49 protein-coding genes and 1 tRNA gene (1 of these 50 cut by a window edge) are annotated in these 56,758 nt (G+C 66.9%); 37 read left to right on the top strand and 13 right to left on the bottom strand.

Annotated features, from left to right (window positions below; translation table 11 throughout):
- Window positions 1-344, top strand: partial view of a KpsF/GutQ family sugar-phosphate isomerase gene (locus QMZ25_RS02895; protein ID WP_128990454.1) — the end only. 604 nt of this gene lie to the left of the window's left edge; only the last 344 of its 948 coding nucleotides appear in the window; its start codon lies off the left edge, out of view; it ends in the stop codon at window positions 342-344.
- A 45-nt stretch (window positions 345-389) separates the two neighbouring features.
- Here QMZ25_RS02895 and QMZ25_RS02890 read toward each other — a convergent pair whose 3' ends face one another.
- The 6 genes from QMZ25_RS02890 to QMZ25_RS02865 all read right to left on the bottom strand — a co-directional run bounded on the left by QMZ25_RS02890 (window position 390) and on the right by QMZ25_RS02865 (window position 6,212).
- Window positions 390-2,531 (bottom strand): YjbH domain-containing protein, encoded by a 2,142-nt coding sequence (locus QMZ25_RS02890; RefSeq protein WP_283219097.1) that lies wholly within the window; start codon window positions 2,529-2,531, stop codon window positions 390-392.
- The gene (locus tag QMZ25_RS02885) at window positions 2,531-3,304 is read right to left on the bottom strand and encodes a capsule biosynthesis GfcC family protein (protein WP_283219096.1); all 774 of its coding nucleotides are present in this window, start codon (window positions 3,302-3,304) and stop codon (window positions 2,531-2,533) included. The genes QMZ25_RS02890 and QMZ25_RS02885 overlap by 1 nt, the downstream gene beginning before the upstream one ends.
- The gene (locus QMZ25_RS02880) at window positions 3,301-3,990 is read right to left on the bottom strand and encodes a YjbF family lipoprotein (protein WP_128988625.1); all 690 of its coding nucleotides are present in this window, start codon (window positions 3,988-3,990) and stop codon (window positions 3,301-3,303) included. Before QMZ25_RS02880 ends, QMZ25_RS02885 begins: the two co-directional genes overlap by 4 nt.
- A 10-nt stretch (window positions 3,991-4,000) precedes the next feature.
- The gene (locus QMZ25_RS02875) at window positions 4,001-5,110 is read right to left on the bottom strand and encodes a polysaccharide biosynthesis/export family protein (RefSeq protein WP_128988627.1); all 1,110 of its coding nucleotides are present in this window, start codon (window positions 5,108-5,110) and stop codon (window positions 4,001-4,003) included.
- A gap of 89 nt (window positions 5,111-5,199) precedes the next feature.
- Window positions 5,200-5,499 carry a hypothetical protein gene (locus tag QMZ25_RS02870; RefSeq protein WP_128988629.1) on the bottom strand — a complete coding sequence of 100 codons (300 nt, stop codon included), beginning with the start codon at window positions 5,497-5,499 and terminating at the stop codon, window positions 5,200-5,202.
- Between the two features lie 122 nt (window positions 5,500-5,621).
- Window positions 5,622-6,212: a phosphatase PAP2 family protein gene (locus tag QMZ25_RS02865; protein WP_283219095.1), complete on the bottom strand. Its 591-nt coding sequence runs from the start codon at window positions 6,210-6,212 to the stop codon at window positions 5,622-5,624.
- A 109-nt stretch (window positions 6,213-6,321) separates the two neighbouring features.
- On the opposite strand from QMZ25_RS02865, the gene QMZ25_RS02860 reads away from it, so the two are divergent.
- The 3 genes from QMZ25_RS02860 (at window position 6,322) to QMZ25_RS02850 (ending at window position 7,734) form a co-directional block, all read left to right on the top strand.
- A tRNA-Arg gene (locus QMZ25_RS02860) sits at window positions 6,322-6,398 on the top strand.
- An 886-nt stretch (window positions 6,399-7,284) separates the two neighbouring features.
- Complete coding sequence (locus QMZ25_RS02855; protein WP_053516755.1) at window positions 7,285-7,467, top strand: hypothetical protein; 183 nt, start codon at window positions 7,285-7,287, stop codon at window positions 7,465-7,467.
- Between the two features lie 132 nt (window positions 7,468-7,599).
- Complete coding sequence (locus QMZ25_RS02850) at window positions 7,600-7,734, top strand: hypothetical protein (RefSeq protein ID WP_258012811.1); 135 nt, start codon at window positions 7,600-7,602, stop codon at window positions 7,732-7,734.
- A 15-nt stretch (window positions 7,735-7,749) separates the two neighbouring features.
- On the opposite strand, the gene QMZ25_RS02845 is transcribed toward QMZ25_RS02850, so the two are convergent.
- Together QMZ25_RS02845 and QMZ25_RS02840 are read right to left on the bottom strand one after the other, a co-directional pair.
- The gene (locus QMZ25_RS02845; protein ID WP_053516753.1) at window positions 7,750-8,109 is read right to left on the bottom strand and encodes a response regulator; all 360 of its coding nucleotides are present in this window, start codon (window positions 8,107-8,109) and stop codon (window positions 7,750-7,752) included.
- On the bottom strand, window positions 8,106-9,260 hold the full coding sequence (locus QMZ25_RS02840; protein WP_193396309.1) for a PAS domain-containing sensor histidine kinase: 1,155 nt from the start codon (window positions 9,258-9,260) through the stop codon (window positions 8,106-8,108). Before QMZ25_RS02840 ends, QMZ25_RS02845 begins: the two co-directional genes overlap by 4 nt.
- A gap of 152 nt (window positions 9,261-9,412) precedes the next feature.
- Here QMZ25_RS02840 and QMZ25_RS02835 point away from each other — a divergent pair, with 152 nt between their 5' ends.
- The 6 genes from QMZ25_RS02835 (at window position 9,413) to QMZ25_RS02810 (ending at window position 16,691) form a co-directional block, all read left to right on the top strand.
- Window positions 9,413-12,514, top strand: a complete 3,102-nt coding sequence (locus QMZ25_RS02835; protein WP_283219094.1) for a response regulator — start codon at window positions 9,413-9,415, stop codon at window positions 12,512-12,514.
- Window positions 12,511-13,335 carry a CheR family methyltransferase gene (locus QMZ25_RS02830; protein ID WP_065175572.1) on the top strand — a complete coding sequence of 275 codons (825 nt, stop codon included), beginning with the start codon at window positions 12,511-12,513 and terminating at the stop codon, window positions 13,333-13,335. Before QMZ25_RS02835 ends, QMZ25_RS02830 begins: the two co-directional genes overlap by 4 nt.
- Window positions 13,335-13,910: a chemotaxis protein CheB gene (locus tag QMZ25_RS02825; protein ID WP_053516743.1), complete on the top strand. Its 576-nt coding sequence runs from the start codon at window positions 13,335-13,337 to the stop codon at window positions 13,908-13,910. The genes QMZ25_RS02830 and QMZ25_RS02825 overlap by 1 nt, the downstream gene beginning before the upstream one ends.
- The gene (locus QMZ25_RS02820; RefSeq protein ID WP_053516742.1) at window positions 13,907-15,034 is read left to right on the top strand and encodes a hybrid sensor histidine kinase/response regulator; all 1,128 of its coding nucleotides are present in this window, start codon (window positions 13,907-13,909) and stop codon (window positions 15,032-15,034) included. Before QMZ25_RS02825 ends, QMZ25_RS02820 begins: the two co-directional genes overlap by 4 nt.
- Before the next feature lie 89 nt (window positions 15,035-15,123).
- Window positions 15,124-15,552 (top strand): BLUF domain-containing protein, encoded by a 429-nt coding sequence (locus tag QMZ25_RS02815; RefSeq protein ID WP_053516741.1) that lies wholly within the window; start codon window positions 15,124-15,126, stop codon window positions 15,550-15,552.
- Between the two features lie 95 nt (window positions 15,553-15,647).
- Complete coding sequence (locus QMZ25_RS02810; protein WP_229765795.1) at window positions 15,648-16,691, top strand: linear amide C-N hydrolase; 1,044 nt, start codon at window positions 15,648-15,650, stop codon at window positions 16,689-16,691.
- Here QMZ25_RS02810 and QMZ25_RS02805 read toward each other — a convergent pair.
- Window positions 16,688-17,461, bottom strand: a complete 774-nt coding sequence (locus QMZ25_RS02805) for a DUF6491 family protein (RefSeq protein ID WP_053516738.1) — start codon at window positions 17,459-17,461, stop codon at window positions 16,688-16,690. The two genes, QMZ25_RS02810 and QMZ25_RS02805, sit on opposite strands and share 4 nt — an antisense overlap.
- Before the next feature lie 80 nt (window positions 17,462-17,541).
- Between QMZ25_RS02805 and QMZ25_RS02800 the strand changes: the two genes are divergently transcribed.
- The gene (locus QMZ25_RS02800; protein ID WP_053516737.1) at window positions 17,542-18,237 is read left to right on the top strand and encodes an AraC family transcriptional regulator; all 696 of its coding nucleotides are present in this window, start codon (window positions 17,542-17,544) and stop codon (window positions 18,235-18,237) included.
- Window positions 18,238-18,363: 126 nt separating this feature from the next.
- On the top strand, window positions 18,364-19,314 hold the full coding sequence (locus tag QMZ25_RS02795) for a DMT family transporter (RefSeq protein WP_283219093.1): 951 nt from the start codon (window positions 18,364-18,366) through the stop codon (window positions 19,312-19,314).
- 9 nt (window positions 19,315-19,323) lie between these two features.
- Here the strand turns inward: QMZ25_RS02795 and QMZ25_RS02790 are convergent, their stop codons facing one another.
- Window positions 19,324-19,644: a hypothetical protein gene (locus tag QMZ25_RS02790; protein WP_180875949.1), complete on the bottom strand. Its 321-nt coding sequence runs from the start codon at window positions 19,642-19,644 to the stop codon at window positions 19,324-19,326.
- Window positions 19,645-19,671: 27 nt separating this feature from the next.
- Here QMZ25_RS02790 and thrA point away from each other — a divergent pair, with 27 nt between their 5' ends.
- From thrA to thrC, 3 genes are read left to right on the top strand one after another with little or no spacing between them, the layout of a single operon-like run.
- The gene (thrA, locus tag QMZ25_RS02785; RefSeq protein ID WP_283219092.1) at window positions 19,672-22,176 is read left to right on the top strand and encodes a bifunctional aspartate kinase/homoserine dehydrogenase I; all 2,505 of its coding nucleotides are present in this window, start codon (window positions 19,672-19,674) and stop codon (window positions 22,174-22,176) included.
- Window positions 22,173-23,087 carry a homoserine kinase gene (locus tag QMZ25_RS02780; RefSeq protein ID WP_263178065.1) on the top strand — a complete coding sequence of 305 codons (915 nt, stop codon included), beginning with the start codon at window positions 22,173-22,175 and terminating at the stop codon, window positions 23,085-23,087. The genes thrA and QMZ25_RS02780 overlap by 4 nt, the downstream gene beginning before the upstream one ends.
- 29 nt (window positions 23,088-23,116) lie before the next feature.
- Window positions 23,117-24,403 (top strand): threonine synthase, encoded by a 1,287-nt coding sequence (gene thrC / locus QMZ25_RS02775; RefSeq protein ID WP_283219091.1) that lies wholly within the window; start codon window positions 23,117-23,119, stop codon window positions 24,401-24,403.
- A gap of 91 nt (window positions 24,404-24,494) precedes the next feature.
- Here thrC and QMZ25_RS02770 read toward each other — a convergent pair whose 3' ends face one another.
- Window positions 24,495-25,247 (bottom strand): helix-turn-helix domain-containing protein, encoded by a 753-nt coding sequence (locus QMZ25_RS02770; protein WP_262218450.1) that lies wholly within the window; start codon window positions 25,245-25,247, stop codon window positions 24,495-24,497.
- 138 nt (window positions 25,248-25,385) lie between these two features.
- Here QMZ25_RS02770 and hisS point away from each other — a divergent pair, with 138 nt between their 5' ends.
- The 17 genes from hisS to cueR all read left to right on the top strand — a co-directional run bounded on the left by hisS (window position 25,386) and on the right by cueR (window position 45,418).
- A complete protein-coding gene (gene hisS, locus QMZ25_RS02765) occupies window positions 25,386-26,783 on the top strand; it encodes a histidine--tRNA ligase (RefSeq protein ID WP_053516730.1) in 1,398 nt (465 codons plus the stop codon).
- Between the two features lie 170 nt (window positions 26,784-26,953).
- On the top strand, window positions 26,954-27,280 hold the full coding sequence (locus QMZ25_RS02760) for a YerC/YecD family TrpR-related protein (RefSeq protein WP_065182704.1): 327 nt from the start codon (window positions 26,954-26,956) through the stop codon (window positions 27,278-27,280).
- Window positions 27,281-27,313: 33 nt separating this feature from the next.
- The gene (gene hisG / locus QMZ25_RS02755; RefSeq protein WP_053516728.1) at window positions 27,314-28,225 is read left to right on the top strand and encodes an ATP phosphoribosyltransferase; all 912 of its coding nucleotides are present in this window, start codon (window positions 27,314-27,316) and stop codon (window positions 28,223-28,225) included.
- Entirely contained in the window at window positions 28,222-29,517 is a 1,296-nt protein-coding gene (gene hisD, locus QMZ25_RS02750) for a histidinol dehydrogenase (protein ID WP_193396316.1), read from the top strand. Before hisG ends, hisD begins: the two co-directional genes overlap by 4 nt.
- Window positions 29,514-30,608 (top strand): histidinol-phosphate transaminase, encoded by a 1,095-nt coding sequence (hisC, locus tag QMZ25_RS02745; protein ID WP_283219090.1) that lies wholly within the window; start codon window positions 29,514-29,516, stop codon window positions 30,606-30,608. The genes hisD and hisC overlap by 4 nt, the downstream gene beginning before the upstream one ends.
- On the top strand, window positions 30,605-31,678 hold the full coding sequence (gene hisB / locus QMZ25_RS02740; protein WP_283219089.1) for a bifunctional histidinol-phosphatase/imidazoleglycerol-phosphate dehydratase HisB: 1,074 nt from the start codon (window positions 30,605-30,607) through the stop codon (window positions 31,676-31,678). Before hisC ends, hisB begins: the two co-directional genes overlap by 4 nt.
- Entirely contained in the window at window positions 31,675-32,277 is a 603-nt protein-coding gene (gene hisH, locus QMZ25_RS02735) for an imidazole glycerol phosphate synthase subunit HisH (RefSeq protein ID WP_053516724.1), read from the top strand. Before hisB ends, hisH begins: the two co-directional genes overlap by 4 nt.
- Window positions 32,274-33,008, top strand: coding sequence for a 1-(5-phosphoribosyl)-5-[(5-phosphoribosylamino)methylideneamino]imidazole-4-carboxamide isomerase (gene hisA / locus QMZ25_RS02730; protein ID WP_283219088.1), 735 nt, complete (start codon window positions 32,274-32,276; stop codon window positions 33,006-33,008). Before hisH ends, hisA begins: the two co-directional genes overlap by 4 nt.
- Window positions 33,002-33,778: an imidazole glycerol phosphate synthase subunit HisF gene (gene hisF / locus QMZ25_RS02725; protein WP_283219087.1), complete on the top strand. Its 777-nt coding sequence runs from the start codon at window positions 33,002-33,004 to the stop codon at window positions 33,776-33,778. The genes hisA and hisF overlap by 7 nt, the downstream gene beginning before the upstream one ends.
- Window positions 33,768-34,388, top strand: coding sequence for a bifunctional phosphoribosyl-AMP cyclohydrolase/phosphoribosyl-ATP diphosphatase HisIE (hisIE, locus tag QMZ25_RS02720; protein ID WP_283219086.1), 621 nt, complete (start codon window positions 33,768-33,770; stop codon window positions 34,386-34,388). Before hisF ends, hisIE begins: the two co-directional genes overlap by 11 nt.
- A gap of 124 nt (window positions 34,389-34,512) precedes the next feature.
- Window positions 34,513-36,102, top strand: coding sequence for a calcineurin-like phosphoesterase family protein (locus QMZ25_RS02715; RefSeq protein WP_253118761.1), 1,590 nt, complete (start codon window positions 34,513-34,515; stop codon window positions 36,100-36,102).
- A 156-nt stretch (window positions 36,103-36,258) separates the two neighbouring features.
- On the top strand, window positions 36,259-37,281 hold the full coding sequence (locus tag QMZ25_RS02710; RefSeq protein WP_053516768.1) for a glucokinase: 1,023 nt from the start codon (window positions 36,259-36,261) through the stop codon (window positions 37,279-37,281).
- 50 nt (window positions 37,282-37,331) lie between these two features.
- Window positions 37,332-38,330, top strand: coding sequence for a N(4)-(beta-N-acetylglucosaminyl)-L-asparaginase (locus tag QMZ25_RS02705; RefSeq protein ID WP_053516718.1), 999 nt, complete (start codon window positions 37,332-37,334; stop codon window positions 38,328-38,330).
- On the top strand, window positions 38,327-39,067 hold the full coding sequence (locus QMZ25_RS02700) for a copper homeostasis protein CutC (protein WP_197600509.1): 741 nt from the start codon (window positions 38,327-38,329) through the stop codon (window positions 39,065-39,067). Before QMZ25_RS02705 ends, QMZ25_RS02700 begins: the two co-directional genes overlap by 4 nt.
- A gap of 295 nt (window positions 39,068-39,362) precedes the next feature.
- A complete protein-coding gene (locus QMZ25_RS02695) occupies window positions 39,363-42,320 on the top strand; it encodes a TonB-dependent receptor (protein ID WP_283219085.1) in 2,958 nt (985 codons plus the stop codon).
- Window positions 42,321-42,471: 151 nt separating this feature from the next.
- Window positions 42,472-44,991 carry a heavy metal translocating P-type ATPase gene (locus QMZ25_RS02690; RefSeq protein ID WP_283219084.1) on the top strand — a complete coding sequence of 840 codons (2,520 nt, stop codon included), beginning with the start codon at window positions 42,472-42,474 and terminating at the stop codon, window positions 44,989-44,991.
- A complete protein-coding gene (gene cueR / locus QMZ25_RS02685; RefSeq protein WP_053516714.1) occupies window positions 44,978-45,418 on the top strand; it encodes a Cu(I)-responsive transcriptional regulator in 441 nt (146 codons plus the stop codon). Before QMZ25_RS02690 ends, cueR begins: the two co-directional genes overlap by 14 nt.
- Before the next feature lie 88 nt (window positions 45,419-45,506).
- On the opposite strand, the gene QMZ25_RS02680 is transcribed toward cueR, so the two are convergent.
- Both QMZ25_RS02680 and QMZ25_RS02675 read right to left on the bottom strand, forming a co-directional pair.
- Entirely contained in the window at window positions 45,507-45,701 is a 195-nt protein-coding gene (locus QMZ25_RS02680; protein ID WP_053516712.1) for a heavy-metal-associated domain-containing protein, read from the bottom strand.
- A gap of 157 nt (window positions 45,702-45,858) precedes the next feature.
- The gene (locus QMZ25_RS02675; protein WP_193396325.1) at window positions 45,859-48,933 is read right to left on the bottom strand and encodes a TonB-dependent receptor; all 3,075 of its coding nucleotides are present in this window, start codon (window positions 48,931-48,933) and stop codon (window positions 45,859-45,861) included.
- Between the two features lie 611 nt (window positions 48,934-49,544).
- On the opposite strand from QMZ25_RS02675, the gene QMZ25_RS02670 reads away from it, so the two are divergent.
- The 5 genes from QMZ25_RS02670 (at window position 49,545) to QMZ25_RS02650 (ending at window position 56,677) form a co-directional block, all read left to right on the top strand.
- Window positions 49,545-51,929 (top strand): GH92 family glycosyl hydrolase, encoded by a 2,385-nt coding sequence (locus tag QMZ25_RS02670; RefSeq protein ID WP_283219101.1) that lies wholly within the window; start codon window positions 49,545-49,547, stop codon window positions 51,927-51,929.
- A 96-nt stretch (window positions 51,930-52,025) separates the two neighbouring features.
- Window positions 52,026-53,078 carry a LacI family DNA-binding transcriptional regulator gene (locus QMZ25_RS02665; RefSeq protein ID WP_053516709.1) on the top strand — a complete coding sequence of 351 codons (1,053 nt, stop codon included), beginning with the start codon at window positions 52,026-52,028 and terminating at the stop codon, window positions 53,076-53,078.
- Between the two features lie 59 nt (window positions 53,079-53,137).
- A complete protein-coding gene (gene fucP, locus QMZ25_RS02660; protein ID WP_053516708.1) occupies window positions 53,138-54,451 on the top strand; it encodes an L-fucose:H+ symporter permease in 1,314 nt (437 codons plus the stop codon).
- Window positions 54,452-54,458: 7 nt separating this feature from the next.
- Window positions 54,459-55,454 (top strand): carbohydrate kinase, encoded by a 996-nt coding sequence (locus QMZ25_RS02655; RefSeq protein ID WP_053516706.1) that lies wholly within the window; start codon window positions 54,459-54,461, stop codon window positions 55,452-55,454.
- Window positions 55,451-56,677: an AGE family epimerase/isomerase gene (locus QMZ25_RS02650; protein WP_283219083.1), complete on the top strand. Its 1,227-nt coding sequence runs from the start codon at window positions 55,451-55,453 to the stop codon at window positions 56,675-56,677. Before QMZ25_RS02655 ends, QMZ25_RS02650 begins: the two co-directional genes overlap by 4 nt.
- The last annotated feature ends 81 nt before the right edge of the window (window positions 56,678-56,758 follow it).

The raw sequence follows: 56,758 nt of genomic DNA, 5'->3' as shown, positions 1-56,758 counted from the left end.
CGCGTGTCGAGCATGAGATGGTCGCCGGCGACCTGCCGGTAGTGGACGCAGCCGCATCGATGATGGATGTCCTCCAGGCCATCACCCGGTCCAGTCTGGGCTTGGCGATCGTACGGGCCGGCGCGAGCTACGCGATCATCACCGATGGTGATGTTCGCCGGGCGCTCGAGCGTCATGGTCGCGAGGTGTTCGACAAGTCTGCGGCCGAGCTGATGACGGCCTCGCCGGCTCAGGTCAGCGTGGGTACACGGGTCGAGGATGCGCTGGTACTGATGGAGCGACGCAGGATCTCGTCGCTGCTGGTCTTTGACGGCGACGTACTGGTCGGAGTCTTCAAGAAGTAGGAAGAAGAAGGCGCCCGTGCGGGGCGCCTTCTTTCTTTGTCAGCATCATTTCGCGATGGCGTCGAAGTTCCGATAGAAGAACTCCGAATCGCGTTCCGATGTCAGCTGGTACAGGCTGTGGGAATGCGCCAGGCGCGCGCCACCGTCGCGATACAGTGGGTTCCACATGAAATCGGCGCGTGCGCGCGTCGACCGAGGCAGCATGAAATCGAACGGCACCGAGAAGTAGATGCCCTTGTCGAAGCTGCCCTCACCGAAGTCCCGCGATGAAACGTCGGTCTTGGTGGCGTAGGCACCCATCGTCACGCCATTGTCGAACATGCGGGCTACTGACACGGTCGCACCCCAGTCCTTGGCGAGGTATCGGCCTGCGCTGACCGCGCTGATGATGCGGCGCTGGTCGCCCCACAGGTAGTAGAGCGTGGCATGACCGGTGGCGACGCTGTAGTCGCGGAAGCTGAAGCGCTGGTTGAAATCCCGCTGCCTGACCCAGTTCAGTTCAGCACCCAGCGCCCAGCGCTCGTCCATCGGCCGATAGAGAATCTCGCCGCCGACGCCGCCGTACATGTATTCCAGAAGGCCGGCATAAGCCATGCCGTACAGGTCGCGGCCCAGCTGTTTGGTGCCAGTCAACTGCAGGTTGGGCAGGGTGAAGTCGGAGGTTGTCAGGTACTGGCGCACGTAGGTGCGTACCCGCGGCAGCCTGCTGGGTGCGTCGTACTTGAACTTGTCGTAGTTGTTGTACGCGTTGTAGCTGGCGGTGCCGCTCAACCACAGGTTGTCGCTGAAGCGGAACGTCGCGCCATACATCGCCGCAACCTGGAACAGGATGAAGCCATCCGGGCCGCCGACGGACTGCCGGTAGCCGACATTGAACGCACCGTCGAAGCGCTTCAGCGGCGCTTCGTAAAGCGTTTCCGACCGCCGGGCATAAGGAACGGTCATTTCGACATGGCGGCTGACCGCGGCCAGATCGGTGCGGTCGTCCAGGTAATCGTTGAACGTCTTGCGTTCGAGGCTGGTCTCGACGACAGGCAGACCGAGGCGCACATTACGCAGCGTCCACCAGCTGACATCCGGCGAAGCGTGCCCGTCGAGGATACGCGCAGCGCGTCCAATGCCCTGCGCGGGATAGATGAAACGGCGCTGTTCGGCACTGACGATCAACTCCTGCCCACTGCGATCGATGCGCTTCACTCGCAGGCCGGCATTGTCCTCCAGTTCGCGCGCGATGGCTGGCCAATCCGTGGTGGCGGTGGCCGCTTGGGCTTCTTCCACACCCGTTGCCTGGCTCACCGTAGCGCCGCGGGGTACTGGCGGTGGGTCCAGGAGCTTTGTCATGGGCGTGGCCTGGGCCAGGTTCGAGCGCAGCGTGATGCCCACCATGGCCGTGTTGCCACGCTCCCAGCCCAGATGCAGCAGCACGTTGTTGTTGACCGTGAACACCGCGCCGAGGTTGATGGGCGATGACTGCTTCTGGTTGTTGCGCTGGGGCTCGTTGCGATAGTCGTTACCGTCGTACTCGAGCTTCAGCTGCAGGCGGTCCCACGGCGTCTGGTAGCTGATGCCACCAAATATGCCGAGACGGCCGCGGAACATGGCGCTGGTGTTGAAATCACCAGGGGTGTTGACGCCGGGACGTTCCTTGAAGCGGTCGTCGATGGCGCCGAGCGGATTGGCGATGTCGCCACGGTTGCCGATGTAGCCGGTGGCCACGCCAAGGCTGGCGTCCACCGGTCCGAATCGCTTGTTGGCGACGAGGTACTCGCTGGAAAACAGTCCGGTGCCACCGAGATCGCGCGCACCGACGGAGACTTCCGGGAGCCAGCGACCTTCCTGCCACAGCCGCAGCTTGAGATCGATGGACTTGTCCTTGTAGTTCTGGTCGCCACTGAGGCCTTCAGAACCATAACGTCGATTGGCGACCGAGATGTAGCGGAACGCACCCTCCACCCAAGGCAATGGCTGCATCACGACCGTGTACCGGCTGTAAGGCGATGTATGGCTGGCAGTGAGGCTGAGTTCGCCTTCATCGCTCATGCGCGCACTTGGCGTCTGCAGAAGGCCGACGCCGCCCCAGTCGCTGGCGGTGGGGGCGGGGCCTTCCTGGGCGTGTAGGGCAGCGCTGATGCTCAGGCTCAGAAGAGCCACAGCGGCGCTCGCCAGCGGCATTCGATTACGGGACATCAGTTTGAAACTCCCGGCGCGTCCAGCACCTGGGTGGCGAGGAAGCGGGCGGCTTCGTCGTTGATATCGGGGGCGATCGAGCGCACGGCCGATCCCGCGATGGGGACGTAGATCACCGCACCCGGCGCGAGCGCCACGGGCGCGCTGCGGTTCCACAGGGCGATGCCGATCTTCGCGGCGCGGCCGTCGGGTTGGATCACATACAGATCGTCAGGGCTGGCTGCCGGCAGCAACGCGCACTGGCTGCGATAGATGCGGGCATCCTGCATCGCAACGTGCGGTATCGCGCAGGGTTGCGCTACGGCGCCGGTGACGGTGACCGTCTGCGGCCGCGAGGGATAGATCAGCCGATCGCCTGCACGGGCCGGTCGATCCTGCCTGCGGGCGGCCTCCAGCGAGCGCGGTTCGAGAAGCTGCACTTCGCGGCCAGTGACGGGCAGGTTGTTGAACTCGCGCGCCATGCGATCGGCGGCCTCCGCGACGTCGGTGTCATCCTGCAGGGCCGCAAGCGTCTGCAGGTCGAACAGGAGCCCTGCCTTCAGGCGTGTTTGCGGCACCACGGCATCGGTGCGCAGCAGGGCCGCGCCAAGCATGTAGGCTTGCTCGTCCGGGGCCGCAGCCAGTGCAGCAGCGCTGATGCGCGCGCCGGAGGCCAGACTGTGCACGCCTGGCGCGCGGACGTGGCCGGAGACATCCACGGAAATCGGGGGGGCCGCCAGGGCGGAGTTGGCAAGTGTCAGGCCAAGCGTCAGGCCGATCAATCGCTGCTTCATCGGGGCTGCAGATCCGGCGAATAGGGTTTGAGCTGGATGATTTCCAGGCGGGTGCCCGGTGCGATGGCCTGCACGCTCTTCCAGATGAATCCGTTGGAAGGATCGACCCAGTAATGATTGTCCTGCTTCCAGCCCTGGCCACTCAACCGTTCGCGGACGTGCAGCAGCTCACGCGTGCGTCCCAGAATTTCGACCTTTTCCTGGCCCAGGGGATGCAGCGTTCCGGTGACGCGCTGACCGAACTGGTAGCCGGGCATGACGTCATAGAGTCGCTGCACGGTGTCGCCATCGCGCGCCCTGCGCAGGTCGACGAATGGATCTGGACCCGCAATGCGCATGCTCTGCAGTTCCGGTGAGCCACCATGCGTTGCTTCAACCAGGCCGTTGCGCAGGAACACGATGCTGCGCTCGTTGCTGTACCACGCCTGGCGGCCGCCATCCAAGCCGCCCAGGACGAGCACGGCGCCGCCGGCCGGGCCATTGACCTTGATCTGCGGATAGCGGTTGCGTGCAACGTCCTCTGCCGTGGGCTCGACATCGGGCTTGCCCTGGATGGCGAGTTGGACTGCCTTGACACTGCTGCGGCTGACCACGCCGCAGCCCGTTGCTGCGGCGACGGTCAGCACGGCCAGCACGCCTGCACGAAGACTCTGGAGGACGAGCGTCGCCCGAGCGTTGCTGCTCATGCCGACCTCGTCAGTTGTTGTCCAGATCGTTGCGAGCGCTGGCCGCGTTGCTGATGATGGCAGTGAACGGCAGCAGCTGGTTCACGAAGCGGCTCCAGCGGGTCACGCCGGCAGCGCCGACGAACACGACGTCGCCCGGCTGCAGATTGAACTGGCTGGCCACCGCGAAGGCGGTCGGTGACTTCGCTTCCAGATGGAACACCTGCGACGGCCGCTCCTGCAGATCGTTGGAGCCACGAATCACGTAGACGGCGTTGCCGTTGGAGGTGGTCTGCAGCAGGCCACGGGCGCGGCCCAGCGCTTGGCTCAGCGAGATCTCGCCGGTCTTGAAATTCATGGCGCCCGGTTGGTTCACTTCGCCCACAACGAAGACTTCCTTGCGGTCGAGATAGGGCACGTACAGATGGTCGCCGGCCTTGAGGAACACGTTGGTGTCGCCGCCACCGTTGCGACCCAGCCGGTCAAGATCAAGTGTATAGGTGGTGCCTTCGCGGGTGAGGCGCACACCGGACAGATCCGCCTGGGTCGGGTCCAGCCCCGCCTGGCTGATCGCATCGCCCAGGGTCAGCGGGGTGACGGTCAGCGGAACGGTGGCCGGTTGGCGCGAGGCGCCCGTGACCCAGACGCGCTGGCTGGCATAGGTCAGGATGGAAACATCAACCTGCGGCGCTTCGATGTAGCGGGCCAGCCTGCTGGTGATTTCCTCGCGCAGCTGCGCGGGGGTCTTGCCGGCAGCGGTGACCTTGCCGATGTAGGGATAGAACAGGGTGCCGTCGGAGTTCACCAGGCGGCCTGCTGCGCTGAGCTGCTGCTGCGGGCCTGCCGGTACGGTCAGCTCGGGGTGGTCCCAGACCGTGATATAGAGAATGTCGCCCGCGCCGATCTGGTAAGGACCAGGCTGGTACTGGGCCAACGCGGCAGGGAGGCCGGGAGCGACCTGGGTCGCGCGATCCATCGCGATCAACTTGGGCGTGATCGGAATCAGTTCAATCTGATCATTGCCAACCTGTTGGCTGTCGCGCACCAGTGAACTTGAACGCATGTGCTGGCCAGGGGCCCACACGCAGCCAGACAGGGTGAAGGCGAACGCCATGGTGGCGACGAGACGCTTGCAGTCCATCGTTAATCATTCCTGGCCCGAGCGGGCATGAAAAAGCCCTCGCCGAACTACCGCCCGGCGAGGGCGTGGGTACTACAGCGGCGTTCCTATCAGCGGGTGCCGGTAGTGCCGGTCGAACCGGTGGTGCCGCCCGGCGGGTTGGTGGTGCCGCCGCCGTTGTCGTTGCCTGCGTCATCGCTGCTGCTGTCAGCAGCGACACTGTAGATCACCGCAGCCGCGGCGACGCCGAGGCCGATCGAGGCAGCGGTGTTCAGGGTGCCGGAGGCGGCAGCGCTGGCGCTGTCGGTGGTGGCCACTTCGTTGCTGCCGTCAGTGGAGGCCGGAGCATCCTGAGCGAACAGCGGGGAGGACAGACCCAGGAGGGCCAGAACGGCAATCATCTTCTTCATCTACGGGGTCTCCTACTCCGTGAGGTAAATTTTCCAAGGCTATAGTCCCAGCCACATTGAGGCCTGTCAAGGAAACTGGCGGTTTTTCCCGGGGGGATTCATCTGCCTGATGGTCGTTCAGATCAGAAGTGCTCGAAGACCGTCGTGCGACCGGAAAGCAGTTTGGCCAGCGCGATGACAAACCTGTGGGTGTGGAGCTCCGGAACGGCAAGGGGCAGCGCCAGTCCGGCCATCACGGCAGCACCCATCGCCCACGTCGGTATGCGCTCCGTAGGGAGGCCGCAGCGCAGCACCCATGCGCTGCTGGCCAGGCCGAGCGCCAAGCCGGCCATCACCTCGGCCAGGCTGTGGGCGTGAAGGGGCAGGCGTGAAGCGGCGATCGCCACCGCAAGGCCGACGCCGGCCGTAGCGCCAATGTGAGCCCTGCTCCTGAAGGCGGTCGCCAGGAGTACGCCGACCATCGGGTATATGGCGCTGGACATGGCGGCGTGCCCGGAAATGCCGGTGAAGTCCAGACGCTGAATGCCCAGCCCCCAGCCCATGAACGCCAGCTTGGAGGCCAATGTCAGCCCAGCGGTCACGGCGATGGCGACGGCCCAGCGTCGCCTCAAGGACGATTCGCTTCGCGGCAATGCCAGCAGCAGCACCATGGCCATGGGCAGCAGCCAGCGGCTGTCGCCCAAATTGGAGAGGAAAAGCCAGAACTCGGACATCCGGTGGGACTGATGTGGGGGCGGCCAGCATACCTGCCGCCGATGGCGCGGCGATCGTCGGTGGCTTGGTCCATTCAGCTGGACGCGGTATGCTTTACCGCTTGCGCAAGGCCCCGTAGCTCAGCTGGATAGAGCGTCCCCCTCCTAAGGGGAAGGTCGCCCGTTCGAATCGGGCCGGGGTCACCATCGGTCAATTGCCCGCAGATGATCAGGCGGGTACCGCTTCTGCTTGCGGCGTGCTGTCTTCGCTGCGGCGTGCTTGCCACCCGCCACAGTGCGTTGGAAAAGGGCGTGCGGCGGCCTGGTCTGCCTTCCGCCAGGCTCACCTAGGGGCGATCCAGGTCCTCTGGCAACAGGCCAGCGAGTGCGAGTATTCGATCGTGCCTGATCTGCTGCACCCAGTGGCCCCAGGCATCCGCCGCCGTCAAGACATCGATCGAGCCGCAGGCGGGACACCTCAGTTGCACACCCCCGTGCACATCGGTGAGCCCGCACCCATGCGACATCCGTGATTCGTCCCCACATGACTTGCACTTGGCCTGCACGGAATCCAGCCGTTCGATGGTGGCATCCAGGCGCAGCAAAGGGCGGATCCGCAGGATCCGGAATGCAACAGGAGTGGTCATGTGTCTTGCCGGTCAGGGGCTGGACACGGAGGCGAGGAATTTCGCGCCGAAGAGAAGCCGAATGCAGTGACCATACAGCATGAACTGTTAAGACTCTCGTTCTTGACAGCCCTTATTTCGTTCTGGTGAGGGCCGAGGGTTCGCGAGAGGGGCGGGGAGCCTGAACATCCAGTCAGGTAAGCAAGCCGTTTTCACACAAGGCTAACTGCTCAGCGCCCAGTTTCACTGCAGCGTGACGGGTCGGCAGGGGGACTCGTGGCAGGCCTTGAGCCTGCCGTGCGCAGCGCTTCCCCCATGACCAGCAGGATCCGAATGAATCGCAATGCCGTGACGTCCGTTGGCGTCGGACCGGGCGCCGTCCCCCTGTGCTGCCGGGTGGGCCATGCCGTCTTCCCTGGACGCGCACGCCGCCCCGCCTTCCCGATCATCCCCCCGGCGGCCGGGTGATGGGGCGTTTCCAGTACGCCTTCCGCAAGGCGCGGGGCTGGCAGGCCTCCCTGGTCGCCGCCGCGTGGGCAGCGCTGCGCTATACCGTCAGCGGGGATACCGGCTACTTCCGTTCCCACGGCGGCTGGCGAAGATCACGGATCAGCCGGAAACCGGGCGAGGCCGACTCTCTGGATGACTGAGTCCGCGGGTGATTCTTGCCGGAAACGCATAGCAGTCTGCGGGCTGCATGGGTTTGCCGGGCCTACAGTGGCCCCCAATGCCGGGAGGGGTACCCGGCCACCTGCACGCCTTCGGTCCAGACGGGAGTCGCCATGCACCTGCTGATCGCCCTTGGCAAAGTGGCCGCGGTGTTCGCCTGCGTGCTCGGAATTCTTGAAATCTGCAGCCGGGTTCACCGTCGGCGCAGGGGCCGCAGCAGGCGTGCGGACAGGGAAAAACTCCCCTGACGCACTTGGCGAGGCTCAGTCCTGCCTGAGCAGCTCCACCAGTTGCCGCAGCCGATAGGGTTTGGGCAGGAACTCGACCTGTTCAGGCAGGGGAGGCAGCTGCGAACGCGCATAGCCGGAGGAGAGGATCATGCGGGCGTGCGGCTGGTCGCGCGCGACGTGTTCGCTCAGTTCAATGCCGGACATGCCATTGGGCATGCTGACGTCGCTGAACACCACGTCGAAGCGGGTATCGCCGCGCAGCAGGGCCACTGCTTCATGACCGTCGGCCGTGGTCGCCACGTCGATGCCGAAATCGCGCAGGGCCAGCCCTATCATTTCGCGCAGGTCGGTCTGGTCCTCCACCATCAGCACGCGGATCGGATCATCGGTCATGGGGCGGGTTCCTCTAGTGCGGGTAACAGCAGGCTGACTGTGGTGCCGACGCCTGGCGTGGTGGAGACATCGACGAAGCCGCCGCTCTGGGTGGTGAATCCGAACACCTGGCTCAGGCCCAGTCCGCTGCCTTTGCCGATGTCCTTGGTGGTGAAGAAAGGCTCTGTCGCGCGTTCCGCCACATCGACGGGCATGCCACGCCCCTGGTCACGCACGCTCACCGTCACGTATCGCCGCTGCTGGCCGGCCTCTCCATCCGGATCAAGGCGATGCTCCAGTGCGGTGGCGATCAGCACGTGGCCGCCATCGGCCGTGGCTTCAACAGCGTTCGCGACCAGGTTCGCGAGGGCGGTCTGCAGCTGCAGCGCGTCGGTGCAGACCGGCGGCAGATCGTGAGCCAGTTCCGTGCCCAGCAGTGTACCCGAGGCATGCGCGCGCCGCAGGCCCGGCAAGGACTCGACGATCAGTTCGTTGACGTCCACCGGTTCACGGATCAGGGTCTGCCCTGTGCTGAACGCAAGCAACTGGCGGGTCAACAATGCGCCGCGGTCGGTCGCCGTCTGTGCAGTGGATAGCAGTTCGTGGGCCCGCGGATCACTGCCCACGCGCAGCGCCAGCAGATCCAGTGCGTTGCCGATGGTGGTCAACAGATTATTGAATTCATGCGAGAGCCCACGACTCAACCGGCCGACCGTCTCGAACTGCTGGGTCTGCCGGAGTGCACGCTGTGCGTCACGCAGCAGGCGCTGCGCCTGCCATTGTTCGGTGATGTCGCGGGTAATCTTGACGTAGCCGAGCAGTTCGCCGTTCTCCAGCACCGGCTCGATCACGATGCTGGCGCGGAACGAGGCGCCGTCGCGACGGACGCGCCAGCCTTCGGCGGAGCAATGACCCTGCTGCGCGGCCAGCCGGAGAAGCCGCTGCGGCTCGCCGGCGTCGCGGTCTGCTGGCAGGTAGAAGCGTCCGAAGTGGGTCCCGATGACTTCGTCGGCTGCATACCCCTTGATGCGTTCGGCCCCGGGGTTCCAGCTGCAGACGATGCCCTCGGGATCGAGCAGATACAGCGCATGGTCCCGCACGCTGTCTATCAGCAGGCGCAGCTGTTGGGAAGTGTCCGTCAGAGCGGACCTCGTAGAAGCGGGTGCGTCCACGTGGAAATGAGCATTACCCCTGTGAGGGCCGGAAAGCTAGGCACTGCAGTGTGAAGGATGTGTGCAGGGATTGCCCGTGCCATTGGTCGTATGCGGCTGAATACGACACGGGGTACCATCACGCACTTCTTTGCCTTCTGGAATCGCCCCGTATGCGTCCCGGTGCAACCTCGCGCGACCGCTGGATATGGATGACTGCCGCCGCATTGCTGGCCGCAACCATCGCACTGGAACTTGTCGTGCCTCTGGGTTATGCGGTGTGGCTGGCCTACTTCCTGGCCGTTGGCGTGACGGTGTTCCAGCGGAGTGCACGCGCACCGTTCGTGGTCGCGGTGCTGGCCTGCGCGCTGCTGATGGTGGGCTATCACATTGCCCCGGCAAGCACGAATTCGGCGTTCTCGCTGGTGAATCGCACCATCGGCGGTGCGGCCTTCCTGATGATCGCGCTGATCGTGTCCCGCGCCATCCAGGCGCGCCGGCAGGCCATGCGCGCCCTGTGGCTGCAGGAGGCGGAGAACGCCGTGGCCATGAGCCTGCGGGGAGACCTGGGGCCGGAGCAGATCGCCGAGGCGGCGGCGACCAGCCTGGCCTCGCAGCTGCAGGCCGATGTCGGCGCCGTGTACCGGCTTGAGGGCGGCCGCCTGCAATTGACGGGCGGACTGGCGTTGCCGGCCGGCATGCCGGCGTCGCTGGCACTGCAGGAGGGGCTGGCCGGACAGGTCGCGCGCGACCTGCGCACCCGCCACCTGCAGGGCGATGAGGCCTCGGTACTTGAACTCCAGAGCAGCCTGGGGCGGATTCCGGTGCGTGAGCGGATCCTTGCACCGATCACCAGTGACGGTGCCGTGGTCGGCATCGTCGAGCTGGGTCGATCCAGCGTCGGCGAACAGCGTGATCTGGACCGCGAACTGCTGGACCGCTGTGGCGACACCATCGGCATGGCCCTGCGGGCGTCGCTGCTGCGCGCGCAGCTGGTCGTGCTGCTGGAGGAGTCGCAGCGCCAGGGAGAGGAGCTGCAGGCCCAGCAGGAAGAACTGCGCGTGGCCAACGAGGAACTGGAAGAGCAGAGCCGCAGCCTGCTGCAGTCGCAGACCCATCTGGAACAGCAGCAGGCCGAACTGGAGCAGAGCAACGTACAGCTTGAGGAGCGCACGCACGAGCTGGAGGCGCAGAAGCAGGCCCTGCTGGTGGCGCAGAGCCAGCTGGTGCGCAATAGCAACGAGCTGGCGGCGACGTCGCGCTACAAGTCCGAGTTCCTGGCCAACATGTCGCACGAGCTGCGTACGCCGCTGAACAGCTCGTTGATCCTGGCCAAGCTGCTGGCCGACAACAAGGATGGTACGCTCACCGAAGAGCAGGTGAAGTACGCACGGGCAATCCTGTCGTCGAACAACGATCTGCTGGCGCTGATCAATGACATTCTCGACCTGTCGCGCATCGAAGCCGGGCATGTCGAACTGAGCGATGAAGTGGTCGCGGTCGACAGCGCGCTGCAGCGGCTGCGCGAGACCTTCGATCCGATCGCGCGGCAGAAGGGGCTTGCCCTGGAGATCAGCGCCGATGCGCTGGCGCCGGGTCAGCTGGTGGTGGACAGCCAGCGCCTGCAGCAGATTCTGAAGAACCTTCTGGCCAATGCACTGAAGTTCACCGAGCACGGCAAGGTCAGCCTGCAGGTGCGTCCCGGCGGCAGTGGCCGCATCCGCTTCGAGGTCTGTGATACGGGCATCGGCATCGCACGCGAGCAGTTGCAGGTGATCTTCGAGGCTTTCCGCCAGGCTGATGGCAGCACCCGCCGGCGCTATGGCGGCACCGGGTTGGGCCTGTCGATCTCGCGCGACCTGGCTGCCCGCATGGGCGGTGAAATCCAGGTGGACAGCGAACCGGGGCGTGGCAGCTGCTTCGTGCTGGAGCTTCCACTGCAGGGCGCCCCCGTGTCCGCGCCGGAGCCGGGAGCGGAGCCCGCGCGCGTGGCCACTCCGGCAGCGCGTCCGGTGGTTGCACAGATGGCGCCGACTGCGCCTGCGCCCCCGCCCGCAGCTGCCACACACGTTCCAGATGATCGTGGCCGGCGGCAGCGCATGGGACGCCTGATCCTGGCGGTGGAGGACGACGTGGCATTCGCCGAAGCGCTGGTGGTGCTGGCGCATGAACTGGACTTCGACTGCGTGGTTGCCGGCACGGCAGAGGAAGCGCTGGCGCTGGCTGCCGAACTACGGCCGAACGGCATCCTGCTCGACATCGGCCTGCCCGACGTGTCAGGTCTGAGCGTGCTGGAGCGTCTGAAGCGCAACCCGGACACGCGGCACATCCCCGTGCACGTGGTCTCGGCGATGGACCGCAGCCAGGTGGCCCGTGAGCTGGGCGCGATCGGCTATGCGATCAAGCCGACCACGCGCGAGCGGCTGGCGGCGGCCATCGAGCAGCTCGAGCAGACCAGCCAACGCGATGTCAGGCGCCTGCTGATCGTCGAGGATGACAGCGAGCTGAGGCGCAACCTGGAGCTGCTGCTGGGGCGTGATCAACTGCAGATCGTCGCCGTCGGCACACTGGCCGCAGCGCTGGAGCAGCTCAGCAGTGTCACGTTCGACTGCATGGTGATGGATCTTTCCCTGCCGGACGGCAGCGGTTACGACCTGCTTGAACACATGGCCGGCAATGATGACGTCGGCTTCCCGCCGGTGATCGTCTACACCGGCCGTGCGCTCAGCCGCGAGGAAGAACAACGGCTGCGTCGTTATTCCAAGAGCATCATCATCAAGGGTGCGCGCTCTCCCGAGCGCCTGCTGGACGAGGTCACCCTGTTCCTGCACAGCGTGGAGGCCAGCCTGCCGACCGATCAGCAGCGCCTGCTGCGCGAGGCGCGCCGGCGCGACACCATCCTTGATGGGCGCACCGTACTGCTGGCCGAGGATGATGTGCGCAACATCTTCGCGCTGTCGAGCGTGCTCGAGCCGCTGGGTGTCAACCTCGAGATCGCGCGCAACGGCCAGGAGGCGGTCGATCGGCTGGCGCAGCGCGAGGTGGACCTGGTGCTGATGGACATCATGATGCCGGAGAAGGATGGTCTGACGGCGATGCGCGAGATCCGGGCGCAGCGCCACCTGCAGGATCTCCCGATCATCGCGTTGACCGCAAAGGCCATGCCCGATGACCGCGAGCGTTGCCTGCAGGCCGGCGCCAACGACTACATCGCCAAGCCGATCGATGTCGACAAGCTGGTTTCGTTGTGCCGGGTGTGGTGCTCGCGTCAATGAACGAGCAGGCCTTGTTCGACCTGGAGCTGAAGGTGCTGCTGGAGGCGATCTATCAGCGCTACCACTACGACTTCCGCAGCTACGCGGTGTCGTCGCTGCGACGGCGCATGCGTCAGGCCATGCAGCGCTACGAGTGCGAGAAGCTGTCGGACCTGCAGCATCGCCTGCTCCACGAGCCGGAGCTTTTCACTCAGGCGATGCAGTTCTTCACCGTGCAGGTCTCGGAGATGTTCCGCGACCCGGCATATTTCCGCACCCTGCGCGAGCAGGTGGTGCCGGTGCTGCGCACCTATCCTTCGGTGAAGCTGTGGGTGGCGGGCTGCAGCACGGGCGAGGAGGTCTGGTCGTTGGCGGTGCTGCTGCACGAAGAAGGGCTGCTGGAGCGCAGCATCGTCTATGCCACCGATATCAATCCCGGGGCCCTGGTGACCGCCGAGGCCGGCGCATACCCGATCGATCGCCTGGCCCAGTTCAGCCGCAATTATCTGGCGGCGGGGGGCAGGGCGTCGTTGTCGGACTACTATTCGACGGCGTATGACGGGGCCGTGTTCGACCGTCACCTGCGACGCAACATCATGTTCGCCGACCACAGCCTGGCGACGGACACGGTGTTCTCCGAGGTGCACCTGGTGTCGTGCCGGAATGTGCTGATCTATTTCAACCGGGACCTGCAGGACCGGGCCGTGGGGTTGTTCCGGGAAGCGCTCGTGCATCGTGGCTTCCTCGGCCTGGGCAGCAAGGAGTCGCTGCAGTTCGGTTGCCATCACGACGCGTTCGACGTGTGTTCGCGCGAACATCGGCTGTACCGGAAGGTCGCCTGATGAATGACGCCGGTCTGCCGGAGGTGATGGTGGTCGGTGCATCCGCTGGCGGGGTCGCTGCCCTGCAGGCCATCGTGCAGGCGCTGCCGGCGGGCCTGTCGGTGCCGGTGCTGGTGGTTCTGCATGTGCCCCGTGACCGCAACAGCCGCATCGTCGAGGTGCTGGCGCCGCATTGCGCGGTGCCGGTGCGCGAGGCGGAGGACAAGCAGCCGATAGAGCGCGGTACGGTGACGTTTGCGCCGCCGGACTATCACCTGCTGGTGGAAGACCGATCCTCGGTTGCCCTGTCGATCGATCCCCCTGTGCTGTATTCGCGTCCGGCCATCGACCCCCTGTTTGAATCGGCCGCGGCGGTGTTTGGTCCGCGCGTGCTGGCACTGCTGCTGACCGGCGCCAGCAGTGACGGCTCCGAAGGCGTGGCGGCGGTGCGCGAGGCGGGAGGTCGCGCCTGGCTGCAATGCCCCGAAGAAGCGGAAGCCTCGATGATGCCGGCCTCGGCCCTGCAGCATGCCGGCGCCGATGCGGTGCTGCCCCTTGAACTGATGTGTCGCCGCTTGAAGGAGTTGTTTTCATGAACCTGTTGCCACCGGACCCTGCGCAGGCCCAGGCCCCGGTCAACCTGTTGATCGTCGATGACGTTGCACAGAACCTGGTGGCGATGCAGGCACTGCTGCAGCGCGAGGGCGTCAACCTGCTGCTGGCCAGCTCCGGCGCCCAGGCGCTCGAACTGCTGCTCGAGCACGAGGTGGCGCTGGCGCTGCTGGATGTGCACATGCCCGAGATCGATGGCTTCACGCTGGCGGAACTGATGCGGGGCTCGCTGCGCAGCCGCGACGTGCCGATCATCTTCCTCACCGCGTCGCCGGATGATCCGGTGCGCGCGTTCAAGGGATACGAAACCGGCGCGGTGGACTTCCTGCACAAGCCGGTGGCGCCGCAGGTGATCCTCGGAAAGGTCAATGTGTTCATCGAGCTGTACCAGCAGCGGCAGCTGCTGAAGGTGCGCAACGAAGCCCTGGAGCGCGCGCTGAAGTTGAACGAGACCATGGCCGCGGTGCTTACCCACGACCTGCGGACGCCGCTGTCAGCCATCCTGCTCTGCGCGGACAAGCTCAGCCTGGAACTGCCTGCGGGCAATTCCGCTGCACAGCAGACATTGCAGCACCTGGAAGCAAGCACGCTGCGCATGGCACGGATGGTCGAGCAGCTGCTGGACTTCTCGCGCATCCGCAGCGGCGGCCTGCGATTGCAGACCACGACCTGCGACCTCGACGCCCTGGCCCGCGCGGTCATTGCGGAGGCGGGCAGTGCCCACGGACTCGAGCGGATCCGCTTCCAGGCGCAGGGCGATACCGTCCTGCAGGGCGACATGGATCGGTTGGGGCAGGTCGCATCGAACCTGATCGGCAATGCACTGACGCATGCCGGCGAAGCACATGTCCAACTGGACGGGCGTGACCCGCAGCGGGTGGTGCTGCGGGTCAGCAATGCCGGCCACATCGACGCGGCGCTGCTGCCGCGGCTGTTCGAGCCCTTCAAGGCCAGCTTCCACCAGAGCAAGGGCCTCGGCCTGGGGCTGTACATCGTCGATCAGTTCGTGCGCGCTCACGGCGGTCGATTGACCGCGCGCAACGACGCAGGGCAGGTCGTGCTGGAGGCAGCACTGCCACGGCGCTGCGGTGGGCCGGACATGGCCTGAATCTGAATTCTTCAGGAAGCGGGGCGCGCGCTTATGACGGGCTCATCCGCAACTGCTACCGTGGCTGCACATCTTGCCAGGGAAGCGCTATGCCATTGCGAGCCATCGCCTACGTCAGCCAGGCGCTGCCGGATCTTTCCGCAGATCGCCTGCAGGCGCTGGTGGACGACGCCGCCCGTTTCAACAAGCTGGCTGGCGTGACCGGGGTGCTGCTGCATGATGGCGGGCGCTTCCTGCAGTACATCGAAGGGCCGCCGGATGGTATTGATTCGGTGTATGAGCGCATCCTGCAGGCCGGCAGCCATGTCGACATCGTCGAGCTGGCGCGCAGCAGGCTTGGCCAGCGCCAGTTTCCCTATTGGGCGATGCGTGTCCTGCAGGTGGAGGCGTCCATGCTGCATGGACTCACGGTGGGCGACTGGGCCGGATTCAGCCGTGCGCTGCAGGGCGACCGCGCGGCGCCGACGGCGGTGGACCTGCTCGCCGACATCGTGCAGCCGGCGCTCCACGCCGGCTGAGTCGCGGCAGGGGCGCCGGGCTTCACCGCTGTCTCACCCTGCATGCGCTGAGATTGGACCTCCAGGGCATGGACGGGGGCAACATGGTACGGATGATGAAGCACACAGGGGCCGCGCTGCTGGTGGCGGCCCTGGCAGGCGCTGCAATGCCTGCCTTGGCCTGCACACGTGCGGTCTATCTGGGTGACAACGGCGATGTGATCACGGCGCGGTCGATGGACTGGAAGGTCGATGTGGCGACCAACCTGTACGTGTTGCCGCGCGGAATTGCACGGACCGGCGAGGCCGGGCCGAAGTCGTTGGCATGGACTGCACGGTACGGCAGCGTGGTGGCCACCGGCTACGACGTGTCGACCACCGATGGCATGAACGAGAAGGGGCTGGTCGCCAATCTGCTATGGCTGGTGGAATCGGAGTATCCGCAGCAGCGCGGCAGCAAGCCCGGCCTGGCCATTTCATTGTGGGCGCAGTACGTGCTGGATAATTTTGCGACAGTTGCAGAGGCCGTGGCGGCGCTGCAGCGTGAGCCGTACTCCATCGTCACCGACAAGGTGCCCGGCGAGGACCGGCAGGCGACCCTGCATCTCTCTCTGTCCGATGCCAGCGGCGACAGCGCGATCGTGGAATACATCGGTGGCCGTCAGGTCATCCATCATGATCGCCGCTACCAGGTGATGACGAATTCGCCCATCTTCGAGCATCAGCTTGCGCTCAACAGCTACTGGCAGCAGATCGGCGGCACGGTGATGCTGCCGGGCACCAACCGATCGGCCGACCGTTTTGCACGCGCGTCGTTCTACATCAATGCGATTCCCAAGGCGGAAGACCCCGTGGTGGCACTGGCCAGTGTGTTCAGTGTGATCCGCAATGTCTCGGTGCCGTACGGAATCACCACGCCGGGCGAGCCCAACATCTCATCCACGCGCTGGCGCACCGTGGCCGACCACAAGCGACGCCTGTACTTCTTCGAGTCCGCGATGACGCCGAATACGTTCTGGGTGGACCTCAACAGGATCGACTTCGGTGGCAAGGTGCTCAAGCTGGACCTGGGCAAGGACCAGCGCAACACCTTCTCCGGCGATGCGCTGGAGCATTTCGTTCCCAGCGCACCGTTCACCTTCCTCGGTGTCGGGAGCTAGTTCGACGCCTGGGTCGCGGCCGGGTAGACCGCCTGGATCTGGCAGCTGCCGCGGGTGTACAGCGGCAGCGGCCCCAGGCCGCGCTCGTCGCCGGGCTCGAACTCGGCACTGAGGATGCGATCACCGGGATTGCCGCAGATCAGGCCGTTCTGCAGCCCGGACTGGAAGCTGACCTGAGGCGCGCGGTCCAGCTGGCGGCAACTGCCGCCCAGTTCGACGCGGTAGTAGCGGTGGCCGCCATTGCGGCGTGGATTGGTCTCCACCAGCAGCCCCTGCTGATCGGAGGACCAGGCACGGACGTTGCGGGTTGCAAAACAGTAGGCGGGCGATCCGCCGAAGCTGCGGCGCTGCTCGCGCCGCTCGCTGATGGTCACCGCAGGCAGGGTCGCGGTGCTCAGGCGGTCACTGTCACGGGCGACAGTGGCGTAGTCGCGGTTCTGCACTGGACTGACCGCGCTGACCGCGCAGCTGTGCCCGTCCACGACAACACGTTCGCTGGGGCGGCCGCAGGCCCAGCCTGCCGGCGCTTCCAGCTTCAGGGAGGTGGCGGCACGCACGTTCGGGCAGTCTTCGCTGAAGTCGATCCGGTAGGCCTGGCCGGAAGCGGCACGGACGGCGATCGAGCGCGGCGAGGCCTGCTCCACCTCCTGCACGCCCACGGCGTCGAGGCAGTGCGGTGCCGGCGCCCGGCGTTCCTGCCCGCTGGCGGTGACGGAAAGGGACAGGCCGATGCTCGCGGCCAGAGCCAGGGAAACCTGTCGATATGCCATGACCTGCACTCCTTGCTGGATAGACGGCCCGACTATAGCAGTCAATTGCACCGTCGGTGTCAGGCGCGCAGACTTGCCGAATGGGCGCCATTTTCCACCTCCGGCACTATGGCCAGGCCACCGGCCTGGATCGCCACGACTACGCGCAATGGGTGCTGCCACTGCAGGGCGAGCTGCAGTTCGAGCTGGAAGGGCGGGGCGGCCGGCTGGACCTTCTGCAGGGCGCATTCGTGGCCGCCGGCGAGGCGCATGACCAGATGGCGGAGGGTCCGAACGGTTTCGTGATCGTTGATTGCGGTCCGGATGTTCTGGACGACGACACGCAGGAGCACCTGTGCAGGCAGCGGTGGCTGCATCTGCCGCTGGCCCTGCGCCAGGGGCTGGCCGAGGTGCGGCAGGGGCAGCCGCTGCCGTTGCTGCTGCCTGCCTTGCTGAGGGTGTTTGCACCGGCAGGCAGTGGCGCGCGCATGCAGGGGCTGTGCACGGCAGTACAGGCCGACCCGGGGCAGCCCTGGCCGGTCGCGCGCATGGCGGCATTCGTCGGCGTCAGCGAAAGCCGGCTGCATGCGTTGTTCCAGCGCGAATTCGGCTTGAGTCCGCAGGCCTGGGTCAGTGCCTGCCGCCTGCGCTGGGCCAAGCACCAGCTGCGGACCAGTGCGCTGCCGATCAGCGAGATTGCGCTGGCCGCGGGGTATTCCGAACAGAGCGCATTGACCCGAGCGCTGCGCCGGGAGAGCGGCGTAACCCCTGCGGCCTGGCGGCGGGGCAGCCTCTGATCCATGGCGCTGCGGGAACGCCGCCGAGTGCGTCCGGCTCTGCCGGGACAGCAATAGCCAGGGTCAAGAGAGGTCGTCCGGTGGGCAGCTACACTGCGCGGCCTCTTCTCCCCCGAAGAATCCGCAATGCGCAACAATCCGATGGTCCTGGGCATCGCCAATGGCGTAGCCGCGGGCGCGCTGTGGGGCGTGGTGTTCCTGGCGCCTGCCGTGCTGCACACGTTCAACGCCCTGCAGCTGTCTGCCGGCCGTTATCTGGTCTATGGCCTCATCGCCGTGATCCTGCTGCTGCCGCGCTGGAGGCGGCTGGCGCCGCGGCTGGGGCGCGCAGAATGGTACGGCCTGCTGTGGCTGAGCCTGGCGGGCAACCTGGTGTACTTCCTGCTGCTGGCCACGGCCGTGCAGTGGGCCGGTGGCGCTGCGGCCTCGCTGATCGTCGGCCTGATTCCGGTCGTGGTGACCCTGGTGGGCGTGCGCGAGCAGGGGGCGGTGCCCCTGAAGCAGCTGTTGCCCGCCTTGGCGCTGTGCGTGCTCGGCGTGGCCCTGGTCGGGTGGGAGGCGCTGATGTCCGAACACCTGGCGACGCCCTGGCGGCAGCGCCTGATCGGCCTGCTGTGTGCCTTCGGCGCACTGTTCTCGTGGGCATTGTACTCGATCGGCAACAGCCGCTGGCTGGCGCGGCGCCCGGATCTGTCCAGCCATGACTGGTCGTTGCTGACGGGTGTCACCACCGGCGGACTGTCCCTGCTGCTGGTACCGCTGGCCTTCGCCGGGTCTGCCGGCAGCCACGCGACCGCACAATGGGGTGCATTCTGGGCCATCAGCGCGGGCGTCGCGGTCGTGGCGTCGATCGTGGGCAACGCATTCTGGAACCGTGCCAGCCGTCTGCTGCCGCTGACCCTGACCGGGCAGATGATCGTGTTCGAAACCCTGTTCGCGCTGCTGTACGCATTTGCCTGGCAGCAGCGCTGGCCAACCGTGCTGGAGGCATTGGCGATCGTGTTCCTGGTGGCCGGGGTGATGCTGTGCGCGCACGCCCACCGTGCGCCACGCGCGATCGCCGAACATGCCGGCTGAATGGACATCTCAGAGTCGACGATCGCTGCTTTGTCTCAGTTGCAACCAAATGACGGCACGTTGACAGATGATCGGCGCAGGGAGTTTTTGCGCTGCAGCACTTGACAGCAGCGGGGCGAACAGTGTTTTCTGTCCGCCATGGTCCTTGATGCCGCCACCGCCAGCCTGATTGCACCCGCTACCGCGGGCCGTCCGACTGCACCGGTCGCCATCACCACCATTACCACCACCACCGTCACCACTGCCCTGGTGCGGCCCGTCGTCTTCGTGTAACTCCCGAAAACCACGGCCCCGCACCATCCAGGTGGCGGGGAAACTCGACACCTGCATGCGACGGGGCCTCCTGCCGAGGTCTGCATGTCTTCCCACGTTCTCCCCCCTCCTGTTGCCCCGGCCGAGCTGGCCGCGCCGTCCACGGTCGTGCACAAGTTCGGCGGCACTTCGGTGGCCGACGCCGAGCGCTACCGCCATGTCGGCAGCCTGCTGCGGGCCCGCCCCGAATCGCAGCAGGTCACCGTTGTCTCGGCCATGAAGGGCGTCACCGATGCGTTGATTGAACTGTCCCAGCTGGCGGCGCGGGGAGACGAGGGGTGGCGCGAGGCCTGGCATGCGTTGCGTGCCCGCCATCGTGGGGCCGCGGTGGCCCTGCTCGGCGAACAGGTGGGCGACACCGTGGAGTGGATCGACGCGCGTTTCGAGCAGCTGTCCGAAGTGCTGGCCGCGCTGACCGTGATCGGCGAGCTGCCGCGTGAAGTGCTCGACCGCGTGCAGGGCCTCGGCGAGGTGTTCTCCGCGCAGCTGCTGGGGACGTACCTGCGCGCATGCGGCGAGGACTGCGCCGTCCTTGATGCACGCGACGTGCTCGTGGTCGGCCACGGCGAGCTGGGCGTGGATGTGGACTGGGAAGCCAGTGCCGACCGTCTGGCCAAGTGGCGCCTGCAGCATCCGCAGACGCGCGTGGTCGCCACCGGGTTCGTCGCCCGGGACCGCAACGACCGCATCACCACGCTTGGCCGCAACGGCAGTGACTACTCCGGCGCGATCTTCGCCGCGCTGTTCAATGCCGACGAGCTGCACATCTGGACCGATGTCGATGGTGTGCTGTCGGCCGACCCGCGACTGGTGCCGGAGGCGGTGCAGCTCGAGTCGCTGAGCTACGACGAAGCCTGTGAGCTGGCGTACTTCGGCGCGAAAGTGGTGCACCCGCAGACGATGTCGCCGGCGATCCGGCTGGGGCTGCCGATCTTCATCCGCAACACCTTCCAGCCGACCCATCCGGGTACGCGCATCAGCGCCGAGCGCTCGCCCCGCGGACCGGTGAAGGGGCTCACGCTGAGTCCCGACCTGGCCCTGCTGAATCTCGAGGGGACCGGCCTGATCGGCGTGCCTGGCACCGCCGAGCGCGTATTCGCAGCGTTGCGCCAGGCGCAGGTGTCGGTGGTGATGATCTCGCAGGGTTCTTCGGAGCACTCGATCTGCTGCGTGGTGCGGGCTGCCGAAGCGGGCCGTGGCCGCGGGGCGTTGCTGCAGGCCTTTGCCCATGAACTGTCGGTCGGCCAGGTGCAGCGCGTGCAGGTCCACGAAGGGGTCAGCGTGCTGGCGGCGGTGGGCGATGGCATGGCGGGCCAGCCAGGTGTGGCTGCGCGCCTGTTCGAGGCGCTCGGCCGGGCGCAGGTCAATATCCTGGCGATCGCCCAGGGTTCCTCCGAGCGCAACATCTCGGTGGCCGTGGACAGCGCTGACGCGACGCGCGCGCTGCGCGCCGCCCACGCCGGATTCTGGTTGTCGCCGCAGACGTTCGCGGTGGGCGTGATCGGGCCAGGCAACGTCGGTGCCGCGCTGCTGGATCAGTTGCTGGCGGCGCGCCCGCAGCTGTTGGCCAAGGCCAATGTCGATCTGCGCCTGCGTGCACTGGCATCGCGTTCGCGGATGCGGCTGGAGGCCGATGGTCTGCATGCCGACTGGCGGCAGGCGCTGCAGGCGGGCGGTGAGGCCAGCGATCTCGACCGCTTCACTGAGCACCTGCTGGCCGCGCACCTGCCGCATGCGGTGGTGATCGACTGCAGTGGCAGCAGCGAGGTCGCCGAGCGCTATGCCGATTGGCTGGCCGCGGGCATCCATGTGGTCACCCCGAACAAACAGGCAGGCGCCGGCCCGCTGTCGCGCTACCAGCGGATCCGTGCGGCGGCGGCGGCCAGCGGCGCGCGCTTCCGCTATGAGGCGACGGTGGGCGCCGGCCTGCCGGTGATCACCACGCTGCGCGACCTGGTCGATACCGGCGACGAGGTGCTGGCCATCGAAGGCATTTTCTCCGGCACGCTGGCCTGGCTGTTCAACCGCTTCGACGGCAGCCAGCCGTTCTCCTCGCTGGTGGCGCAGGCGCGTTCGATGGGCTACACCGAGCCGGATCCCCGCGATGACCTGTCGGGCGTGGATGTCGCGCGCAAGCTGGTGATCCTGGCGCGCGAGGCCGGCCACGCACTCAGTCTTGAACAGGTGCAGGTGGAAAGCCTGGTGCCGGCGCTGCTTCGCGAAGGCAGCGTCGAGGACTTCATGGCCCGCCTGGGCGAGTCTGATGCATCACTGCAGCAACGCCTGCAGGACGCGCGCGAGCGCGGCGCAGTGCTGCGCTATGTGGCCAGGCTTGACGCGGACGGCGCGTCGGTGGGTCTGCACGAGCTGCCGGCGGCACACGCGTTCGCCAACCTGCGCCTGACCGACAACGTGGTGCAGTTCCGCACCCGCCGCTACTGTGACAATCCGCTGGTGGTGCAGGGGCCCGGCGCGGGACCGGAGGTCACGGCTGCAGGCGTGTTTGCCGACCTGCTGCGGGTGGCGGCCGGTGAAGGGGCGCGCCTGTGATCGCACGTGCATTCGCGCCGGCATCGGTGGCCAATGTGGCAGTGGGGTTCGACATTCTGGGCCATGCCATCGCCGGTATCGGCGACACGGTCAGCGTGCGCCGCATCGATGAGCCTGCGGTGCGTATCGCGGCGATCCGTGGCAGTGCGGTCGAGCTTCCACTGGAGGCAGCGGGCAACACGGCTGGCGCGGCACTGCTGTCACTGCGCGAAGGCCTGGGCCTGGGCTACGGGTTCGAGCTGGAGATCGACAAGGGCATTCCGTTCGGCTCCGGCATGGGTGGCTCAGCAGCATCCTGCGTCGCGGCACTGGTTGCAGCCAACGCGCTGCTGGATGCGCCGCTGCCACGCGCCGCCCTGTATCCGCACGCGCTCGACGGCGAAGCGGTGGCCAGCGGCGGTCGCCATGGCGACAACGTCGGACCCTTGCTGGCGGGCGGGCTGGCGCTGTGCACCGCCGACAGGGTGGTGTCGGTGCCGGTGCCTGCGTGCTGGCACAGCCTGCTGGTGCATCCGCATGCCGTGCTGGAAACGCGCAGGGCACGGCAGGCGCTGCAGGGCAGTTACGCGCTGCGCGAGTTTGTCGCCCAGAGCGCGAATCTGGCCCTGGTCCTCAGCGGCTGCCATCGCGGCGATGCCACGCTGGTGCGCGCCGGCTTGCGCGATGTGCTGATCGAGCCACGACGTGCCGGCCTGATCGCGGGATTCGAGGCAGCGCGTGACGCCGCGCTGTCGGCGGGCGCAATGGGCGCGGGTATTTCCGGTGCCGGTCCCAGCGTGTTCGCCTGGTTCGAAGATGCGGTGCAGGCGCAGGCTGCCGCAGGGCAGGTTCGGGCGGCATTTGCGGCTGCCGGCTTCGACAGTGACGCGTGGGTCTCGCCGTTGGACGCGGCGGGAGCACGACTGTGCTGACTTCTTTCCTCTCATTGGATACCGATCCCATGCAATTCGTTTCCACCCGCGGCCAGTCGCCGGCCGTCGGCCTGAGTGCCGCCATCGCCGCCGGCCTCGCCCCCGATGGGGGGCTGTATGTGCCCAGCGCCTTGCCTGCGCCGCATCATGTGCAGCAGGGCGAGACCGTCGCCGAAACCGCCGCCGATCTGCTGGCACCCTTCTTCGACGGCGACGCGCTGCAGGAGGCGCTGCCTTCGATCTGCCGTGAGGCGTTAGATTTTCCGGTGCCGTTGCGTCCGCTTGGCGGTGGCGACTACGTCCTCGAGCTGTTCCATGGTCCCACTGCGGCCTTCAAGGACATCGGCGCACGTTTCCTGGCAGGCGCGCTGTCGAGGCTGCAGGCGGGCAAGGGACGCGACCTGACGATCGTCGTTGCCACGTCCGGTGATACCGGTGCCGCCGTGGCGGCGGCCTTCCATCGCCAACCGGGCGTGCGCGTGGTGGTGCTGTATCCGGATGGCCGGGTATCGCCGCGCCAGGCGCACCAGCTCGGCTGCTTCGGCGACAACATCCAGGCGCTGCGCGTGGCGGGTTCGTTCGACGACTGCCAGGCCATGGTCAAGCAGGCGCTGGCCGATCGGGCGTTGCAGGCGGACGTGCCGCTGAGTTCGGCCAACAGCATCAGCCTGGGGCGTCTTCTGCCACAGATGAGCTACTACGCGCATGCGGCACTCGTCCATCATGGGCAGCATCGGCGCCGGCTCAATCTGGTGGTGCCGACCGGCAACCTGGGCAACGCGATGGCTGCGGTGCTCGCACGCACGCTGGGGGTTCCCATCGGCCAGATCGTGCTGGCCACCAATGCCAATGATGTGCTGCCGAAGTACTTCGAGGGCGGCGCGTATCAGCCGCAGGCCAGTGTCGCCACGGTCGCCAATGCGATGGATGTGGGCGCGCCGAGCAACTTCGAGCGCCTGCGGTGGCTGTACGACGGCGACGATGCCGAACTGCGCGCAGCCCTCCGTGCTTTCGCGGTGGATGATGTGACCATCCGCGCCACCATCGCCAGTGCGCACGCCAGCGGGGGCGAGCTGTTCTGCCCGCATACCGCGACGGCAGTGAAGGTGCTGAAGGACCTCCGCGCGGGCGGGGCGAAGGGCGACTGGGCGGTGGTGGCAACCGCGCACCCGGCCAAGTTCGAGGCGGTGGTGGAGCCATTGATCGGCGAAGCAGTGCCGGTGCCTCCGGCGCTGGCGGCGCTGCTGCAGCGTCCCGCGCATGCGGAACCGCTGGCTGCCGACTATGCGGCGCTGCGCGAGGTGCTGCTGCGTTGACCCACAGGCGCCGGACACGGCGCGGCGTCGTCTGAAGCAAGGGGCAGGGTGGGGCGCCCGGTACCACCGGGCGCAGGTCGTGGCGCGACGCTCAAGCCTGGACGTCGCCCGCCAGCTGGCGCAGCCCGTCCTCGTCGAGGATCTCCACGACGTTCAGATGCGGCAGCGCGATCAGCGCCTGCTGACGCAGCTTGGTGAAGGTGCGGCTGACTGTCTCCATGGTCAGGCCGAGGTGGTCGGCGATGTCGCCGCGCCCCATCGGCAGCGAGACGCGCAGGCCGTCGCCGCCCAGTCGCGCCTCGCGCGCGGCCAGGCGCAGCAGGAAGTCAGCCAGCTTTTCCGCAGGCTGCAGCCGCGCCAGGGCGAGGGCCGCATCCTGCGCAGCGTCCAGCTCCTGGCAGGCGCGTTGCAGCAGCTTGCGCTCCAGGTGCGGATAACGCCCGCGCAGCGCCTTCATCTGCGGCAGCGCGACGCGGCAGACCCGGCTGTCAGCGATCGCCTCGATGTCGTAGCGGTGATGGTCGCTGCCGCTCAGGCCCAGGTAGTCGCCCGGCAGCACGAAGCCATTGATCTGGCGGCGGCCGTCGGCCAGCGTCCGCACCAGGCGCAGTGCGCCGGCGGTCAATGTATAGACATGCTGGCGCTCTTCGCCGGTGCGGGCGAGGGTGCTGCCCATCGTCACCGCCTGCGAGACGGTCACCTGTTCAAGTGCCTGCACTTCATCAGGAGACAGCGCCGAACACACCGCCAGGTGGCGGACCGAGCAGTGCAGGCAGTCCAGCGTGGAGCAGGACTGCCCGGCGGTGTCGTTGTTGGCGGACGGGGCGCCGGAAGGCCGGGACATGGTGCGTGGGCGTATCGCGGGCGGGGAGGGCCTTATGATACTTCAAGCGGCTGTTCGACCCTGCGTCAGGCGGCCGCGCGCTCCAGGGCGCTAGAATGTCGCCCCCTCCCACGTCCCGTTCCAGCAGGAGTTGCTCCCGTGATCAAGCCCCGTACCCCGCCCGGCACCCTTGAGCTGCTGCCGCGCGAGCAGATTGCGTTCCAGCGCATGCTGGACGTCATCCGCCGCAACTACGAGCGCTTCGGGTTCCTGCCGGTGGAGACGCCGGTGTTCGAGCTGTCCGATGTGCTGCTGACCAAGTCCGGTGGCGAGACCGAGCGCCAGGTGTACTTCGTGCAGTCCACCGGTGCGCTGGCCAATGCCGCCGAGTCGGGTGACCGCTCGCTTCCGGAAATGGCCCTGCGCTTCGATCTGACCGTGCCGCTGGCGCGTTATGTGGCTGAGCATGAGCACGAACTGACGTTCCCGTTCCGGCGCTACCAGATGCAGCGGGTGTACCGTGGTGAGCGTGCCCAGCGCGGCCGTTTCCGCGAGTTCTACCAGTGCGACATCGACGTGATCGGCAAGGACAGCCTGAGCGTGCGGTACGACGCCGAAGTGCTGGCGGTGATCCACGCGGTGTTCTCGGAGCTGCGCATCGGAGACTTCAGCATCCAGTTGAACAACCGCAAGCTGATGCGTGGCTTCTTCGAAAGCCTGGGCGTGGCCGAGGGCGAGCGCCAGCTGGCGGTGCTGCGTGAAGTGGACAAGCTGGACAAGCGGGGCGCCGACTACGTGCGCGAGACGCTGGTGGGCGACGGGTTCGGCATTCCGGCCGGACAGGTCGAGAAGATCCTGGCATTCGTGGCCGTGCGTTCGCAGGGGCATGCCGATGCGCTGGCCCAGCTTTCGGCGCTGGAGGACGCTGCGGGGTCCTCGGAAACGCTGCGTGCCGGCGTGGCAGAGCTGCGCGAAGTGCTGCAGCTGGTGCAGGCGCTGGGTGTGCCGGAGAGTGCCTACTGCCTCAACTTCTCCATCGCCCGTGGCCTGGATTACTACACCGGCACCGTCTATGAGACCACGCTGACCGACCACCCGCAGATCGGTTCGATCTGCTCCGGCGGCCGCTATGAAGACCTGGCCAGCCACTACAGCAAGTCGAAGCTGCCCGGCGTCGGCATTTCGATCGGCCTGTCGCGCCTGTTCTGGCAGCTGCGTGAGGCGGGCCTGATCGACGGAATCGAGGCCAGCAGCGTGCAGGCGCTGGTGGCGCTGATGGACGAGCAGGGCATGGCGCAGTCACTGGATATCGCCCGCCGCCTGCGGGCCGGTGGCATCAACACCGAAGTGCAGATGGAGCCGAAGAAGATCGGCAAGCAGTTCCAGTACGCGGCCAAGGCGGGCATCCGCTTCGTGGCGCTCGCCGGCGAGGACGAACTGGCGCGGGGGGTGGTGGCGGTGAAGGATCTGCTCCGCGAGCAGCAGTTCGAGGTATCCCGCGAGGAGCTGGCCAGCACCCTGCAGGTGGAACTGGAACAGTCGAAGGTGATGGTGTGAACTGACATTGCCGTGCCGCCGCTCTCCTGATGGGGCGGCGCTGACCTGGAAGACGCCCGCCTCTGGCGGGCGTTTTTCGTTTCCGGAACCTGAATGCTCGGGTGGAGGCGATGGGGTGGTTTGACGCACTGCGCAAGAATGCGCTAATGTACTAGCGCGCTATTACATTGATGCAAGAGATCCGCCCCGTGAAAGCCCGCCCCGACATCGCCGCCAAAGACCCCCAGGCCGATCTGGAAGCCCTGGCCCAGGCGTTCGCGGCCCTGCGTGAGCCGGAGCAGGTCATGGCTTTCCTGCGTGACCTGTGTACTCCGGCCGAACTGGAGGCCATGGCCGACCGCTGGAAAGTGGTGCCGCTCCTGCAGCAGGGGGTGCCGTACCGCGAGATCCACGAACGCACCGGGGTCAGCGTGACCACCACCGGGCGGGTGGCGCGCTCGCTCGAGCATGGCCATCGAGGCTATGCCGCTGCCATCGACCGTCTGGCCTCGCGCTGATCCGCGCCCCGTACCGAACTTCGAGACCTTCCCATGAGTGCAACCCAGGCAGCCCCGGCACGAGACCGGCTGCGTATCGCCATCCAGAAGAGCGGGCGGCTTGCCGAGCCCGCCCGCAACCTGCTCAGTGCCTGCGGCCTGAGCTGGCGCGAAAGCCGTGACAAGCTGTTCTGCTACGGAGAATCGTTGCCGGTGGACCTGCTGCTGGTGCGCGACGACGACATTCCTGGCCTGATTGCCGACGGTGTCTGCGACCTGGGCATCGTCGGTCGCAACGAACTGGACGAGCAGGCCGCCGCGCGTCGCCAGATCGGCCTGCCGGATGCCTATCAGGCCCTGCGGGGGCTGGGTTTCGGCCAGTGCCGGCTGATGCTGGCGGTGCCGGAGGACTGGCAATGGCAGGGGCCGGCGCAGCTGGCCGGCATGCGGATCGCCACCAGCTATCCCGCCATCCTCAAGGCATGGCTGGTTGAGCAGGGCGTGGACGCGCAGGTGGTGGAGCTGTCCGGTTCGGTTGAGATCGCCCCACGGCTGGGCACGGCCGACCTGATCTGCGATCTGGTGTCGAGTGGTGCCACCCTGCGTGCCAACCAGCTTGTGCCGGTGCACAACCTGCTGGACAGCGAGGCGGTGCTGGCCGGTGCGGTGCGCGTGCCCGATGACGCTCGAGCGGGCCTGCGCGCCATGCTGCTGCGCCGTCTCGATGGCGTGGTACAGAAGCAGGACCGCAAGCTGCTGATGTTCCGCGCCAGCGAAGACCGTGTTGATGCCCTGGCCCAGCTGCTGGCCGATGCCGGGCCGCTGGAGCGCCTGCCGGCTGACGGCGGCACGCTGCGGCTGCAGACCATGTGCCCCGGACCACTGAGCTGGCAGCGCATGGAAGAGCTTGAGCGTGCGGGCGCGCAGGGCCTGATGGTGTTGAGCGTGGAGCGGTCGCTGGCATGAATCGTCTGATCTGGTCGCAACTTGATGAGGCTGCGCGCAGCGCGGCACTGACCCGCCCGGTGCAGGCCGTGGCCCAGCAGACGCGCGATGCGGTCGCGACCCTGATCGCGCAGGTGCGCGCGCAGGGCGACGAGGCGCTGCGTGTGATCACCGCACGCTTTGACGGTGTGCAACTGCCGTCTTTTGAAGTGTCTGACGCCGAATTCGCGACTGCCGAAGCGGCGGTGCCAGGCGATCTGCGCCAGGCCATGGTGGAAGCGGCCGGGCGCATCGCGCGCTTCCACAGCGCAGGCATGGGCCAGGGCTATGCGGTGGAGACCGCGCCGGGCGTGGTCTGTGAACGCATGCTGCGGCCGATCGGCCGGGTCGGCCTGTATGTGCCGGCCGGCAGCGCACCGTTGCCGTCCACGGCGTTGATGCTGGGCGTGCCGGCGCAGCTGGCCGGGTGCCCGCAGGTGGTGCTGTGCACACCCCCGCGCGCCGACGGCAGCGCCGATCCGGCGGTGCTGGTGGCTGCCCGGCTGACCGGCGTGCAACGCGTTTTCAAGCTGGGCGGCGCGCAGGCGATCGCTGCGATGGCCTATGGCACCGCCAGCGTTCCGGCCTGCGACAAACTGTTCGGGCCCGGCAACAGCTTCGTCACCGAAGCCAAGCAGCAGGTCGCGCAGAACGGTGCAGCGGCGATCGACATGCCTGCAGGGCCCTCGGAAGTTCTGGTGATTGCCGATGCCGGTGCCAATCCGGCGTTTGTGGCTGCCGATCTGCTGTCGCAGGCCGAACACGGCCCCGATTCGCAGGTGCTGCTGCTGACCGATGATGCCGCGATGCTGGCCGCGGTCGAGTCCGAAGTGGAACGCCAGGTCGCGCTGCTGCCGCGGCAGGATATCGCCCGCCAGGCGCTTTCGGCGTCGCGCCTGATCCTGGTCGACACGCTGGCCGATGCCTTCGCGATCAGCAACCGCTACGCCCCTGAGCACCTTATCCTGGCCCTGCGCGAACCACGCGGCTGGCTTGATCGGGTGCAGGCCGCAGGCTCGGTGTTCCTGGGTGATTACACCCCCGAGGCATTGGGCGACTACTGCAGTGGTACCAACCATGTGCTGCCCACCGCAGGCGCCGCACGTGCGTACAGTGGTGTCAGCGTGGCCAGCTTCCAGAACTTCATCAGCGTGCAGAGTGCCAGCGCCGCCGGGTTGGCGGCGATCGGCGGCTGCGCGCGCACCCTTGCCAGCGCCGAAGGGCTGGACGCGCACGAGCGCGCCGTTGCCCTGCGCATGGAGGTGGCTGCATGAATGCCGGGATCGACGAGGTACTGGCGCTGGTGCGCGCCGACCTGCAGGCCTTTGCAGGTTACAGCTCGGCGCGCAGTGCGGCAGTGCAGGGCGATGTCTGGCTGAACGCCAACGAATCGGCCTGGGCCAACCCCGCGGACGCCGAGGGCCGCAGCCGGCGCTATCCAGAGCCCCAGCCACAGGCGTTGCGCGATGGACTGGCTTCGCTGTACGGCGTGCAGCCGCAACAGGTGCTGGTTGGGCGTGGCAGCGATGAAGCCATCGACCTGCTGGTGCGTGCGCTGTGCGTGCCGGGGCGCGATGGTGTGCTGGTCACACCGCCGGTGTTCGGTATGTATGCAGTCTGTGCACGGCTGCAGGGCGCGCCTCTGATCGAGGTGCCTCTGGTCGATGCCGCCGACGGCCTGCGCGCTGACCTGGATGCGGTGATCGAATCGGCCAGAGCGCGCAATGCGAAGCTGGTGTTTCTGTGTGCGCCCTCCAACCCGGCCGGCAGCGATATCGCCCTGGCCGACATCGAGCGTGTGGCCGAAGCCTTGCGCGGTCGGGCGCTGGTCGTGGTCGATGAAGCCTATGTCGAGTACGCGCAGCGTCCTTCGGCGACCTCCCTGCTTGCCACGCACGCCAATGTGGCAGTGCTGCGTACGCTTTCAAAGGCCCATGCGCTGGCGGCCGCACGGATCGGAACGTTGATCGCCGCAGCGGAACTGATCGCGGTGCTGCGTCGCTGCCAGGCACCGTATCCGGTGCCGACGCCGTGCGCGGAACTGGCGGTGCAGGCGCTGCAGCCGGGAGCGCTGGCACGCACACGCGAGCGCGTGGCCACCGTGATCACCGAACGCGAGCGCCTGCGTACTGCGCTGCAGGGCCTGCCTGGCGTACGCCAGGTCCATGCGTCCGCAGGCAACTACCTGCTGGTGCGCTTTGCCGATGCCCAGGGCGCGTTCGATGCGTTGCTGGCGGCCGGCGTGGTGGTGCGCGACCAGCGTGCAGCCCCGCAGCTGGACGATGCGCTGCGGATCAGCATCGGCAGCCCCGAAGAGAATGACCGCGTGCTTGCGGCCCTGTCGGCCCGGAGGGCCGTTGCATGACCCCGATCCTGTTCATCGACCGCGACGGCACCCTCATCGAGGAACCTTCCGACTTCCAGATCGACGCCTATGAGAAGCTGCGCTTCGTGCCGCAGGTGATTCCGGCACTGCTGAAGCTGCGTGATGCCGGCTACCAGTTCGTCATCGTCACCAACCAGGATGGCCTCGGCAGCGAGGGCTATCCGCGCGCCAGCTTCGACGGACCGAACGATCTGATGTTGCAGATCTTCGAAAGCCAGGGCATCGTGTTTCGTGACGTGCTGATCGACTGCAGCTGGCCGCAGGACAATGCCCCGACCCGCAAGCCCGGCATCGGCCTGATGACGGCCTACCTGCAGGACCGCAGCATCGACTGGGCACGCTCGGCGATGGTCGGCGACCGCATCACCGACCTGCAGTTCGCCGACAACCTCAACATCCGTGGCTTCCAGTTGCGCACGGAGCAGTTCGGCGGTGACTGGGACTGGCCGGGCATCGCCCACGCACTGGCCGATGCACCGCGCACGGCCGTGGTCCAGCGCAACACGAAGGAAACGAAGATCCGCGTCGAGCTGGATCTGGATCGCGCCGGTGACGCCAACATCCGCACCGGGTTGCCGTTCTTCGACCACATGCTGGAACAGATCGGCAAGCACGGTGGTTTTGCGCTGGACATCCGCGCCGAGGGCGACCTGCACATCGACGAGCATCACACCATCGAGGACACAGGGCTGGCGCTGGGCCAGGCGCTGCGCGAAGCCTTGGGTGACAAGCGCGGCATCGGCCGCTACGGGTTCACCCTGCCGATGGACGAGACCCTGGCCAGCGCAGCGCTGGACTTCAGTGGCCGGCCCTATTTCGTCTTCGAGGGCGAGTTCAAGCGTGAGCGCGTTGGCGACATGCCGACCGAACTGGTGCCGCATTTCTTCCGTTCGCTGTGCGATGCAAGTGGACTGAATCTCAATCTGCAGGTGCGCGGTGACAATGACCACCACAAGGTGGAGGCCTGTTTCAAGGCGCTGGCCCGCGCGCTGCGCCCGGCACTGGCGCGCCAGGGCACGGCGCTGCCCTCGACCAAGGGGGCCCTGTGAGCGAAGTCGCGCTGATCGATGCCGGCGGCGCCAATCTGGGTTCCGTACGCTATGCGCTGGAACGGCTGGGTGCCAGTGTCCGGCTGGTGCGCGACGCAGAGGGGCTGGCGGGCGCACGGCGGGTGATCCTGCCCGGCGTCGGTGCGGCAGGGCCGGGCATGCAGCGCCTGCACGCGCAGGGACTGGTGGAGCCGTTGCGACGGATCGAGGTGCCGTTGATGGGCATCTGCCTGGGCATGCAGCTGCTGTTCGAGCGCTCGGAAGAAGCCGGCGTGGAAGCGCTCGGCCTGATTCCCGGGGTGGTGCGCAAGCTGGTACCGGCGTGCGGCATCCGCGTGCCGCACATGGGCTGGAACCGCCTGCTGCCACTGCGGTCCTCGCTGCTGCTGCGCGATGTGCCTGATCGCGCAAGCGCTTACTTTGTGCACAGCTACGCAGCGCCGTTGAACAGCCATACGGTGGCCGCCTGCGATCACGGCGGCCTGTTCACTGCCGTGGTGGAGCAGGGGCGCTACTTCGGTGCGCAGTTCCATCCCGAACGCTCCGGCGATACCGGATCGCTGATGTTGCGCAACTTCCTCGAGGGCACCGCTGCATGAGTTTCACCGTCTACCCCGCACTGGATATCCGCGAAGGCCGTGTGGTGCGGCTGCGGCAGGGCGATTACGCGCAGGAAACGCACTACGGCGACGATCCCCTGCCGCGCGCGCAGGCATTCGCCGCGCAGGGCGCGCGTTGGATGCATCTGGTCGATCTGGACGCAGCCCGTGCCGGTTGCTACACGCTGGCCCCGCTGCTGGCGGCGGTTCGCACGCAGACGACGTTGCAGGTGCAGACCGGCGGCGGTGTGCGTGGGCGTGATGATGTGGCGCGCATTCTCGATGCGGGCGCGAGCCGGGTGGTGGTAGGGTCGCTGGCAGTGCGCAGGCCCGATGAAGTGGTCGGCTGGCTGCAGGCGTTCGGTGCCGATCACATCACCATCGCGCTGGATGCACGCCGGGACCCTCAGGGCCAATGGCAGCTGCCGGTGCATGGCTGGACCGAGAACGCGGGCGTGACCCTGGATGACCTTGCGCTGCGGTATGCACGGGCGGGCATGCGCCACCTGTTGTGTACCGATATCGCCCGCGACGGCATGCTGGCCGGGCCGAACATCGGCCTGTACCAGCACCTGGTGTCGCTGCTGCCGGGCGTGCAGGTGCAGGCCTCCGGTGGCATCCGCGATGTGGCCGACGTGGCCGATGCGCGTGCTGCCGGCTGTGGCGGTGCCATCCTTGGCAAGGCGCTGCTGGAACAGCGCATGGACCTGGCGGAGGCGCTGGCATGCTGAGTCGCCGCATCATTCCCTGCCTGGACGTGCGCGAAGGACGGGTGGTCAAGGGGGTGCGCTTCCGTGACCACGTGGACATGGGGGATATCGCCGAGCTGGCGCAGCGTTACCGCGGCCAGGGGGCCGATGAGCTGGTGTTCTACGACATCGGCGCCAGCCCCGAGGCGCGTTCGGTCGATGTGGCCTGGGTCGAGCGCATCGCACGGCTGATCGATATCCCGTTCTGCGTAGCCGGTGGCATCGACAGCGTGGAAACCGCACGTCGGGTGCTGTTTGCCGGTGCCGACAAGATCTCGATCAATTCGCCGGCACTGGGCCGTCCCGCACTGATCGACGAGCTGTCTGCCGAGTTCGGCGTGCAGTGCGTGGTGGTCGGCGTCGACTCGGTGCGCGAGGCCGATGGCGAATGGCGGGTGCGCCGCTTCAGCGGCGACCCGGACAAGACCCGAGCGGTACCCATACGGACGCTGGATTGGATCGTCGAGGCACAGCGCCGCGGCGCAGGCGAGATCGTGCTGAACTGCATGGACAGCGATGGGGTGCGCCGCGGCTACGATGTGGCCCAGCTGCAGCAGGCGCGTGCGTTGTGCCAGGTGCCGCTGATCGCGTCCGGCGGTGCGGGCACGATGGAGCATTTCGCCGAGGCCTTCGACCGCGCCGACGTGGATGGTGCGCTGGCCGCCAGCGTGTTCCACAGCGGCGCCATTGCCATTGCAGACCTGAAGCGCTACCTGCGCGAACAGCAGATCGAGGTACGGGATGTCTATTGAGGTGCGACCGTCGCTGGAGGCCCTGCAGGGGCTGGACTGGAGCAAGGGGGACGGCCTGCTGCCCGCGGTGGTGCAGGACGCCGATACCCTGCAGGTGCTGATGCTGGGTTACGTCAGCGCGGAGTCGCTGGCCGCGACGCTTGCCGTCGGGCACATGACCTTCTACAGCCGCAGCAGGCAGCGCCTGTGGACCAAGGGCGAGCAGTCCGGCAACGTGCTGGCGGTGCAGTCCATCAGCGTGGACTGCGATGCCGATACGCTGCTGGTGCTGGCCCGCCCGGCAGGACCGACCTGCCACACCGGTGCGGAGAGCTGCTTCGACCAGGCGCCGAAGGATTTCCTGGGCGGGCTGGGGCAACTGGTGGCCATGCGTGAAGCACAGCGTCCACCCGGCAGTTACACCACCCGCCTGTTCGAGGACGGCATCCGCCGTATCGCGCAGAAGGTGGGCGAGGAGGGCGTGGAAACCGCTCTGGCCGCGGTCGCACAGGATGACGCGGCGCTGCTGGGCGAGGCTTCGGACCTGCTGTACCACCTGCTGGTGCTGCTGCGCGCACGCGGCCTGTCGCTTGACGACGCGCGCCAGGTGCTGGAAACGCGCCATCGTTGATGGCTGCATGTGGCCCGCGGTCCGCACGCGCTTTCGGCGCCGACGCCGGCCCGGCTGCATCCGCGCGGCAGACAGCCATGGCTCCGCTCTACAATAGGCAGTCCTCTTCTTTGCCGGATTGCCCATGAAATCGCCCGCTGCGTGGCTGTGCTGCCTGTTGCTGACCTCGCCGGCCTGGGCTGCGGATGCGGTTGTCAGCGGCAAGGTCTACCTGGAACGCGACGGCAGGCCCGGCCGTGGTGCGACCGACCCGGGCCTGGCCGGGGTGCAGGTGTCCAACGGCGAGCGCATCGTGAAGACCGCAGCCGATGGCAGCTACAGCCTGCCCGTGCGCGAGGGCCAGACGGTGTTCGTGATCAAGCCGGATGCGTACGCGTTCCCGAAGGCGAGCGACGGGCTGCCGTCGTTCTGGCGTCATTTCCAGCCCAACGGCTCGCCTGCACTGAAGTACGGTGGCATCGCCGCAACCGGCGATGCCACCCGCAACTGGGACTTCGCGCTGCAGACGGATCGTCATGACAACCGGCGTGGTTTCCAGATGCTGGTGTTCACTGATTCACAGACCGCAAGCCTCAAGGACATCGGCTACTACCAGCAGTCCATCGTGGCGCCGCTGGTCGGCCAGACCCGGGCGCGGCTTGGCACGACGCTCGGCGATATCGTCAATGATGACCTGACGCTGTATCCGGCCATCAACAAGGTCACCACGCAGCTGGGCGTGCCGTGGTTCCATGTGCCGGGCAACCACGATCTCGATTTCGATGCCGCCGTCGACGAGCATTCGCTGGACAGCTGGCGCAACGTCTACGGCCCGGACACGTACGCCGTGGAGGAGGGCGGTGCCAGCTTCGTGTTCCTCGATGATGTGGTGTACGACCCGAAGGCGAGGCCGAGCTACGTCGGTGGCCTGCGCGAGGATCAGTTCGCGTTCCTTGCCGCCTACCTCAAGGGTCTGCATCGCGACCGCCTGCTGGTGCTGGGCATGCACATTCCGCTGTTCGATGCAGCGCCGGGTCGTGAGAGCTTCCGGCACGCCGACCGGCAGCGCCTGTTCGACCTGCTCAAGGACTTCCGCAACGTGCTGGTCCTGAGCGGCCACAGCCACACCCAGCAGCATGTCTACCATGGCAAGGCCGAGGGCTGGCACGGCGAAAAACCGCTGCACGAGTACAACGTCGGTGCCAACTGCGGCGCGTTCTGGTCCGGTGTGAAGGATGCTGCCGGTGTGCCGGACAGCACCATGAGCGACGGCACGCCAAAGGGCTACGCGTTGCTGGATGTGGCTGGCAACGGCAGCTATCGCCTGCAGTATCGTGTGGCCGGCGCGCCAGCCAGCGAACAGATCGGCCTGCATGCGCCGAAGGTGCTGCGCCAGGGCGCGTATCCGGCGTGGGGCGTTTACGCCAACGTGTACATGGGTGAGGACGCGAGCGTGGTCGAGTACCGCGTGGACGGTGGGGCATGGCAGCCGATGAAGCAGGTCCGCCAGCCCGACCCGCGGCTGCTGGTGGAGAATGCGGCGGACGACCTGTCCAGCGTGCTGCGCGGTTACGATCGCTCGCCGGAGGCCACCGCTTCGCCGCATCTGTGGCGCGGCGCGCTGCCCACCCACCTGGCCGTGGGCGACCACAGGATCGACGTGCGTTCGACCCAGCCGGATGGTGCGGTATTCACCGCCACCACCCGTTATAGTCTGCAGACCGCAGAGCCCTGATCTGCAGGTGCCGCCGCGCGCTGCGTCCGGGCTGCCGCGACCCGGGCGCTGCGGACAAGGCCATGGCAGGGGCGGCTGCCGGCGCTGCGCCGCGCTAGGCAAAGCGACCCTGATGCCTGAGAATCGGTGCGATTCAATCGATTCAAGCAGGCCAGAGTGACCATCGCAGCAGTGCCACCGGTTTCCACCGACTCCTCCCGCGGCGGTCTTCCGCGAAGCCTGGTCGTCGCCGATGTCGGCGGTACCTTTGCCCGCCTGGCGCTGGCTGAAACGCTGCCGGGACAGGCGCCACGGCTGGGCAGTCATCGCACCTACGCGTGTGCCGATCATTCCAGCCTGGCGGCGATTCTGGCCGACTTCACCCGGAGCCTCGCACTGCCGGTGCGGTCGGCGGTGGTCGCCATCGCCGGCCTGCTCGATGGCGATGTGCTGATCAATGCCAATCTGCCGTGGACGGTGTCGTTGTCCGCCACCCGCGCACAGTCCGGTCTGGACGATCTGCAGCTGATCAATGATTTCGAGGCGGTGGCACTGGCCATTCCCTACCTGCAGGCCGACACCCTGGTTCCATTGAACGGCGATGCCGACCCGGCGATGGCGTTCCCGGCGCTGGTGCTGGGGGCCGGTACCGGCCTGGGCGCGGCGCTGCGCTTCGCCGATGGCGGGCGTCCGGTGCTGCCCAGCGAGATCGGCCACGCTGCCCTGGGGGCCGGCAACGCGCTGGAGCTGGAGGTGCTGGGGAGGCTGCTGCAGCGGTGGCCACATGTGGACAACGAGCGTGTGCTGTCCGGCAGCGGTCTGATGAATCTGTATCCGTGCCTGTGCGAGCTGCGTGGCGTCACTCCGGTGTGGTCCAGCACCGAAGCGCTGATCGGCGCCGCACGCAGCGGCGAAGACGCACTTGCAGTGGAGACGCTGCAGGTGTTCTGCGCCTGGCTGGGCAGCCTGGCCGGCGATGCCGCCATCGCCGTGGGGGCCCGCTCGGTGTACCTGGCGGGCGGCATTTCCACCCACGTGCAGGATTTCCTTGCCGATGGCCGCTTCCGCGAGCGCTTCCTCAACAAGGGCGTGCTGGCCGACGTGCTGCGGCAGGTGCCGGTATGGCGGGTGGAACATGGCCAACTGGGCGTGCTGGGCGCCGCCGTCTGGCACGCGGCGCGGTACCCCGTACACGATTGATCGGTGCTGCCGGCATCGGGCCGGCGACACGTTGCAGACTGGGAGGCAACATGGTGGATCGCAGGCAGTTCCTGCAGGCCGGAGCGCTGGCGGCAGGCATGGCCGCCCTGCCGGGCGTACAGGCACGTGTGCAGGGCGGAGCGAAGGTGGTCTCGACCTGGGATTTCGGTGTGCCGGCCAACCAGGCGGCATGGAAGGTCCTGGCGCAGGGCGGCAGTGCCCTGGACGCAGTGGAGGCCGGCGCACGCTGGGCCGAGAGCGAGCTGTGCAATCCCACCGTGGGCCATTGCGGCAATCCGGATCGGGACGGCGTGCTGAGCCTGGACGCGAGCATCATGGACGGCGATGGCCGCTGCGGTGCGGTGGCCGCGCTGGTCGACATCCCGCACCCGGTGTCGGTGGCCCGCAAAGTGATGGAAAACAGCCCGCACGTGTTGCTGGTGGGTGAAGGGGCGCAGCAGTTCGCCGTGCAGCAGGGCTTCGAGCGCAGGCGTCTGCTGACGCCGCAGGCCGAAGCGGCCTGGCGCGAGTGGTTGAAGACCGAGAAGTACCAGCCCCAGATCAACGCCGAGCGACGTGGCCTTCCCGGCAACAGCGACAACCATGACACCATCGGCATGCTGGCGCTGGATGCCCGGGGCCATCTTGCCGGTGCCTGTACCACCAGCGGCATGGCCTGGAAACTGCACGGCCGGGTTGGCGACAGTCCGATCATCGGCGCCGGCCTGTACGTCGACAACGAGGTCGGTGCTGCCACCGCATCGGGCGTGGGCGAAGAGATGATCCGCAATGCGGCCTCGTTCCTGGTGGTCGAGCTGATGCGCCAGGGTCGAACGCCCGCCCAGGCCTGCCGTGAGGCGATCGACCGCGTGGTACGCAAGCGTCCCGAGGCAAGCAGGACCCTGCAGGTGTGCTTCCTGGCCATGAACAAGCAGGGCGAGGTGGGCGCCTATGCGCTGCATCGCGGTTTCGTCTATGCCGTCTGCGATGCGCAGCGCCAGGACGACCTGCGCGATTCACCGTCGATCTACACGAGCACGCAGGCGTGAGCACGCGGCTCACCCTGGAGATCGCCAGCAACTCGCTGGCTTCGGCGTTGGCCGCGCAGGCCGGTGGTGCCGACCGCATCGAACTGTTCGACAACCTTGCCGAGGGCGGCACCACACCGTCGTTCGCCAGCATCGCCATGGCCCGCGAACGCCTGTCGATTCCGCTGTTCGTGCTGGTGCGGCCGCGGCCGGGTGATTTCCACTACGACGCCCTGGAGGCCGAGCTGATGCTGCGCGATATCGCACAGTGCCGTGCGCTGGGCTGCGATGGCGTGGTGATCGGTGCGTTGGACCGGCAGGGCGATATCGATCTGCCCCTGTGCCGCGCGCTCATCCAGGCGGCAGGTCCGCTGCAGGTGACGTTCCACCGTGCCTTCGACGCCGCGCGTGACCTTCCGGCGGCGTTGGAGCAGGTGATCGCTCTGGGGTGCAGCCGTGTATTGACGTCCGGGGGACAGGCCAGCGCGGCTGCCGGTGTCGACGTGCTGGAAGGCCTGGTCGCCCGGGCGGCGGGGCGCATCAGCGTGATGGCGGGTGCTGGCCTGGACCCGGCCAACATCGCTGCGGTGGCGCGGCACAGCGGCTGTGTTGAGCTGCACGCGTCGGCCAAGAGCCGCCGGCACTCGGCCATGCAGTTCCACAACCCGGCACTGCGCGGGCTGGACCCGCACTGGGATCAGACCGATGCCGCAATCGTGGCGGGGCTGCGGCGGGCGCTGGACGGCGATCTGTCCTGATACCGGGCGAAGTCGGTTCCGCGCGGGTCTGCCGCTCGCGTGTCATCAGTTCATCTCCGGCCTGCGGCGGCCAACCTGCGCAAGCCACTGATTCATCTACTTTTCAAGCGGGGACGGCAGCGGATCCGCAGCGGCGTGTTGCGCCGCGGAATGCTCTCTCCGGTTCAGCCGTGCTTTAGTTTGGATCGATCCACAGGGGGGCGCCGGAACCGGCTTGAACCGACCCGGCACCTGGATCTTCCGTAGTGCCGCGCCACCACCCATCCGTGCGACCACACCCTCCGAGAGCGACCACATGGCTCAGTTCGTCCGCAATCGTCGTCACCTGCTGTCCCAGGCCCTGGTCCTGGCCCTGCTTCCGCTGGCTGCCAATGCACAGGAAACCTCAGGTTCGTCCACCAAGGATCTCGACGCGGTCACCGTCACTGGCTCGCGCATCAAGCGCGCCAGCGTCGAAGGCCCAGCTCCCGTCAACGTGATCACCGCGCAGCAGATCCAGAAGGAAGGCTTTGTCAGCGTGTACGATGCGCTGAAGACATTGACCGAAGCCACCGGCACCGTGGAGGCGGCTTCGCAGTGGGGCTCGCACACGCCCAACGCCAGCGGCCTGAATCTGCGCGGGATGGGCCCCAACCGCTCACTGCTGCTGGTCAATGGCCGTCGCGTGGCCGACTACCCGTTGCCCTATGGCGGGGAGACCAATTTCTCCAACTACGGCAACATTCCCGCCGCTGCGGTGGAGCGCATCGAGGTCCTGACCGGCGGCGCCTCTGCGATCTACGGCTCGGATGCCATTGCAGGCGTGGTCAACGTCATCCTGAAGACCCACTACGACGGCGACGAAGTGCGCGTGCGCGGCGGCACCTCCACTGAAGGTGGTCGCGATACCTGGGATCTGTCGTGGGCGGGTGGCAGGACCGGAGACAACTGGAGCGTGACCTACGCGCTGCAGTACACCAAGCGCGATCCGCTGTTCGGCCGTGACCGGTCGCAGATGGATGATGCCGATGATGCGCCGCGCCCCTCCTGGAACATGGAACAGCGCAAGGTCGGTTTCCGTCCTACCGCCGGCCTGGCCCTGATCGACCCGGGTACCGGCCAGCGACTGGCGCCGCCGACCGGCACCTGCGAGAAGTTCGATGGCGAGTACTACACCGCCGATCGACTGGTCTACAACTACAACAACGATACGATCACCAATACCGGGCAGTTGTGTGGCATGACGGCCGACTATGCCAACTGGCTGCTGACCGGTGGTGCCGAGAATGTGTCCGGCAATCTGTATGCCACGTTCGATTTCGACAGCGACCTGCAGGGCTGGACCAACCTGGCGGTGTACCGGTCGGAGGCGATCTGGGGGACCAATCCGCCCAGCGTGACGCTCATCGATGATGACAACGGCTACTACTGGGATGCCAACCGCAACCGCGCGATCCTGGGCGTGCGCCAGTTCACGCCCAACGAAGTGGGCGGCCTGGACACCCTTCGCAACACCAACCGGGAGCTGTCCTGGGACTGGAGTGCAGGCCTGCGCGGGCGCCTGGCGGACCGCTTCGACTGGAGTGCCACCATCGGCCGTTCCTACTACCGCGTGGAAGAGCGGCAGAATGTAGTGGACGAGCAGAAGTCCTATGACTTCTTCCTCGGCCCGCGCCTGGGTACGACGGCGGATGGTGAAGCGATCTACGCACTGGACGAAGCACGCTGGTGGAACCCGCTCACGCCGGACCAGTACTGGCAGATGGGTACGGTGGCGAAGAACCGTGCGTCTTCCTGGGTCAACCAGGCGTCGGCGGACATCACCGGTGAGTTGTTCCAGGGCTGGGCGGGGCCTGTTTCGTTCGCGGCGGTGGCCGAGGTGGCGCAACAGGGATATCACCTCGCTCCCGACCCTCGCGCCGGCATCGATTTCGACCTGCAGAACGTTGATCGCGGTGGCGGCGAGCGCACGCGCTACTCGGCGGGCGTGGAGTTCAAGATTCCACTGCTGGACAGCGTGATCGCCACCGCGGCGGCACGCTATGACCGTTACGGCAGTTACAAGGCCGACGCCAATGTAGAGGCGCTGGACATCGGCAGCCAGAAGGAGACCACCTGGAATGTCGGTCTGGAATGGCGGCCGGTGGAGTCGCTGCTGGTACGCGGTTCCTACGCCACCAGCTTCCACGCGCCTGACATGCACTACCTGCTGGGGCAGCCCAGCAGTTCCGAGGTGCAGACCTATGACCGCCTGCGTTGCATCGAAAGCGGTGCCTATCTGGTCAACAACTGTGGAGTGGGCAATACCGATGTCTGGTACACGTTCGACGTGAATCGTCGCGGTACTCCGCTGCTGCGCTCGGAAACGGGGGATTCATGGACGGTCGGATTCGTCTGGGATGTGATGTCCAATCTTTCGATCAGTGCCGACTACTGGGCGATCAAGCTGGAGGACATGATCGTCGATGTCGGCGCCGACGAGGTGCTGGCCAGCGAAGCGGGCTGCCGCACGGGACTGAACATCGACGGCACGCCGTGGGCCAATCCGGCCGGTGCGGACTACTGCGCCGGCATCCTCGCGCGCGTGAACCGCGACAGCAATGGCCGCCTGGTGTCGATCGAGCGGGGGCCGTTCAACCTGGCCAGCCGGGAGGTCCGCGGTATCGACCTGACCGCGCGTTACCGGTGGGACAGCGCAGCATGGGGAAGCTTCCAGTTCGGCGTGAACTACACCAACCAGCTGTCGACCAAGGAGCAGCGCTATGCCGCGGATCCGAATCCGCAGCGCCGTGACCGCGACCTGCGCAGCAAGCTGCGAGCGAGCCTGGCCTGGCAGCGTGGTCACTGGAACGCGAATGTGTACGCCGACCGCATCGGCTCGGTGCCGGGCGTGCGTTACCACTGGGGCACCGACCGCCTGGACAATCCCGGCGGCTGCCTGCCGTTCTCCGATGGCTACGTACCCAGCGACAGTCCTTCGCTGGACTGCCTGGAACCTGCCACGCGTCCCGATGGTTCGCCGAATCCGAATCCGAACGCCGGCCAGCGCACGGCGCGCTACTACGGCCGGGTTGGACCGTTCATCACCTGGAACGTCAATGTGGGCTATCAGGTGACTGAACGCGCCAAGGTCAATGTGTACGTCAACAACGTCTTCAACTCGGCCAGCTGGAACCACAAGGATCCCTACAAGCTGGACTACGATTTCGCGCCGACCCGGCTGCTCGGTGCGGTTGGCCGCGAGTTCGCGCTGGAATACGTGTTCACGTTCTGAGCCCGCGCCATGGATCCACCCTCGACCGGTGGATCCATGGCCCGCGGATGAAGTGAACGCTGGGTCGGCGGACAGGACAGGCTGGATTTGACCTTCCCACGATGGCAAGGTTTAGCCTGTTCCTGTCCAGAAGGAACCCGGGAATCCAGTCATGAGCCTGCCGCACGCCACCACCGCCGCTTCCGTGCCTGATCCGATCAGCCTGCCCATCGAAGGCATGACCTGCGCGAGCTGCGTAGGCCGGGTCGAGGCCGCGCTGGCCAAGGTGGAGGGGGTCGGCAGCGTCTCGGTGAACCTGGCCACGGAACGTGCCGATATCCGTCCGTCGGGGCCGGTGGACCGCGCCGCCTTGATCCAGGCGGTGCACAAGGTCGGCTATGAGGTTGCGGCCACGACCGTGGAGCTGGCCGTGGAGGGCATGACCTGCGCGTCCTGCGTGGGCCGGGTCGAACGCGCACTGCTGGCCGTGCCGGGCGTGAGCGCGGCGAGCGTCAACCTGGCCACCGAGCGTGCCACCGTTCGCGGCGCAGCAGACGTGGAGGCGCTGCTGGCGGCGATCGACAGGGCGGGCTACGGCGCTCGTCTTCTTGATGGCAGCGCGCAGGCCGATGACGGCGGGGAGAAGAAGGACGCCGAGCGTGCTGAACTCAAACACGCGCTGATACTGGCCAGCGTGCTGGCCCTGCCGGTGTTCGTACTGGAAATGGGATCGCATCTGATCCCGGGCATGCACCACTGGGTGATGTCGACCATCGGGTTGCAGGCCAGCTGGTATGTGCAGTTCGTGCTGACCACGCTGGTTCTGGTAATTCCCGGCCGGCGCTTCTACCAGAAGGGCATTCCGGCACTGCTGCGTTTGGCACCGGACATGAACTCGCTGGTCGCGGTGGGCACCGCGGCGGCGTTCGGCTACTCGGTGATCGCGACCTTCGCACCGCGGCTGCTGCCGCCCGGCACGGTGAACGTCTATTACGAAGCTGCGGCGGTGATCGTCGCGCTGATCCTGCTGGGCCGCTTTCTCGAGGCGCGTGCCAAGGGCCGTACGTCGGAAGCCATCAAGCGGCTGGTCAAGCTCCAGGCCAAGGTCGCCCACGTAGTACGCGATGGTCGGGTGGTCGACGTCCCGGTGGGCGAGGTGGTCAGTGACGACCTCGTGGAAATACGTCCTGGCGAACGCGTCCCGGTGGATGGCGAGGTGGTCGAGGGGCGCAGCTTCGTCGATGAGTCGATGATCAGCGGTGAGCCGGTTCCGGTTGAAAAGGCATCGGGCGCGGCCGTGGTCGGTGGTACGGTCAACCAGCAGGGAGCACTGACCGTGCGTGCCACGGCGGTAGGTGCGCAGACCGTGCTTGCGCAGATCATCCGCCTGGTTGAACAGGCACAGGGGTCGAAACTGCCGATCCAGGCCGTGGTCGACAGGGTCACGCTGTGGTTCGTGCCTGCGGTGATGCTGGCCGCGTTGGCCACCTTCGTGGCGTGGCTGCTGCTCGGGCCGTCCCCGGCGCTTACCTTCGCCCTGGTCAATGCCGTGGCCGTGCTGATCATTGCGTGCCCCTGTGCGATGGGGCTGGCAACGCCGACCTCGATCATGGTCGGCACCGGGCGGGGCGCGGAGATGGGCGTGCTGTTCCGCAAGGGCGAGGCACTGCAGTTGCTGAAGGATGCGCGGGTGGTGGCGGTGGACAAGACCGGAACCCTGACCGAGGGCCGCCCGCGATTGACCGATCTGGAGCTGAGCAACGGTTTTGCGCGAGCGGCGGTGCTGGGCGCGGTCGCGGCCGTTGAATCGCGCTCGGAGCATCCGATCGCACGCGCGATCGTGATGGCCGCCGAGGAGGAGGGCATCTCCGTGCCGGCCCTGCAGGCGTTCGAATCGGTCACCGGCATGGGGGTGCGTGCGATCGTGCAGGGAAGCCGCATTGAAGTCGGGGCCGACCGGTTCATGCGAACGCAGGGCGTTGATATCGATGGCGTTGCCGCGCTGGTGCAGCGTCTGGGAGGTGAAGGAAAGTCGCCGCTGTACGCCGCCTTCGATGGCCGGCTGGCAGCGGTGATCGCAGTGTCCGACCCGATCAGGACGAGCACGCCGGCCGCCGTCACCGCACTGCATGAGCTGGGACTGAAGGTGGCGATGATCACCGGCGACAATGCCCGCACCGCACAGGCGATCGCGCGCCAGTTGGGCATCGACGAGGTCGTGGCCGAAGTGCTGCCCGAAGGCAAGGTGGAGGCGGTGCGACGCCTCAAGGCTGCGCATGGTCACGTCGCCTTCGTCGGCGACGGCATCAACGATGCGCCGGCGCTGGCGGAGGCGGATGTGGGCCTGGCCATCGGCACCGGTACCGATGTGGCGGTGGAATCGGCCGATGTAGTGCTGATGTCCGGCAGTCTGCTGGGCGTGCCCAATGCCATCGCGCTGTCCAGGGCCACCCTTGGCAACATCCGGCAGAATCTGTTCTGGGCCTTCGCCTACAACACCGCTCTGATTCCGGTGGCCGCCGGCGTGCTGTATCCGGCTTTCGGCATCCTGCTGTCGCCTGTATTCGCCGCCGGTGCGATGGCACTGTCCAGCGTGTTCGTGCTGGGCAATGCACTGCGCCTGCGTCGCTTCCGGGCGCCGATGGCCGACGCCGCCAGCCACCGAAAAGGAGACTGTCTTGAACATCGGTGAGGCCGCGAAGGCATCGAGCGTTTCGGCGAAGATGATCCGCTACTACGAGCAGATCGGGCTGATTCCTGCTGCCGACCGTACGGCATCCGGCTACCGGGCCTATTCGCACGCCGACGTGCATCGACTGCGGTTCATACGCCGCGCGCGGGACCTGGGATTCTCGGTCGCGGAGATCACGGATCTGCTGGGCCTGTGGAACGATACCTCGCGCCACAGCGCCGACGTCAAGCGCCTGGCCGAGCAGCACATCGATGATCTCGAGCAGCGCATCGACCACATGCGGCAGATGGCCGATACGCTGAAGTCGCTGATCAGCTGCTGTGCGGGCGACGAGCGGCCGGAGTGCCCGATCCTGCAGCGGCTGGAGGAGGGCGAGGAAGGCGCGGAGCCAGTCGCGGCGCGGCGGCGGCAGGCGCGCCGGAGCTGAGCCGCGGGGCGCAGGGGCCTTCGCACCTGCGCGGCGGGAGTGCTGTGGCTCCTTCAGAAGGACGTGGGCATCGCCCGGAGCCGGGCGATCAGGCGGTGCGCGGCGGGAAGCCTGCGTCCTTCACAGCGGCGAAGATCTCCGCTTCGCTGGCCGTGGTCTGCACCTGCACGCGGCCTGTCGGCGGATCGGCGACCACGCGTGCCTGCGGATCAACGCTCTGGATCGCGCGGGTCACGCTGCGCGCGCATCCGCCGCAGGTCATGCCGTCAACATGGAAGTCCATCTGTAGCTCCTTCGGTTCCGGGGAATGCAGCCAGTGTGCACCTTCCAGCGATGGCAGGGTCAAGTGATGCCTCCGCGATGCCCATGAAAAACGGCAGCCACCTGTACCAGCGTGGCTGCCGTGGAGGAATGTCCCCGCGCCGGGCGGGGCGACTGCCTTAGAACTTCCAGGTCGCGCCGAAGTACAGCTGGCGGCCCGCGTAGGTATTGGAGATCAGGCGGGCCTTGGTGTCATTGCCCAGATGCACGCGCTGCTCGGACTTGGTGGCGTTGATCACCGACGCGGTCAGGGTCCACTCCGGGGTGAGGTTGTAGGCCACGTTGAGATCAAGCTGGTCGTACGGCTCGGTGTAGACCGTCATGCCGTTGTTCAGTCCGCCGACCACCTGGCCGCGACGGTTGTACGAGGCGCGGGCAAGGAACTTGTCGTTCTCGTAGAACACCGTCACGTTGGCCTGGTTCTTGGCGCTGCCGACCAGCGGCGACGAGCCGATGTTCTGCCCATCCAGCACGATCGAGGCCAGGTTGGTGTCGTTGTAGGTGTAGTTCGCCTGCACGCCGACGCCGAAATCGAAGGTGTACTGGCCGTACAGCTCCACGCCCTGCGACACACCGTCCTGGCCGTTGGCACGGGTCTCGTAGTCCTGCACGGTCACGGTTTCGCCACCGACCTGCATCTGCATGTCGCGCACGACAGGCACGGTGAAGTTGTCCACGTTCTTGCGGAACAGGCCCACGCCGGCCACCGCGCCCGGCTGGAAGTACCACTCCAGGCCGAGGTCGAACTGGGTGGCCTCGAAGGGTTCAAGCTGCTTGTTGCTGCCGTCGCCGGTCCAGCCCGGGGTCGGTGCACCGCCGGCCACGCGGCGGTCGTTGACGTACTCCTCGCTGTAGTAGCGCAGGCTGCCCGGAGCGCCGATCTCGGTGTAGCCGGGGCGTGCGATGACCTTCGAGGCGGCGCCGCGCAGCAGCAGGGTATCGGTGATGTCCCAGGCGATGTTGAAGCTCGGCAGGACGTCGGTGTAGGTGCGGTCCACGCCCAGCAGCTCGAAACTCTTGCTCTGTGCCAAGTTGTAGGGCAGGCGCACGAAACCGCTCTCGCAGCTGTAGTTCGGGTAGGCCGCCGCGGCCGGGTCGGAGCACGCCATCGGTGCGCCTGCGGCGTTGTCGAGGAAGTAGTCGTCGAAACGCTCGATCGAATCGGTGGACTGCGCCAGCTGCTTGGTGCGCACCACGCGCACGCCCACGTTGCCGCGCACCCGCTCGGTGCGGAAGTTGGCCTGGAAGTAGCCCGAGTAGATCTTCTCGTTGACGTTGTAGATGAAGTCGTCCTCGACACGGTTGTGCGAACCGCCGTAGGTCTTGTTCAGGTAATCGATGTAGGCCGGATAGTTGATGCCCGGGAACACGTTGGTATTGAAGCCGCCGGGGATGTTGCTGATCGGGTTGGACAGGAAGAAGCCGGGCTGGGCGATATTGGCCGTAGGGTCGCAGCCGCTCTGGTAGCGGTTGTTGTCGTAGTCCGACGGGTCTCGGCCCTGGCACACCCAGTAGGTATTGCCGGTGTTGCGGTGCACCGTGCCGTCACGATACTTGGCACCGAACTGGATCGAGTCCAGCCAGCCGGATTCGAACAGCTTGGTGACATCGGCCTGGAAATAGTTCTGCTTGATCTCGGTCTGCTTCCAGGACGAGTCGGTCGAACCGGTGTCGATCTCGGCGATGCCGGCCATGAGCTGCTGCTGCAGGTCGGGTGCGAAGGTGCCCGACGGCGTGCCGGTCAGGTCCCAGGAGGTGCTGCTGGACGATTCCCACACGCCATTGGTCTGCCGACGCGGTTTGGCTGACATGCGGAAGTTCATCGAGGGGCCGCCTTCGGACCAGGTACGGCCGCCGGTGAACGACGCCTTCCACAGCGGGCTGATATCCCAGTCGATGCTGAGGTCGGCGGTCTGCGAGAGCGCCTTTTCGCGGCTGTAGCCGCCGGTGAGCTGCGGGGTCGGAATGGTGCAGTCATCGGGGCCCCAGCCCCCCGGCTCGAGCCCGGCCGCTTCGGCCTCGGCTTCATTGCAGTAATAGGTCTTGCCGGCCAGCTTCTCGAACTGCGCGCCGGTGACGACGGTGCCGCTGGGATCGAAGTCCAGCCCGTTGAGCATGCGGCCGCCGGCCCAGTTGCCGTCACCATTGAAGCGGGCCATGCTCCACTCCGGCACCTTCAGCATGTGCTGGGCGTAGTTGCCCTCCAGCTCGAAGCGGAAGTAGTTGGCCGTCATGGTCACGTTGTCGACCGGCTTGAACTGGAAGGTCAGCTGCCCGCCCTTGCGCTCGCGCGTTTCCTCCTTCACCGCGAAATTGACCGATGTCGGCATGAAGAAGTCGGTGTAGTTGCGACCGTTCTGGTTGTTGAAGCCGGAGTTGCCCCACCAGTACTCGATGCCGTCCTGCAGCATGGGGTTGCCATGCACGTCGCGCGCATCGGTATCGGTGCCGTACCACTGATAGTTCTCGGTGGTGACTTCCATGGTGCGGCTGGTGCGTTTCTGCTGGGTCACGCCGACCAGCACGCCGAAACGCTCGTCCTTGCTGTGCCACGAGTACAGTGCGGAGGCCTGCGGATCGATGTCGTGACTGGTGTCTGACGAGGTGCCTTCAAGGGTGACGAAGCCCGAGTTGGACTCCATGTCCAGAGGGCGCCGGGTGTGCAGGATGACCGTGCCGCCGATGCCGCCTTCATCGATGCGCGCTTCCGGCGATTTGAACAGCTCGGCGCTGGACAGCATGTTGGACGGCAGAAGGGTGTAGTTGAAAGAGCGGGTCGCCTCGTCGTTGGTCTCGGAGGTGGCGACGTAGTTGCCGTTCAACTGGGTCAGCGTCAGGTCTGCAGCGAGGCCGCGCACGCTGACCGTCTTGCCTTCGCCGCCGTCGCGGGTGATGACCACGCCCGGTACGCGCTGCAGCGCGTCGGCCACGTTCTTGTCGGGGAACTTGCCGACGTCTTCGGCCGTGATTACTTCGACCACGGCGTTGGCGTCGCGCTTCTGCTCAAGGCTCTTTTCGATGGCGTAGCGGTAGCCGGTGACCTGGACGCTGTCCAGGGTGGTGGCATCGGGCGTGCCGGTGGTGGCCTGCTGCGCCGCGGCGCCCGCCGGCAGGACGGCAGCGGCCAATGCCAGCGCGATGGCCAGCGACAGTGCGTCCTGGCCATGCATGCGTTTTGAGTGACTCATTCCCATCTCTCCCTCTCTCCTGGATTGATCCGGTGACGTGTGACGTGGTGCGGATGACTTGAATCGATCTAATCTGTGGTGATGCCGGTGCGGTCGCTACGCAGTTGCAACTGCATCCTTTGTCTGTGCCGGCCCGTCCTGTCGCTGCTTCCCCAAACTCCCGGCCACCGCAACGTCGTCTTGGATCGATCTAAGCGATGGGCGGGCGTTTTTTAGCATGGGTTGCCCGTCGGCGCATGCTGCTGCGCAATATGGTATTGCCGTGGCGGGGGCATGACGTTTTTCTGAATCGGCTGGAAACGTTTTCTCGCGCGATTCCCCGGCAGGCCGGCCAAGAGGCCGCGCGGCGGGACGTATGCTGCGGCGCAGAATGCATTGGCGCGAATCGCCATGCTCTACTTGAATCGATCTAAATTCACGGTTGCGCGGGTCTCGCGCCATTCCACGGGGAGCAGGCTGCCTGCAGGCAGCGCTCAGCGGAAGGCGTTGCAGGCTCCAGCCGTCTGCCACCGCACCATCGACCACAGGAACCCGACATGCGCCCAGTGCCGTCCGCTCCCGCTGTCCCCTCGACGCCGCGCCCGTTGACGCGATTGGCCTGGCTACTCGCACTGGCGATGTCGCCGGTGCTGCTGCAGGCCGCCCCGGCCGCACTCGAGCGCGAGGTGAACACCTTCATCGGCAGCAAGGACGATGGCAACACGTTCCCGGGCGCCTCGGCACCCTTCGGCCTGATCCAGGTCAGCCCCATCGGCAGCCACTATTCGGGGTGGCGCTACGACGACGAGAAGATCCGTGGCTTCGGCCACTCCTTCCTGTCCGGTGCCGGGTGCTGGGAGCAGGGCGGCCAGGTCTCGGTCCTGCCCGTGACCGGCAGCATCGGTCCCGGTGGCGATTTCGACACCGCCGACGCCAAGAGCTTCAACCACAAGACCTATGCCGCGTCGTACACGCATGACGGCGAAATCGGCCAGGCCGGCTACTACAAGGTGCGCCTGACCAGCTACGGTGGCGTCGATGCCGAGGCGACCGCGCGCACCCGTGCCGCCGCCGAGCGCTACACCTTCAGCCAGCGAAGCGGCGATGGCCACGTGCTGGTGAATGTCGGCCAGGCGAATGAACGCCATTCGGTGATCGGCAGCGTGATCGACGTGGTCGGCGACCGCGTGGTCGAGGGCAAGCTGGTCACCAAGAGTTTCTGCGGTGGCCACCAGTACACGACGTGGTTCCGCATCGAGTTCGATCGCCCGTTCAAGGCGCATGGGACCTGGGGCGAGGCCGGTGGCCTGCCGGGGGCGCGCCACAGCATGGAAGGCGAGCAGAAGCCGAACGGTGCCTGGTTGAGCTTCGACCTGGCCAAGGGGCAGTCGGTCACGGCGGTGAGCGCGATTTCGCATGTCGATGCCGAAGGCGCGCGCACCAACCTGCGCACCGAGGGCATGCAGGGCGGAGCGCTGATGGGCTTCGACCGCATGCGCGCGCTGTCGCAGCAGGCGTGGCGCGAGGAGCTGGGCCGGGTGCGCGTGCAGGGCGGCAGTGCTGATGACCGCACGGTGTTCTACAGCGCCGCCTACCACGCGCTGCTGCAGCCGCTGACCGGCAGCGATGCCGACGGCCGCTACCGCGGCTACGACGATGGCATCCATCGCGCGGATGGCTGGACCTACTACGAGTACTTCTCGCTGTGGGATACCTACCGTGCGCAGAACCAATGGCTGGCGCTGACCCGCCCCGATGTGGCGCGTGACATCGGCCGCACGCTGCTGGCGATCGACGAGCAGGGGGGCTGGCTGCCACGCTGGGGTTACGCCAACTTTGAGACGAACATCATGACCGGCGATCCGGTGACCCCGTTCATGGTCGACCTGTGGCGTTTCGGTGCGTTCAAGGGCCGTGAATCGCAGGCGTGGGATGCGCTGCGCCGCAATGCGTTCGGCACCCCGCCGTTGAATTCCCGTCATGCGGGCCGGTCGGGCAATCCGACCTATCTGGACAAGGGCTACGTGGTCTACGACCGTGCGTTCCCGTCCAAGGGCATGGACGTCGATCCGCATCACGGCGGCTCGGCCACTCTGGAATATGCACTGGCCGACTGCGCGCTTTCGCAGATGGCCGATAGCCTGGGTCACGCGCGGGATGCGGCGACCCTGCGAGAGCGCGGCCGCAACTGGCGCAAGGTGTGGGACCCGCAGGTCCGCGACGCCGAGACCGGCTTCAGCGGCTTCCCGCGGCCTCGTACCGAGGACGGGCAGTGGTACACCCCGGCCGACGGGCACTACAGCCCACGTTCCCACCACGGCTTCCATGAAGGCACCGCGTGGCAGTACCAGTGGCTGGCGCAGCAGGACATGCCGGGGCTGGTCGAGGCGATGGACGGTCGTGAGCAGGCCGGGCGCCGGCTCGATGCCTTCTTCGCGATGGATGCACTGCAGGCCGACCCGCTCAATGCCGCGCGGCGCGAATGGGTGGTCGGGCCCTACAGCTACTACAACCAGTTCCGCTACAACCCGAACAACGAACCCGATCTGCACGCGCCGTGGCTCTACACCCTGATCGGCCAGCCGTGGAAGACCGCCGCGGTGGTGCGGGCCGCGCAGCAGCTGTTCACCAATGCGCCCAATGGCGTGACCGGCAACGACGATCTTGGAACGATGTCGGCGTGGTACCTGTTCAGTGCGATCGGCATGTACCCGGCAGTACCGGGCAGTGGCCAGTTCCTGCTGCATACGCCGCGCTTTGCCCGGGTCGAGGTCGACATGGGCAATGGCCGCACCCTGCGCATCGATGCCCCGGGGGCGGACGGCCGCCGCCTGCAGTACGTGCAGGGCGTGCAGGTCGATGGCCAGGCGCATGCCCCGGTCTGGCTGGACTGGGAGCGCCTGCAGCAGGGCCCGCGCCTGCACTTCGCCCTCGACGCGCAGGCGCCGACCCAGGGGTGGGGCACGGCGGTCAAGGATCTGCCGGTGTCCTGGTGCGCGGCACCTGGCAGCCAGCTGCGTTGATCGGGGCTGTGCCGTTCGCGGCGACCCAGCGAACGGCACGGCACGAGACGGCCGCGATCCATTAGGCTTGAGCCCTCAGCGGAGCCCGGGAATACGATGAACGACAACGGCAGCAGCACTTCCAGCAAACGCGCCGGCAAGGCAGTGACGGTGACCGACATCGCGCGCGCCATCGGCGTATCGCGGGCGACCGTGTCGCTGGTGCTGCGCGGCAGCCCGCTGGTCAACGTCGATACCCGGGCCAAGGTCGAGGCCGAGCTGCGGCGCCAGCGCTATGTCTACAACCGCGCAGCAGCCAACCTGCGGCGGCGCACGTCCTCCAGCATCGCACTGGTGATCAACGACCTGTCCAATCCATTCTTCGCCGAATTCGCCTCCGGCGTCGACGAGGCGCTGGGTGGGCGTGGCTACGTGACCCTGCTGGGCAGCACCGGCGAATCGCCGGAACGCCAGCAGGCGGTGCTGTCCACGCTGATGGAACACACCCCGGCGGGGCTGATCCTGTCGCCGGCCGAAGGCAGCGATGCCACGCAGCTGCGCCAGGCACTGGGAGCCAATGCCAACGTCCTGCTGTTCAACCGTGAGCTGGACGGGGCCGATTGGGACTTCCTGACGCTGGACAACCAGCATGGGGCCTATCTGGCCACCCGCCACCTGATCGAGCGCGGCCATCGCCATATCGCCTTCTTCGGCGGCCACGCGGCGTCCAGTTCCTGCCACCAGCGCCGTGCCGGCTTCCAGCAGGCGCTGGCTGAGGCTGGACTGTCGCTGCCACCCGGCTGGATGATCGAATCGGCGCCGAACCGGCTGGAGGCGGCTGCACGCACCGACGAGCTGTTCGCCGATGGCCATCGGCCGAGCGCAGCGGTCTGCTACAACGACACCGTCGCGCTGGGGCTGATGCTGGGCTTGAACTCGCGCGGCATCCGGCCGGGCGGCGATTTCGCTGTCACCGGCTTCGACGATATTTCCGAGGCTTCGGTGGCGGTGCCACCGTTGACGACGCTGACCGCCGACCCGCGCGAGCGTGGCCGGCAGGCGGCGGCACTGCTGCTGCAGCGCCTGGACGAACCGGATGCGCCGCCACGGCGCACGGTGGCTCCGGTGCAGCTGCGGATCCGCGAAAGCAGTGCCGCCCGGCCGACCTGATTTCACTGCCGTTACTCCTTCCACGCAACAACGATTCCGCGCAACGAGGCGCGTTCCGCATGCCGATCTCAGCAACGCCCCGTCCGTCGGGTTCCCCGGGCAACGCACCGGCCGTCACCAACGGCAAGGCCCTGGCCGTGGTGACCACCATCTTCTTCATGTGGGGCTTCCTGACCTGCCTCAACGACATCCTGATTCCACACCTGAAAGCGGTGTTCGAGCTGAACTACGCGCGGGCGATGCTGGTGCAGTTCACCTTCTTCGGTACGTACTTCCTGATGTCGCTGCCCGCTGGCCGCCTGGTCGCGGCTCTCGGCTACAAGAAGGGCATCGTGGCCGGCCTGCTGATTGCAGGTGTGGGTGCGCTGGGCTTCTGGCCGGCGGCCGAACTGCGGATCTACGGCGCCTTCCTGGGTGCATTGTTCGTGCTCGCCACCGGCATCACCGTGCTGCAGGTGGCGGCCAATCCCTATGTGGCGCTGCTGGGCCCGGAGCAGACCAGCTCCAGCCGGCTGACCCTGGCGCAGGCGTTGAACTCGCTGGGTACGGCGATCGCGCCGATCTTCGGCGGCATGCTGATTCTTTCCAATACGGTCAAGAGCGCCGATGAAATGGCGGCGATGCCGGCCGCCGAACAGCTGGCCTATCGTGCTGCCGAGGCGCAGGCCGTGCAGGGCCCGTATGTGGGCCTCGCGGTGGCGCTGGTGCTGCTGGCGTTGTTCGTGTTCCTGTTCCGCCTGCCGGCGCTGAGCGATGCGACCGAACAGGCCGACCAGGGGCATCACCACAGCTATCTGGATGCGCTGCGCCAGCGTCATCTGCTTCTGGGCGTGCTTGGCATCTTCTTCTATGTCGGTGCGGAAGTGTCGATCGGCAGCTTCCTGGTGAACTACCTGTCGATGCCCGACATCGGCGGATTCAGCGAGCAGGAGGCCACACACTACGTTTCCGCCTACTGGACGATGGCGATGGTCGGCCGCTTTGCCGGCTCGGCGCTGCTGGCCCGCTTCTCGCCGAGCCGCCTGCTGGCGATCTTCGCACTGGTCAACGTCGGCCTGCTGGCGCTGACCATGGCCAGCGCCGGCAGTGTCGCGCTGTACTCGGTGGTGGCGATCGGCCTGTTCAACTCGATCATGTTCCCCACCATCTTCGCGCTCAGCATCGAGCGCCTGGGGCCGCTGACCAACAAGGGCTCGAGCCTGCTGATCATGGCCATCGTCGGCGGCGCCGTGGTGCCGTACCTGCAGGGCGTGCTGGCCGACCACATCGGGGTGCAGGCCAGCTTCATCCTGCCGCTGCTGTGCTACGTCTACATCATTTTCTACGGACTGGTCGGCGCACGTACGCCGGCCTCCGCAACGCAGGGAGGCTGAGTCCGGAATGGGTGCGATTGTCTGCTTCGGCGAAATTTTGATCGATCTACTGGCGCAGCCGCCGGCCAATGCGGACACGCCGCGCGCGTTCCTGCAATACGCCGGCGGGGCACCGGCCAACGTCGCGGTGGCTGCCGCGCGGCTGGGCGCGAAGACCCAGTTCGTCGGCATGCTGGGCCGCGACATGTTCGGCGACTTCCTAGCCGAAAGCCTGGCCGAGCACGGTGTCGGTACCGACTACATCGTCCGCACCGATGCAGCCAAGACCGCGCTGGCGTTCGTCGCTCTCGATGCAGAGGGGGAGCGCAGCTTCAGCTTCTACCGTCCGCCGGCGGCCGATCTGCTGTTCCGCGACAGTGATTTCCAGGCCGCCTGCTTCGACAGTGCGCAGTGCTTCCACGTCTGCTCCAACAGCCTGACCGAGGCGGCCATCGCGGACGCAACCTTCGCGGGCATGGAGCGCGCGCGCGCTGCCGGGGCTGTGGTCAGTCTCGACCTCAACCTGCGGCCGGCGCTGTGGCCGGCCGATGTCGATCCGTCGCCTCGCCTGTGGCAGGCGCTCGAACGCGCGGACCTGGTCAAGCTGTCGCGCGAAGAACTGGACTACCTGGCGGCGCCCCTGGGCGACGGCGGCGAGGACGCGGTGCTGCAGCGGCTGCTGGCGGCGCAGGCTCGCTGGGTGATCGTGACCGATGGTGCGGCCACGCTGCGCTGGTACACCCGCCAGGCGCAGGGCACGGTGACCAGCTTCCAGGTCGCCGCTGTCGATACCACCGCAGCCGGTGATGCCTTCGTGGGAGGCGTGCTGGTGGGACTGCTGGAGCGGGGTGGCGCAGGCGCGGGATTCAGCGCGTTCTGCCGGGACCCACAGGCCATCGACGCCACGCTGCGCTTCGGTGCCGCGGTCGGCGCGCTGGCCGTTACCCGCAAGGGCGCGTTCGCCGCGATGCCCTCGCTCGACGAAGTGCAGCAGCTGCTGCAGGCACAGGACATTACCGCATGAGCACCTCGCCCGACTTCCGTTCGCCCGCGTTCCTGCGCGCGCATATCGCCGATACCCTGGCGTTCTATCATCCGCGCTGCATCGATCCGGCCGGTGGCTTCTTCCATTATTTCCGTGACGACGGCAGCGTCTACGATGCCAGCCATCGCCATCTGGTAAGCAGCACCCGTTTCGTCTTCAACTACGCGATGGCCTATCGCGAGTTCGGCAAGGCCGAGTACCGCGAGGCCGTCGAGCATGGCGTGCGCTATCTGCGTGAGGTGCACCGCAATCCGGCCACCGGTGGCTATGCCTGGACCCTGCGCGATGGCCAGGTCGAGGACGACATGAATCACTGCTATGGCGTGGCGTTCGTCCTGCTGTCCTACAGCTGCGCGTTGAAGGCCGGCATCGAGCAGGCCCGCGCGTGGATGGATGAGACCTGGCAGCTGCTGGAGGCGCGCTTCTGGGAGCCGCAGCACGGTCTGTACCGGGACGAGGCGGACGGCCAGTGGAACTTCACCGGTTACCGTGGACAGAACGCCAACATGCACATGTGCGAGGCCATGCTGGCTGCGTTCGAGGCCAGTGGCGAACAGCGCTATGTGGAACGTGCCCTGCAGCTGGCCGACAACATGACCCGTCGCCAGGCAGCCAAGGCCGGTGGCCTGGTATGGGAGCACTACGATTCCAACTGGGAGATCGACTGGAACTACAACCTGGACGACCCCAAGCATCTGTTCCGTCCCTGGGGTTTCCAGCCGGGCCACCAGACGGAGTGGGCCAAACTGCTGCTGATCCTGGATCGGCACGTGCAGGCCGACTGGCTGGTGCCGACGGCGCGTCATTTGTTCGACGTGGCCGTGGAGCGCAGCTGGGACGAGGCCCGTGGTGGCCTGTACTACGGTTTCGCGCCGGAGTCACGGCGGCAGCCGGGCATGGACGGCGCGCCGATCGGCGGCGACAGCTTCGTCTGCGACGACGACAAGTACTTCTGGGTACAGGCCGAAACCCTGGCAACCGCTGCGCTGATGGCTGCGCGCACCGGTGATGACCGCTACTGGCAGTGGTACGACCGCATCTGGGCCTATTCCTGGGAGCACTTCGTCGATCACCGCTACGGCGCCTGGTTCCGCATCCTCGATGCAGACAACCGCAAGTACAGCGATGAAAAGAGCCCCGCAGGCAAGGTGGATTACCACACCATGGGTGCCTGCTACGAAGTGCTGAACGTCGTGCGTTGAGCATGACCGGCAGCGCCGGGCCATGCCCGGCGAAGCATGATCGGTAGCGCCGGGCCATGCCCGGCGAAGCATGATCGGTAG

The sequence above is a fragment of the Stenotrophomonas sp. RS-48 genome, assembly GCF_030053245.1.
Taxonomy (GTDB): domain Bacteria; phylum Pseudomonadota; class Gammaproteobacteria; order Xanthomonadales; family Xanthomonadaceae; genus Stenotrophomonas; species Stenotrophomonas maltophilia_P.
This window is presented reverse-complemented; position numbering and strand designations above follow the sequence as displayed.

Excerpts from the sequence above, each read along its gene's own strand:
- QMZ25_RS02650 (WP_283219083.1), top strand. The coding sequence starts at position 55,451 with ATGAGCACCTCGCCCGACTTCCGTTCGCCCGCGTTCCTGCGCGCGCAT.
- hisIE (WP_283219086.1), top strand. The coding sequence starts at position 33,768 with ATGTCTATTGAGGTGCGACCGTCGCTGGAGGCCCTGCAGGGGCTGGAC.
- QMZ25_RS02800 (WP_053516737.1), top strand. The coding sequence starts at position 17,542 with ATGGGCGCCATTTTCCACCTCCGGCACTATGGCCAGGCCACCGGCCTG.
- thrC (WP_283219091.1), top strand. The coding sequence starts at position 23,117 with ATGCAATTCGTTTCCACCCGCGGCCAGTCGCCGGCCGTCGGCCTGAGT.
- QMZ25_RS02760 (WP_065182704.1), top strand. The coding sequence starts at position 26,954 with ATGCAAGAGATCCGCCCCGTGAAAGCCCGCCCCGACATCGCCGCCAAA.
- QMZ25_RS02670 (WP_283219101.1), top strand. The coding sequence starts at position 49,545 with ATGTCGCCGGTGCTGCTGCAGGCCGCCCCGGCCGCACTCGAGCGCGAG.
- QMZ25_RS02885 (WP_283219096.1), bottom strand. The coding sequence starts at position 3,304 with ATGAAGCAGCGATTGATCGGCCTGACGCTTGGCCTGACACTTGCCAAC.
- QMZ25_RS02770 (WP_262218450.1), bottom strand. The coding sequence starts at position 25,247 with ATGTCCCGGCCTTCCGGCGCCCCGTCCGCCAACAACGACACCGCCGGG.
- QMZ25_RS02855 (WP_053516755.1), top strand. The coding sequence starts at position 7,285 with ATGGGGCGTTTCCAGTACGCCTTCCGCAAGGCGCGGGGCTGGCAGGCC.
- hisC (WP_283219090.1), top strand. The coding sequence starts at position 29,514 with ATGAATGCCGGGATCGACGAGGTACTGGCGCTGGTGCGCGCCGACCTG.
- fucP (WP_053516708.1), top strand. The coding sequence starts at position 53,138 with ATGCCGATCTCAGCAACGCCCCGTCCGTCGGGTTCCCCGGGCAACGCA.
- hisG (WP_053516728.1), top strand. The coding sequence starts at position 27,314 with ATGAGTGCAACCCAGGCAGCCCCGGCACGAGACCGGCTGCGTATCGCC.
- hisA (WP_283219088.1), top strand. The coding sequence starts at position 32,274 with ATGAGTTTCACCGTCTACCCCGCACTGGATATCCGCGAAGGCCGTGTG.
- QMZ25_RS02680 (WP_053516712.1), bottom strand. The coding sequence starts at position 45,701 with ATGGACTTCCATGTTGACGGCATGACCTGCGGCGGATGCGCGCGCAGC.
- QMZ25_RS02705 (WP_053516718.1), top strand. The coding sequence starts at position 37,332 with ATGGTGGATCGCAGGCAGTTCCTGCAGGCCGGAGCGCTGGCGGCAGGC.
- QMZ25_RS02815 (WP_053516741.1), top strand. The coding sequence starts at position 15,124 with ATGCCATTGCGAGCCATCGCCTACGTCAGCCAGGCGCTGCCGGATCTT.
- QMZ25_RS02825 (WP_053516743.1), top strand. The coding sequence starts at position 13,335 with ATGAATGACGCCGGTCTGCCGGAGGTGATGGTGGTCGGTGCATCCGCT.
- hisF (WP_283219087.1), top strand. The coding sequence starts at position 33,002 with ATGCTGAGTCGCCGCATCATTCCCTGCCTGGACGTGCGCGAAGGACGG.
- QMZ25_RS02865 (WP_283219095.1), bottom strand. The coding sequence starts at position 6,212 with ATGTCCGAGTTCTGGCTTTTCCTCTCCAATTTGGGCGACAGCCGCTGG.
- hisD (WP_193396316.1), top strand. The coding sequence starts at position 28,222 with ATGAATCGTCTGATCTGGTCGCAACTTGATGAGGCTGCGCGCAGCGCG.
- QMZ25_RS02830 (WP_065175572.1), top strand. The coding sequence starts at position 12,511 with ATGAACGAGCAGGCCTTGTTCGACCTGGAGCTGAAGGTGCTGCTGGAG.
- QMZ25_RS02850 (WP_258012811.1), top strand. The coding sequence starts at position 7,600 with ATGCACCTGCTGATCGCCCTTGGCAAAGTGGCCGCGGTGTTCGCCTGC.
- QMZ25_RS02665 (WP_053516709.1), top strand. The coding sequence starts at position 52,026 with ATGAACGACAACGGCAGCAGCACTTCCAGCAAACGCGCCGGCAAGGCA.
- QMZ25_RS02870 (WP_128988629.1), bottom strand. The coding sequence starts at position 5,499 with ATGAAGAAGATGATTGCCGTTCTGGCCCTCCTGGGTCTGTCCTCCCCG.
- QMZ25_RS02715 (WP_253118761.1), top strand. The coding sequence starts at position 34,513 with ATGAAATCGCCCGCTGCGTGGCTGTGCTGCCTGTTGCTGACCTCGCCG.
- QMZ25_RS02695 (WP_283219085.1), top strand. The coding sequence starts at position 39,363 with ATGGCTCAGTTCGTCCGCAATCGTCGTCACCTGCTGTCCCAGGCCCTG.
- hisB (WP_283219089.1), top strand. The coding sequence starts at position 30,605 with ATGACCCCGATCCTGTTCATCGACCGCGACGGCACCCTCATCGAGGAA.
- QMZ25_RS02875 (WP_128988627.1), bottom strand. The coding sequence starts at position 5,110 with ATGGACTGCAAGCGTCTCGTCGCCACCATGGCGTTCGCCTTCACCCTG.
- QMZ25_RS02810 (WP_229765795.1), top strand. The coding sequence starts at position 15,648 with ATGAAGCACACAGGGGCCGCGCTGCTGGTGGCGGCCCTGGCAGGCGCT.
- QMZ25_RS02820 (WP_053516742.1), top strand. The coding sequence starts at position 13,907 with ATGAACCTGTTGCCACCGGACCCTGCGCAGGCCCAGGCCCCGGTCAAC.
- QMZ25_RS02690 (WP_283219084.1), top strand. The coding sequence starts at position 42,472 with ATGAGCCTGCCGCACGCCACCACCGCCGCTTCCGTGCCTGATCCGATC.
- QMZ25_RS02675 (WP_193396325.1), bottom strand. The coding sequence starts at position 48,933 with ATGGGAATGAGTCACTCAAAACGCATGCATGGCCAGGACGCACTGTCG.
- QMZ25_RS02805 (WP_053516738.1), bottom strand. The coding sequence starts at position 17,461 with ATGGCATATCGACAGGTTTCCCTGGCTCTGGCCGCGAGCATCGGCCTG.
- QMZ25_RS02890 (WP_283219097.1), bottom strand. The coding sequence starts at position 2,531 with ATGTCCCGTAATCGAATGCCGCTGGCGAGCGCCGCTGTGGCTCTTCTG.
- QMZ25_RS02880 (WP_128988625.1), bottom strand. The coding sequence starts at position 3,990 with ATGAGCAGCAACGCTCGGGCGACGCTCGTCCTCCAGAGTCTTCGTGCA.
- QMZ25_RS02835 (WP_283219094.1), top strand. The coding sequence starts at position 9,413 with ATGCGTCCCGGTGCAACCTCGCGCGACCGCTGGATATGGATGACTGCC.
- QMZ25_RS02655 (WP_053516706.1), top strand. The coding sequence starts at position 54,459 with ATGGGTGCGATTGTCTGCTTCGGCGAAATTTTGATCGATCTACTGGCG.
- thrA (WP_283219092.1), top strand. The coding sequence starts at position 19,672 with ATGTCTTCCCACGTTCTCCCCCCTCCTGTTGCCCCGGCCGAGCTGGCC.
- QMZ25_RS02790 (WP_180875949.1), bottom strand. The coding sequence starts at position 19,644 with ATGCAGGTGTCGAGTTTCCCCGCCACCTGGATGGTGCGGGGCCGTGGT.
- QMZ25_RS02795 (WP_283219093.1), top strand. The coding sequence starts at position 18,364 with ATGCGCAACAATCCGATGGTCCTGGGCATCGCCAATGGCGTAGCCGCG.
- QMZ25_RS02845 (WP_053516753.1), bottom strand. The coding sequence starts at position 8,109 with ATGACCGATGATCCGATCCGCGTGCTGATGGTGGAGGACCAGACCGAC.